This window comes from Planotetraspora thailandica, assembly GCF_016863335.1.
Lineage (GTDB): Bacteria > Actinomycetota > Actinomycetes > Streptosporangiales > Streptosporangiaceae > Planotetraspora > Planotetraspora thailandica.
The window spans coordinates 223,807-281,477 of record NZ_BOOR01000004.1 but is presented as its reverse complement, the minus strand read 5'-3'; the positions used below and the strand labels follow the sequence as shown (position 1 = coordinate 281,477).

Genomic DNA, 57,671 nt, shown 5'->3' with positions numbered 1-57,671 from the left:
CTCGCCGCGCTGGCCACGGCCGAGCAGATCGCCCGCGACGACCTGCTGGGCGCTCACCCGTACCGGTCCGCCGGCAAGTTGATCCCGCCGCTGGTGCTGCTCGGGCGCTTCGACGAGGCTCTGGAGCTCGCCCAGCCCATGTGGCATGCCTGGCGGCGTTCCGGCATGCCGATCGCCGCGTGGCTCTTCCCGGCCGCCTCGGCGATCGCGCTCGCCCACGGCCTGCGCGGCGACCACGCCGCGTACCGGCTCTGGCAGGCCCAGGCCGAGCAGGCTCTGGGGACGGGCGAGCCTGGCTCCATGGTCTTCGCCGCCTTCGTGGATGCTCGCGTCGCCGTGGAAACGGGCGCCGTCGAGGACGCCGCGGCCCTGGTCTCCCGGGCCTTCGCCGACTCGCCCACGGGCTGGCCGGCCGCCTACGCCCGCGCCGCCGGGGCCGAGTTGGCCGTACTGTCCGGCCTGTCCGGCGCGGACCGTCTCCTGGCCGCCGCGGCCGAAACTGCTGACGAGAACGACTGGGCCGCCGCCTGCCTGGCCCGCGCCCGGGGCCGCCGGGACGGCGATGCCGACGCCCTCCAGGATTCCCTGCGGGGCTGGGGCCGCATCGGCGCTCGGTTCGAGCGCGATCACACCTCGCGCCTCCTCGCCACGCTCCCTGCCTGACCCCTTGACTTCTGGGGGCCGCTCGGCCGATTGAGCGGATACGGGCTGCAGGTAGCGTCGTTTCATGGCGACACAGGAGTATGGCAGCCAGTCCGAGGTAATTTTGGAGGTCGCGACGCGGCTTTTCGCAGCTCTCGGCTACGACGGCACGTCGATCCGCCAGATCGCTGACGCGACCGGACTGGACATCACCACGATCACCGAGCAGGTGGGCCTCAAACGGGATGTCTACCTCGCGGTCATGGAACGGGCGTTCCAAGCGGAGCGCGCCGCGATCGAGTCGGCGGCGGCGGAGTTCGAAGCGACCGGATCGGTTCACCGGTTATTCGACCGCTGCCTCGATTTCTACATCGAGCATCCGGACATAGTGGCGCTCTGGATACATCGATGGCTGCTGGACGCGGCCGACGTCGCAGAGCTGGAGAACCAGTACGTCGAACCGCTCACCGGGCTGATCGGCAAGTCGGTGGGGAATCTGCTCCCCGATACCGATATCGACATCGAGTACACGCTCTGGACGGTGATCTGGGCCGTCCACGGCTTTGTCAAGGGAGGCGCCATGGAGGCTGACGGGCAGGTGCAATGGCCCTCAAACCCGCAGAGCCTGCGCAGGTTCCGGCGCACCATACACCAGATGCTCCACCGCCACCTGGGCCTTCCCGGTGATCCGCCCCTCTGAAGACTCGCGTGGCCGGAGCTTCAGGCGGGAGGCATGCCGTCCTGGCGGGCGAGCCAGGCGGCGTAGTGGGGGCGTTCGGCGATCGCCTCCCGATGGGCCTCCGCCGCGAACGCGGTCAGCTCGTCGGCGCGCCGGGCGAACGGGCCGTCGCGGCGCCAGGCCACCAGGTGGCGGAGCCACAGCGGGTTGCCCACGAGCGGGCGCACCACGATGCCGGGACCGTCCTGCACCGTGGCCTGGCAGGGGGAGACCGCGTGGCCGCCGGCGACCAACTGCCGGATCATCGTCTGTTCGGTCATGCTGTGCGGGACCCGTGGTGTGAAGCCCGCCTCCTGGCAGGCGGAGTAGACGCACTCGGGCCAGCCGACGCCGTCGGGCGGCGAGATCACCCAGTCGTCGTCGGCGAGGTCGGCCAGCCGCACCTCGTGCTCGGCGGCGAGCGGGTGCCGGCTGCTCATGATGACGAAGACCGGTTCGGTCGCCACGAGCCGCATGTCGACCGAGGGGACGGCGGGCAATTCGTTTCCCGGGTAGTCGACCAGGGTCGCCGCGTCGAGGCGGCGTGAGGTCAGCAGATCGAGCAGGAGCCTGGGGGAGTATTCGGTGTGCACGGTGATCGGCACGCCGGGCACGGCGAACAGCCGGCTGAGCAGGCCGGACAGCATGGGCGTGACGTACCCGCCGATGCGCGCGACGTCCGACCGGCCGTCGGCGTCGGTGCCGCCGAGCAGTTCGTCCACGGCGAGCAGGATGGACCTGGCCCGGGTCAGCACGAACGTGCCGAAGGGAGTCGGGGCGATGCCGAGGCGGCCGCGCAGGAAGAGTTGCCCGCCGAAGGCCCCCTCGACCCGCTGGAGCTGAGCGGTGAGCGCGGGTTGTGACACTCCGACGGCGATGGCCGCTTTGCTGAGGCTCCCGGCGTCGGCTATCGCGCAGATCACCCGCAGGTGGCGAAGCTCCAGTTGCACGACAGCCCCTCCTTCCACCCCATAACCCCAGGAATATATCCCTTCGGGATTTGCGGGATATTTCAGATTTTGTCCAAAGTGGACCGTGACCGATATGAGGAACGCCTCGTGCCCGTGACCCACCGCCACTCCGGATACGTCTTCACCGACCACACGATCGCGGTCCCGCTCGACCATGCCGCCCCCGGCGGTCGCACGATCGAGTTGTTCGCTCGCGAGGTGGTCGCCGTGGACCGGGAGCCTGCGAACCTGCCCTGGCTGCTCTACCTGGAAGGCGGCCCCGGCAACCGGGCTCCGCGTGAGCTCCCCGCCTGGCTGGAGCGGGCGAGCCGGAACTACCGGGTGGTCCTGCTCGATCAGCGGGGCACGGGACGAAGCACCCCCGTCACCCGGCAGACGCTGACCGATCTCGCCGTCTCCGCGCACGACCTGCGCCACTTCCGGGCCGACAGCATCGTGCGCGACGCCGAACTGCTCCGCGCGCACCTCGTGGGCGACCGTCCCTGGAGCGTGCTCGGCCAGAGTTTCGGCGGGTTCTGCGCGCTCACGTATCTGTCCCTGGCCCCGGAGGGGCTGCGCGAGGTGATGATCGCGGGCGGGTTGCCGTCGCTGACCGCCTCGCCGTACGACGTGTATCGGGCCGCCTACCCACGGGTCCTGGCCCACAACAACCGGTTCTTCGCCCGCTACCCGGGCGACCAGGAGATCGCCGCCAAGGTCGTGGACCGCCTGCGGGAACACGAGGTGTCCCTGCCGGGCGGGGAGGTGCTCACCCCGCGCCGGTTCCAGACCCTGGGCATCACGTTCGGCCAGGAGCGGCGCTTCGATCTCCTCCACCACCTGCTGGAGGAGGCGTTCATCGGGAGGGACCGGCTCTCCGACGCCTTCCTGCGGGGGGTCGACTCCGTCGTCTCCTTCGCCGCGCACCCGCTCTACGCCCTGCTGCACGAGATGATCTACTGCCAGGGTGAAGGCTCCGCCTGGGCCGCACACCGGGCGCTGGCCGAGTTCCCGGAGTTCGACCTGGACCGAGGCGGACCGGTCCGGTTCATCGGCGAAATGATCTTCCCGTGGCACTTCGAGGAGGACCCCGCGCTGGCGCCGCTGCGCTCCTACGCCGAGCACCTCGCCGGAGACACCTCGTGGCCGCACCTGTACGACCCCGACCGGCTCGCCCGCAACACGGTTCCGGTCGCCGCGGCGATCTATCACGACGACTTGTACGTCGACCGCGAGCACTCACTCGTCACAGCCGGAGCGGTGCGCGGCCTGGTCCATTGGATCACCAATGAATACGCCCATGACGGCCTCAGCCGGAGCCCTGCCGTACTGGACCGGCTGATCCGCATGGTCAGGGGATGACCATAACGCCTGCTATCCAGCCATAAATCCGGAGTTATCCCCACTTGGGATGTGCGCACTTGACGCCGCGGGCGGAGAGTGCAGGCACGCTCCGATTTGTCGCTGGAGGTCCCCCCGTGCGCACACCCAGGCCGTTCACGGCCTTGGCGGCCCTGTTCCTGACCGCCGCCTTCCTTACCGTCCCCGTGACCCAGGCCGGTGCCGACACCACCGCCGCGGTCGGCAGCGCCACCGTGGTGCCGCTCCAGGTCACCGGTGATCCCGCCAAACGCTTCAACCTGATCATCATGGGCGACGGCTACACCGCGGACGAACAGTCCACGTTCGCCGCGGACGCCGACCATCACCTCAACGTGTTGTGGTCGATCGAGCCGTACAAGTCCTACCGGAACTACTTCAACGTCTACCGAGTGGACATCGTCTCGGGCGAGTCCGGCGTCGGCTGCGACTCCGACCTCGCCGCGGGCAGGAAGAGCACGCCGCTGAGCATGGGCTTCTGGGGCGGGTGCAACGCGTCCAGCGACTCCTCACCTTGAACAACTCGGCCGCCACCTCCTACGCCAACATGGTCCCGGGAACCCGCAGCAGCAACCGGCAGATCCTGGCGCTGGCCAACAGCGGCACGTACGGCGGCGCGGGCGGCACCTACGCCACCGCTTCGGGGCACAACTCGATGTCGGCGCTGATCGCCCCGCACGAGATCGGCCACTCGCTCGGCGGCCTGGACGACGAGTACTCCTACTACTCGCGGGGCGTGGACGGCGGGCCGTACGTGGGCGGGGAGCCCTCGTCCGCCCACCACACGCTGCTGACCGAGCAGCAGATGCTGGACCAACGCAAGAAGTGGTGGCGCTGGCTCGGCGAGCCCAGCGAGGCCGGTGGCGTCATCGGCAGATACGAGGGCGGCCTGTACAAGAGCAGCGGCGTCTGGCGGCCCAGCCAACACTCGATCATGCGGACCCTCGGCTACTACTACGACCAGGTCAGCCGCGAAATCATGACCCAGAAGATCGCGGCCAAGGTCAGCCTCATCCAGGCCGGAACCTCTACCGCCTCGCCGGTCGGCGCCGACCGGGTGCTCTGGGTCGAACCGATGCACCCGAACACCCACTCGCTCACCACGACGTGGAGCGTCGACGGCACCGAGGTCCCCGGCCACGGCACCTCGCTCGATCTGCGCTCGCTGAACCTGTCGCCCGGCACGCACACGGTGACGGCGACCGTCGCGGACCCGACCGACTTCGTCCGCGACCCGGCCATCCGCTCCGCTCTCACCGCGACCCGGACGTGGACGGTGGACACGAGCCTGACCACCACTCCCACGGCGACCGGCCCCGGCTTCCTCACCTCCACGCCGACCGGCCTGCCGGTGGCCCGCGACGAGGTCGTCTACGCCGAGACCACCCATCCCGACGACACCGTCCCTGCCGTCACCTGGGCCCTGGACGGCACTCGCCTCGACGACACCGACGCGGACCTCGACCTCGGTTCCGTACGGCTCACGCCCGGAGACCACACGCTCACCGCGACATCGGGCGGCCAGACGCTCACCTGGACCGTGGACGACTCGTCGCCCACGACCGAGTACGAGCTCTCCGAACCGCTGGCCACGTCGGGCGACGCCTACGTCTACAACGGGCCCTTCACCATGAAGCTCACCGGCCAGGACGACCAGCCCGGATACGTCGTACGGGAGTCGCGGGTGGACGGTGACGGCTGGTTCAACTACTTCGGCTGGCCGACCTCCGCCGACCTGCCGTGGACGTTCAGCGAGAGCGGCACCACCATCGACAGCCTGACGTACGGCACGCTGCCCCGCGGCCGGCACACCGTCGAGTACCGCTCCATCGACGCCGCCGGCAACTACGGGCAGGCGAAGAGCTTCACGGTGACGACGATCGCGCCACCGCCGGCGTGCACGACGACGATCACCGGCTCGCGCAAGGGGGCCCTCACGGTCACCTCGGGAGTCACCTGCCTGGACGACGCGGAGATCGGCGGCGCGGTGACGGTGCGCCCCGGCGCCTCGCTGGTGGCCGAGGGCGGCACGATCAAGGGCGGGCTCACGGCATCGTCCGCCGCCCAGGTGCACCTGCTCAAGACCCGCGTCAACGGCTCGGTCGCCCTCACCGGGACGACCAGGGCACTGGTGATCGCCGGCGCCGACATCACCGGCGCGATGAGCCTGACCGGCAACACCGCCACAGACGCGGCCGTCGTCACGGGAACCACCATCCACGGCGCGTTGTCCTGCGCCGGCAACACGCCCGCGTTCTCCAACGCAGGCGTGCCCAACCACCTGACCGGTGCCGGCGCGCAGTGCGGCGGCCTCGTCACGACACCTCAGCCCACGACCCGGAGCATGTCCTACGAGGCGGTCCAGCCGGCGCGCTGACACCGAATCCGCACGAACACGCGGGGGCGTCCTCAATCGAGGGCGCCCCCGTCCCGTTCATCCACGACCTGGCCGGCCCCGGACGCGGGGAATGCTCCCGCTATACCCCCGAAAGCCGGGCCGTCGCGTCCTCGATGGCCTTGATGATCCGCGGCCGCAGCTCGGCGACGCTGATGATCGCGTCCACCGAGCCGACCTCGACCGCGCGCTGGATGCTGTGCACCTGGTCGAACTCGGCGGCGACCTCGCCGAGCTTCTCGGCCCGGACGGCGGACTGCACCTCGGCGAGCCGGGCGTTCAGCGCCGCCCGCTCGGCGCCGCTGGCCGCCGAGACCTGCGTCTGCAGCGTGGTCACCCGCGGGTCGGTCGCGGTGCGGTTGTTCACCTCACCGGAGAACACCACGGCGGCCGCCGGGGCGCCGCCGAGCACCGAGGCGAACGAGCCCTCCAGCGCCAGCACGGTCATGTTCGGATTGAGCGCCTTGGAGAACACCACGAACGCGCCGCCGTGGTAGCGGGAGATCACGCAGAACACGATCGGCCCGTCGAAATTGACGATCGCCCGGCCGATCTCCGCGCCGTACTCCAGCTGGAGTTTGCGCATCGACTCCGGCGACCCGTCGAACCCGGACAGGTTCGCCAGCACCACCAGCGGCCGGTTGCCGGAGGCCGAGTTGATCGCCCGCGCGGTCTTCTTCGACGACCGCGGGAACAGCGTGCCCGCGGTGTAGGTGTCCGGCCCGTCAGTGGGCGGGAAACCGCGCCGCGGCACCGACCGCGACTCGATGCCGATCAAGCAGACCGGCCAGCCGCCGATGTGCACGTCCTGCACCGCGGACGTCTCCGCGTCGGCCATGCCCGCCCAGCGCTCCAGCACCGGGTGATCCTGGTCGGACACGGCGCGCATCACCGTACGGATGTCGAACGGCTTCTTACGGTCCGGGTTGTGCGCGGCCGAGAAGATCTGACCGACGGTGGCGAAGTCGCTGCCGGCGATCGCGTGCGGGAACTCCGACACGTCGCGGTCGGCCGGGTCGTTGGTCCAGGCCCGCCGCGGTGCCGTCTCACCGGGCACGACGTACGTGTGGTCGTAGTGCGCCATGAGCACGTCGCGGGCGGCCGGCAGGTTGGGCGCCCAGTACTGCGCCTGGCCGTTCGGCCCCATGACGCGGTCGTAGCCGCCGATGCCGAAGTTGTCCTCGGCCGACACGCCGCCGGAGAAGTCCAGTGACTGCTTGCCGGTGAGCACCATCGCCGAGTCGGGCGTCATCACCAGGATGCCCTTGGTGTGCATGAGCATCGTCGCTTCGGCGTTCCAGTACGGCTGGGCCCCGACGGTGATGCCGGCGACCACGATGTTGATCTCGCCGCCGTCCTGGGTGAACGAAACGATCCGCTTGAGCGCGGCCGCGACCCAGTCCATGTTCTCCGTGCCCGAGGTCATAGAGATCCGCGCACCTGCCGACAGGGCGAACCACTCCAGTGGGACCCGCATCCGCTCGGCGAGGTCGAGCGCGGCGATCACCCGTGAGCACTCCGGTTCCGACAGCGCGCCCAGCGCCTTCGTCGGGTCGCCGAGCAGGACCACCCGGGCGACGCCTTCGGGATACCGCTCGGTCGGCGTCGTGACGACGCCCGCCACGATCGCCGCGGAGTTCCTGCCCTTCGGCCGGTCCACCGGCACGAGCACGCCGTGGTCGTCGAGGTCGTACTCGACGAAGCCGCCCTCCGGCCCGGCGAGCATGTCCGTCAGCTCGTACGGGTAGACGTTTCCGCGCCGGGCCGCGCGCAGCACCTTCTGGCGGTAGTCGTCCAGCGGCTGCAGCGGCTCCTTCGACGGCGCTTCGACGTGCAGGTGCGCGCCGTTGCCCGGGTCGAGGGTGATCCGCACCGCGACCTCGGTCAGCTCGCCCGCGGAGTTGCGCTGGCGGGCCACGAACTGGACCTCCTCGAGCCCCGCGCCCGCCGTGGTCGGCAGGATGCGCTGGACCAGCGCGTTCAGCTCGTCTCCCGACAACTCGGTCGACGGCCAGACGTACATCATGATGCGGTTGGTGTCGAACCGCTTGTTCTGGGGCCGCTGCGCCTGGATGTTGCGAATGGCGTCCAGGCCCGCAAGGATCGCGTCCTCCACCGCGGGCAGCGCGACCAGCCTGCCGTCGGCCTCGCGCAGCGGCGTCAGGTCACGGACCTGGCCCATCGCGATGAGCCGCTCGTCGGCCGGGTTGCTGCGCGCCACGGCCTTGAACAGGTAGACCTCCTCGTCCGCGGACGGCAGCCGGGTGAGGTCGAACTCACGCAGCCGCTGCAGCTGCAGGCGCTCCGCGATCTGCGGGTGCAGGCCGCGGATCAGCCGGTCCTCGGCGAAGCCCGCGCCGTCGGGCCGGAAGGTGAAGTGGTGGTGCATCACGCCGCTCGTGCCGGCGACGGTGGTGGTGATCCGGCGGACGCCCGCGGGCTGCGGGTGTTCGGCGAGGAGCTGCCCGAGCCGCACCGCCATCGCGTCGGCGTCCGGCTGGTCCTCCCACGTGACGTAGAGGTCGGCGACCAGCCCGCGCTCGCTGACGTCGGCGGCGAACGTGCCGACGGCGCCGATGGCGTCGGGCAGGGCGGCGATGTCGACACCGGTGGTGATCACGCGTGTGACGCCGTCTGAGCCGGTGTGCTCTGCGGTGACGAACCGGCAGCCCGCGGCCTCCCGCACGGCGACCTCGGACAGCCCGCGGTTGCCGTAGTAGCGGCGGGTCAGCACCTCCAGCAAGGGTGCGTGGTCCCGCCCGAGGCGGCCGATCCGCTGGCCGATCAGCCGGACCAGCGGCTCGGCGCTGGCCACCATGGCCTGGATCCGCTCGGCGCGGTCCGGCGCGTCCGGGTTGTGGTCCAGGTAACGCAGGTCCTTGCGCACCGCGGCGTAGACCGTGGCGCGGTTGCGGCGCAGCAGCGGCTGGGCGAACCAGCGGAACACCACGCCGCGGGCCAGGTCGGAGACCGTGGGGAAACGCACCTGTGTGGCCTCGACCAGGTGCTCGAGGGTGAGCCCGGCGCGCTCGCCGAGCGGCTCGAGCGGCGACACGCCGGCCAGCCACCGACGCAGCAGCTCCGACACGATCGCGACGCCGGTGCTCATCTGCTGCTGGGCCAGGAAGATCCGGAAGACCGCGGCCTCCAGCTCCGGCGTGCGGTCGAGGCTGCCGATGCCGTAGTGCGCGAGGACCTGCTCCAGTTTGACCTGGAACCCTTCGGCAACGCCGGCGCGTTCGACGTCGAGGCTTTGCAGGTAGCTGTGGAAGAACTCGCGCGGGCTGTGCACCGGGCTGCCCGGCTCGACGTCGAGCTCGCCGCCCGGCTTGTTGCGGCTCAGTTCGGACAGGTCGGCGAACACGGTGAGCAGGTCCAGCTCGCCCTCGAGCGGCCGGCCACCGAGCTCGGCCCGTGCGGCCAGATACCCGGACAGCACGCGCTTGTGGTCGTGCGGGTCGACGTCGAAGCCGAGCAGCAGGCTGCGCAGGTCCTGCAGGCCGCGCTCGGCCCGGTCGGCCGCGGACACGTCCGACGGCTCGGCGGGCAGGTCGAGCTCGACGATCTCGCCGGTGCCCGCTGCTTCCTCCTCTGCGCCTTCGGCGGCGAGGGGCTCCAGGCGCATCAGCGGCGCGCCGGTCTCGACCTGGCTGCCCACCGACACCGGGCACTCGCGGACCCGGGCGCGGAACGGCGCGCGCAGCACCGTCTCCATCTTCATGCTTTCGAGCACGAGGATCGGCGCGCCCGCCTCGACCTCGTCGCCGACCGACAACGGCGTCGCCACGACCAGCGCGGGCGCGGGGGAGCGGACGACGCCGCCTTCGTCGCGGCTGATCCGGTGGGTGACACCGTCGACCTCGACCAGGTGGATCGGCCCATGGGTGGCCGACACCAGGCGGAACCGGCGGCCGTTGACCACGATCTGCCCGGTGTGCTCGTCGAAACGCTCGACCTCGACGTCGACGGGGCGCGACTCGCCGCCGCCGGAAAGGCCGACGCGGAACCGCTTCTGCCCGACCCGGGCCACCTTCACCCGGTAGCCGGCGCCGCGGAGCTTGAGGTCCAGCGGGCGACCCGAGTCGTGCTGCACCTGCGGGCGCCCGCCACGCGCGGTGGACAGCAGCCGACGGCGGCTGACCTCCTCCTCGTCCTCGTACGCCTCGATCGCGGCGGCGGCCAGAGCGATCGCGGAGTGCCGGTGGCTGACCAGGCGGCCCTCGGCGCGCACACGGTCGATCCAGCCGGTGTCGGCGCTCGCGTCGACGACCTCGGGCTGGTCGAGCAGGTCGAGCACGAAGCTCTTGTTGGTGGCGCCGCCCTCGATGATCACCGTGGTTTCGCCCATCGCGCGGCGCAGCCGACCCAGCGCCTGCTCGCGGTCGCGGCCGTAGGCGATGATCTTCGCGATCATCGAGTCGAAGTCGGCCGGGATGGTGTCGCCCTCGCTGACGCCGGTGTCCACGCGGATGCCGGGCCCGGCGGGCAGCACCAGGCGTGCGATGCGGCCCGGGGCGGGCGCGAAGTCGCGGTCGGGGTCCTCGGCGTTGAGGCGAGCCTCCACAGCGTGGCCGGCCTCGCCCGGCTGGGCGCCTTCCAGCCTTCCGCCGTTCGCCACGTGCAGTTGCAGCCGGACCAGGTCGGTGCCGGTGGTGATCTCGGTGATCGGGTGCTCGACCTGCAGCCGGGTGTTGACCTCTAGGAAGGCGAACACCTTGTCGCCGGGGTGATAGAGGAACTCGACGGTGCAGGCCCCGCGATAGCCGACGGCCACGGCGAGACGCTCGGCCGACGCCTTCAGCTCGGCGGTCTGCTCGATCGCCAGGACAGGGGAGGCGGACTCCTCGATGATCTTCTGGTTCCGCCGCTGCACCGAGCAGTCCCGGACGCCCAGCGCCCACGCGGTGTCCCCGTCGGCGATGACCTGGACCTCGACGTGCCGGGCACCGGTGACAAGGCTCTCCAGGAAGACCACGCCCGAGCCGAACGCGCGCAGCGCCTCCTGGCGGGTGCGCTCGTAGGCGTCGGTCAGCTCCTCCGCCGAGGCGACCTTGCGGATGCCGCGCCCGCCGCCGCCCGCGGTCGCCTTGAGCATCAGCGGGTAGCCGATCTCGTCGCCGGCGCGCAGCGCGGCCTCGAGCGTGGCGACCTCGCCACGGCTCCACGGGGCGACGGGAACGCCGACCTCCTCCGCGATGAGCTTGGCGCCGATCTTGTCGCCGAGCCTGCGCATCGCCTCCGCGCTCGGCCCGACGAAGGTGACGCCGATCTTCTCGCAGAGCTCGGCGAACGCCGGGTCCTCGGCGACGAAGCCCCAGCCGACCCACGCGGCGTCGGCCCCGGTCTCCGTCAGAGCCTGCTCCAGGACGGCGTGGTCGAGATACGGCCGGGCCGAGGCGGGGCCGAGCGAGTAGGCGACATCCGCCTCGCGGACGAAGGTCGCGTTGCGGTCGGCATCGGTGTAGAGAGCGACCGTCTCGATCCGCGCCCCGGTTTCCGCTGAAAGATCGCGGACGGCGTGGATGAGCCGCATCGCAGCCTCTCCGCGGTTGACGATGGCGACACGACTGAACACCTGCTGAGCCTCCCAAGTACCCGAGCACAGAAGGCGACGTCCGGGTCCCTCCCGGAGCGTCGCCTGCACCTTCGACAACCTTGCTCGCTCACCGCCGGGTAAACCAAGGTCCCGCATCGCGCATAGCGGAGCGGCTCCTTTGTGGGGACCCCACAAAAGGCCAACAGGCCACACCGCCCGGCGTCCGCTTCGCACACGGTCTCCTACAAACACGAAGGAGGACACGTTGAGCGCAGTGCTGCTGACAGTACCCGGCACCTACTCCTGAGGCGGCGGCAGATCGCCCGAACCTCATCCCGGTGTCGTAGTGGGAGAAGTCTCCGCTGGTAGGACGCCTACGGCACAGCGGTTGGACGACCATTGCCTGCATGAGAACCCGAGTCAGGCATGTTCAGGGCGCCGCACTGCTGGCCAGTGGGCTGCTCGCGGGAGCGTTCGGATACGGCGCCGCCAACGTGGTTCCCACGTTCGCGGCCGTCCCCTTGGATGTGCGGCTGACCTTCCACACCGCGATGATGAAGGTCAACGAGCCGGTCATGCAGACTGCGATGGCGCTGGCGATCCTCTCCTCGTTCGGGCTGGCGGTTGTCAGCCGCGGCCTGCCACGGCGACTGGCGATCGGTGCCGGCGCGTTGACGTTGACCTCGTTGCTGGTCACGGTATTCGGCAACGTCCCCCTGCACGCGCACATCCGGCAGTGGGCCGCCGGCTCGGTCGCAGAGGGCTACGCCGAGATCCTGCAGCGGTGGGAAACCTTTCACACCATCCGTACCCTGACCGCGCTTGCCGCGTTCGTCCTGATCGTCGCCATCGCCGTCTACACCCGGCCCGCAACCCGTTGACCGACCCGGATGCAGAAGGAGTGCCGACCACGTGCGAAAGCGAAAAGTCATCAGGATCGTCGCCGCGGTGCTTGCCGTTCTGATAGGGGTGCCGGCCGCGGGAGTCGCCGCGCTTCTCCTCTGGGACGGCGGCATTGACACCGATCCGCACCGAGAGCTCCTCCATGACGTCCGGATCGATCTGCGAACGGCCATGACACGGCATGGCCCGATCGAATACGACCTGTACGGCACGCACGGTCCCGTGCTGCTGTCTGTTCACGCCGGGCTCGGCGGTGCAGATCAAGGGCGCCTGTTCGCCGGCTGGCTGCAGAAGGACGGGTTCCGCATCCTGAGCCCCTCACGGCCCGGTTACCTCGGCACACCGTTGGAAAGCGGCAGGACCAACGAGGAGCAGGCCGACCTGCTCGCCGCGCTGCTGGATGAGCTCGGCATCGACCGAGTCGGAGTGCTGGCGGTCTCGGCCGGGAGTCCGGTCGGCTACACCTTCGCGGCACGACATCCGGATCGCATCTGGGGACTGGTCTCCATCGGCGGACTGAGCAAACCCCAACCCGGCGGCGGGCCGGGCTCGCCATTGCGGAGAACGTTCCTGAACACCGTCGGCCAGAAACTCACCCTGCTGACGGCGAAGCTCTCGTTCGAGACCGTCGTCGCAGGAACGTTGGACGAGACCAGTACCTTCACCGAAGAACAGCGGGCAGAGCGCATCTCGTACATCATGAACACGCCAGACGTGCAGGCGCTCTTCAAAGCGATGTTCGACACGACGTTTCCGTACCAGAAGCGCTGGGCGGGCACCGACAACGACGCGGCGCAAGCCCGACGTGGCGGTTTGCCTCTGGAGCAGATCACGACTCCGACTTTGGTGATCCACGGCACGCAGGACGGCGACGTGCCCTTCGACCACGGGGAGTCCGCCGCCCAGCGCATCCCCGGCGCGGAACGCTATTGGATGGAGCACGGCGATCACCTGGGCTTTTGGCTCAGCCCGGAGGCGAGCCAGGCGCAAGCGGCAGCGAGACAGTTCTTCCTGCGGCACGCGCCGACCGAATGAGTCACCTGTGCCTCCCATGCCTGTGTCCGTGTCCGTGCTTATGTCCATGTCCATGTCCATGTCCGCGTCCATGCCTGTGTCCATGCCTGGACCGCCATCCACCATGGCGCCCGCCGCCGCGGGAGACGTGGAGCCTCTGGGAGATCGTGCAGCGTCGCCCCCTGCACTGACCGGACTGGGTGATGACGGTCCTGCTGACGCTGTTCACCTGCTGCACGCCCTTGTGGGTCGACGGGCTGTTGACGGCCGGAGCGTTCTGGTTGTTCCGCCCACCGTTGCGGATCCGGACAGGGCCGTGCTCGCCCGCGGAGGCGGGTGCCCACGCGGCCCCCGGCGTCGCCCCGGGGCTCGCGCTCGCCCGTGGCGTCGCGACGAACCCGCATAGCGCGGCGACGGCCGTGGTCAGCGTCAGCAGCCGTAGGCCGGCGCTCAGGCCGGCGATCGAACTCCCCGCACGATGACGACTCATTTCGTCGTTCACCTGCCTCTCATCCGCCGGCGGTTTACACCTCCGGAACGGATATAAAGGACATAAGGGATATATCGGGGCATACCCTGCGACTGGGCGGCGGCCTCCTGCCCAATGGCCGACGGCGCAGATGATTTGCTCCTTCTTTGTCGTCCTATGCGAAGGAATCATCCACGGGGCCCGACCTATCCCCGGTCAGGGAGGGCGGGGCATCCTTGTCGGATGGACGTGACACTGGCCGAGATCAGCCGCCCCGGACGGGTGGACACCGGTGAAGGCATCAGCGCCGAGGAGCTTGCCCTGGCGGCGCGCAACCACGGCATCCCCCTGGAGGCGCTGCGGTACGACGTGACACCGCCCGGCCTGCACTACCTGCTCATCCACTACGACATCCCCCTGCTGGACCCGCTGACCTGGAGGTTGCATGTGGGCGGGCAGGTCGGCACGGATCTCACGCTCGGCCTGGCGGAGCTGAAGGAACTGCCCAGCCGTACCGTCCGGGTGACGATGGAATGCGCGGGCAACGGACGGGCGAGGCTGGAGCCCCGGCCGGTCAGCCAGCCGTGGCTGGTAGAGGCGGTGGGGACGGCCGAGTGGACCGGCGTCCCGCTACGCGAGGTGCTCGCCGCCGCAGGCGCCGACCCGGGCGCGGCCGAAGTGGTCTTCACTGGCGCCGACCACGGCGTGGAACGCGGCGTCGAGCAGGACTACCAGCGCAGCCTGCCGTTGGAGGAGGCGATGCGCGAGGAGGTGCTGCTCGCCTACGAGATGAACGGCCTTCCGCTGGCCCCCCAGCACGGGTTCCCGTTGCGTCTCGTGGTCCCCGGCTGGTACGGCATGGCGCACGTGAAATGGCTGAGGGACATCGAGGTGGTGTCGGAACCGTTCACCGGCTTCCAGCAGGCCGTCGCCTACCGCCTGCGCCAGGCGCCCGACGAGCCGGGCGTGCCGGTCACCCGGATCACCCCGCGGGCGCTCCTTGTGCCGCCGGGCTTCCCCGACTTCATGTCCAGGACGCGGGTGGTACGGCCGGGCACGGTGACCCTGGAGGGCCGGGCGTGGTGCGGCCGTGCGCCGGTCGAGCGGGTGGACGTGAGCATGGACGGCGGCGCCACCTGGGCACCGGCGGTGCTCGCCGAGCCGGACGGGCACCCGTGGGCGTGGCGGCGCTTCACCTTTGAGTGGTCTCCCGGGCCGGGCCGTTACGAGCTGTCGGCCAGGGCCACCACCGCCGATGGGGAGGGGCAGCCCGAGTCGCAGGCGTGGAACCGCGGCGGTTTCGCGAACAACGCCGTACAGCGGATTCCGGTGGTCTGCCTCGAAGCCGAATGAGGCCCGGTTGGATGACGATGATCTCGAAGGCGCGCAGGCCCCTGCCCCTGTTCGGCTCAGTGTGTGGATGGGTCAGTCCGCGTCGTTGAGCGTCAGGCCTGCGATCGCCTGAAGGGCACGGATGTGGCGGCGGTAGGCGGCCTGCCCGTCGGGGGTGAGGCTGAGCCAGGTGCGGGCGCGCCGGCCGACCCGGCCTTTGTCCACGCCGACGTAGCCGGCCTGTTCGAGGAGGGCGACCTGCTTGGACAGCATCGGATCGGTGATCTCCACGCTGTCGCGGACCAACGCGAACTCGGCGCTGTCGACGTCGGCGAGCGTCGCGACGATGGACAGGCGTACCGCGTGGGTCAGCAGATCGTCCAGGTCGTGGCGGGGGTGGGCGCGGTGGGTCGCGTTCGGGGTCGGCTTGGTCATGGGCGCCGTTCCCTCAGGGCGGCCAGCGTCAACGGCACGGCGACCGCCAGCGCTGCCGGCAGCCAGTACGCCGGGCGGCCGTACAGGCCGGCGAGGTCGCCGATCCACGCCGCCGCGCACCACACCACCCAGGCTCCCCAGGCGTAGGGGAAGACGCCCCATCGGGGCGGTGGCGGAGTGCGGGCGAACACCAGCAGCCGCCGATACCACAGAGTGATCACGACGAACGGAAGAATCACGGCGGCCAGGGTCAGCACGGCTTTCAGCACGACGGGTTCGACCAAGCCGAACATGAGCAGCGCGATGCTGTTGCCCGCCGCGCACACTCCTAGGTACAGCTGCATGGAGCGAGCGCGGGAGCGCACGCTCCGCGACAGCTGGTCCGCGTGCTCGAGGACGGCGCGGGCCTGTTCAGGTGACATCTCCTCCGCCATGTCTGCAGCATGCGCCGTTGTTGCCAAATCGGCAAGTAATTGCCTGATCGGTATGCAATCGGTGTCCGGCGGTCAGGCCAGGCGGGCGCCGGCGGCGGGTGTGCCGTCGTTTGTGTGAAGTGAAGTCATGGGTGCTTTTCTACGGCGGCCCCAGGTACCGGGCCAGAGCAGGACGAACCTGGGCACGGCAGGACCACGCAGGGCGCCGGCAGGCCGCCTAACCTGGAGCAATGCCACGCGACCGCGCCGCGCTCGGGACGTTCCTACGCTCCCGCCGGGACCGCCTCACCCCCTCCCAGGCGGGCATCCAAGCCTTCCCCGGGGCCCGGCGGGTGCCGGGGCTGCGGCGGGAGGAGCTGGCCGTACTTGCCGGCCTGAGCCCGGACTACTACAGCCGGCTCGAACAGGGACGCCAGGCCAACATCTCCGCCGAGGTGCTCGACGCGTTGGCCCGAGCGCTGCGCCTGGATAAGGTCGAGCACGCGCATCTCCGCGACCTCGCCGCGCCCACCGCTCGGCGCCGCGCCGCGACCCCCCACGCGGTCCAGCGCCCCGATCCCGGCCTGCTGCGGCTGATGCGCACGCTCGACCATGTCCCGGTGCTGCTGCTCGGCAACCGCGGTGAGGTCCTGGCCCGCAACGCCCTGCTGGCGGAGGTGCTGGGCCGTCCGCTGGAGCCGGGAACCTCGTTCGTCCGCTTCATGTTCCAGGACCCGGTCGCCCGCGAGCGGATCGTGAACTGGGCGGACTTCGCCTCGGCCACCGTCGCCACGATGCGCCGGGAGATCGCCCGCCGCCCGTACGACAACCGCCTCGCGGCGCTCGTGGACGAGTTGCGCGCGACCGACGGGGACGTCGCCCGGTGGTGGGACGACCACGCCGTCCGCGACTACGCGTCGGTGACCAAGCGCGTCCAGCACCCTGCCGCCGGCCCGATGTCCTTCGACATCGAGATCGTCTGCGCGCCGCACGAGCCGGACCAGCGGCTGGTCGTCTACACGACCGAGCCCGACTCCCTCACCGCCCGCGTCCTGCCGATCCTGGCCAGTTGGAACGCCGCGCCCCATCCCTGACCAGGCCGGCACTCGCCGCCGCGGCGAACACTGTTGGATCGCGTACGGCGGATGCCGCCGGGGTTCGGGCAGCCGGACCTCCGTGCTCTCTCAGCCCGTGTGAAGGATCCGAAAGCGATCGGGTTCCGCCGGATCTCGATCAACGACTTGGATCGGCGTCCAAGCCCATTGCCAAACGCTGATGCCTGGCGTGCGGGAGAACTGGATCTGCCCGCGGGTGCCTTCGACTGCGACGTGCGCCCAGGATTCGGCAGTGCGGGCCCGGTCCGCGCCGTGAGAACGCAGCACATCGGCGAGGACGGCGACCGTGTCGTAGCCCTCGAAGGCGACGAAGGAGGGCGCTTCGGCCAACCGCTCGCGGAGGGCCGTCTCGACTCGTGCACCGAGTGGGCTGAGGCGATCGGGCAGGTAGCGCAAGAACGGGATCGCGGCGCTGTCGTCGCCCAGCAACGTGGCCCATTCGGCGAACTCCGGTTGTCCGGCCGGAGCACCGATCATGATCTCGGCGAGGCGCTGGTCGCGGCGGACAGACTTGACGATCGACACTGCCGGCTCCGGGTGGCCGACCAGAAGAAGGAGGGCTGTGGCGTGATTGCCGACGAGTTCGTCGCACACGGCTGTGGGGGCGAGCGCGCGCATGTCGAGTTCGATGACGGTGCCGCCGCGTGGAGCGAGGTAGTCCCGCAGAATGCGGGCCCCGGCCGCCCAGTAGACACTCGACTCGGCTGCTACGGCGATTCGCCTGTAGCCCGCGCTGAGGAGGAAGTCCGCGTAGATCTGCCAGCCGTGGGACTGCGCCGGGGCGAGGCGCGCGACCCATTCCGTCGGCTGTTCGGTGAGCGCGTCGAGAACCGCTGACGAGCAGAGGAACGGCAGGCCGAGGGCGTCGGCTCTGGCGGCAGCGGCGCGGGCGACGACGCTGTGATACTCACCCGCCAAGGCGGCCACGCCCAGGCGAGCCAATTCATCTACGGCCGCCGCGGCCCTCTGTGGATCAGCCGCGGTGTCGCGGACCACCAGCTCGAGTGGTCTTCCGGCGATCCCGCCGGCGTCATTGACTTCGCGAACGGCCAGCTCGAGGCCGGCGAGCAAGTGCCGGCCTGCCTCGACCCAGCCCGGCCGAGTCAGCGGAACGAGAGCGCCAATCTGGACGGATGATCCGTCAGTCCGCTCCGCTCCAGGTGGCGATGGTGGCGTATTCATGCGTTGGCGTCTCCCATGTGCCGATTCGGTTGTAGTTTGCCCGGATCGGACAGTGGCAAGGCCCGGCAGCACGCGTTCATCTCATCTCGCCGTGGCGGACGCACCTGGGTGACCATACCGGCGTGAGCCATGCCAGGAGCTCCACAACGCCTCATAAACCCCACCGGCCGCAACCAGCTCATCATGCGCGCCGACCTCCACCACGCGCCCGCCCTCCATCACCACCACCCGATCCGCATCCCGCGCCGTATGCAGCCGGTGCGCGATCGCGATCACCGTACGTCCCTCCAGCACCGCCGCCAGCGACCGTTCGGCGCGCCGGGCCGTACGCGGATCGAGCATGGCGGTGGCCTCGTCAAGGATGACCGTGTGCGGGTCGGCCAGGATGACCCGGGCCAGGGCGAGCTGCTGCACACGGTCGGGGCCGAGTTCGGTCCCGGAGGAGTACGAGCCGAGCTCGTCGTCCAGCGAGCCGACCCAGTCGGCGCCGACCGCCGCCAGGGCCTTCTCCAAGTGGTTGTCGTCGGCCGTGGGGTCGGCCAGGCGGAGGTTGTCGCGGACGGTGCCGAGGAACAGATGCTGCTCCTGGGTGACCAGCACGACGTGTTCGCGGAGCTGGGCGGGGGACAGGTCGGCGACGGGGACCGAGCCGACGGTGACCATGCCGAGGCGGGGGCGGTCGATGCCCGCCAGCAGCTTGCCGAGCGTGGACTTGCCGGCTCCCGAAGGGCCGACGATGGCCAGGCGCTCGCCGGGCCGTACGGTCAGGTCCACTCCGGTGACGACGTCGTCGGTGGATTCGTAGGCGAAGTGCACGCCGGTTGCCACGATGTGCTCGTCCCGGGGTTCCGGGGCGGCCACAGCGGTCTGCGTCGCCGAGGTCTGGAGGCCTTCGATCCGGGCGAAGGAGGCGCCGCTGCTTTGCAGCTGTTCCATCCAGATGAGGATGGTTTCGATGGGCTGCTGGAGCTGGCGAAGGTAGAGCACGCACGAGACCACGGCGCCGAGGGTGACCTGGCCGCTGTCCAGCAGTACTCCACCGAGCAGCAGGACCAGGACAGGAGGGAGGAGTGCGGAGACTTCCACCGACGGCCAGAGGACACCGCGCAGGAAGAGGGTTCTGAGCTGGGCGACCCGGCTGCGCTCGATCACCCGCTCGGCGGCGCGGGTGCGCCGGTGCTGGAGGCCGAGGGCTTCGATGGTGCGGGCGCCGGCGGCGTTGGCGGCCAGGTGTTCGGCCAGTTCTGAGCGGGCGGCGCCCTCCTCCAGGTAGGCGGCACGGGCGCGGCGCAGGTACCAGCGGGAGGCGGCGGCGATGCCGGCGAGCGCGAGCAGACCGCAGGCTCCCAGCAGCGGGTCGACCAGGAAGACGGCCGCGACGAGGAAGACCACCTGCAGGGAGGAGATCAGTACGGCGGGGGCGGCGTCGCGCAGGGTGCGCCCGACCACGCCGACGTCTGTGGTGCCGCGGGCGGTCAGGTCTCCGGTGCGGATGTGCTCGACCGTGGCGGCGGGCAGGGCGAGCACGCGGTCGAGGAACTCCTGGCGGATGTGTTCCTGGGTGCGCTCGCTGAAGCGGGTGCCGATCTGCTCGGCGTATCGGGACAGGATGAGCTGCAGCAGCGCCCCACCCACGGCGATCGCGGCGAGGAGGTCGATCGTGCCGCCGGCGGAGATGGTGTCGATGATGCGGCCCAGCAGCCACGGGCTGACCAGGGCCGCAGCCGCCGCCAGGCCGTTGAGGAGGAGGGTGGCGGTGAAACCGGGGACGTCGCGGCGGATCAGACGCAGGGCCGCCTGCCGTACGTGCTTGCGGTCGGAGACGGGGAGGTCGCGAATCATGACACCACCGTCCGGTACACGTCGCTGGATTCCAGCAGGTCGCGGTGGGTGCCCGTCGCGGCCACCTGGCCGTCCTCGATCAGGACGATCTGGTCCGCCTGGGCGAGCAGCAGCGGCGACGTGGTGGCGACGACCGTGGTACGGCCGGCGCGCGCCGTACGGAGACGCTGCGCGAGCAGGGATTCGGTGTGCGCGTCCAGCGCCGAGGTGGGCTCCACCGCCAGCAGCACCTCGGGATCTGCCACCAGCGCCCTGGCCAGGCGTATCCGCTGGCGCTGGCCGCCCGACAGGTTGCGGCCACCGGGCTCGATCATGGAGTCCAGCCCGTGGCGCAGCCCGGCGACCACGTCCTGGGCGGCGGCGACGGTGACGGCGCGACGGATGGTCTCGTCGTCGGCAGCGCCGCGGCCCTGCAGGACCTCGCGCAGCGTGCCGGCGAACAGCGCGGCATCGTGGTCGGCGATCAACGAGGTGCCGTCGAACCCGCCGAGGCTCTCGAGCAGCGCCACACTCTCCTCGGGGCGGGCACTGACCAGCCCCACAAGGCTTCCCGGCGTGACCTCCAGCCCGGGGGAGCGGGGCCGGTCGCCGGGCCGCAGCGCGAGGAAGCGGGTGACCTGCCGGGCGGAGACAAGGCCGTGGCTGATCTGGAAGCTGCCTTCGATGAAGAAGGAAACCGGAACCACCAGCATGGCGATATATCCGTAGACGCCGACCAGCTCGCCCACCGTGATCGTGCCTTCTGCGGCCAGCCTGGCACCCAGCCAAGTCACTGCGGCCAGGAACAGCGCGGGCAGCCCGGCGCCCAGCGCGCCGATCCAGCTCGTCAGCGACGCCACTCGGTAACCCTGCTCGCGCAGGCGCGCCGAGTCGGCGAGGTAACGCTCGGCGTAGGCGTCCTTGCCGCCGAACGCGTTGAGCACCCGCAGCCCCTCGATCAGGTCCACCAGCCGGGTGGTCAGCCTGCCCTGGCTCTCGCGGTAGCCGTTCTGCACCTTCATCAGCCGCCCGAGGAGCGGCCCGAGCACGATCGCCAGCACCGGCACGCCGAGCAGCACCACCACGGCCAGCACCACGGAGACCTGCAGCAGCAGCGCCGCCACCACCCCGTAGCCGATCACCGCGCCCACCCCGGGACCTGTCACCGTCAGCGACGCGGCGATCGTGATGACGTCGCCGATACCGATCGTCACGACCTCGCCTGCCGAGGTGCGCTTGTTCAGGTGCGCGCCAAGAGTGTTGATCTGCTCCACCAGGGCGCGCACCGTGCGGAAGTTGGCGTCCATCCGGATCTTGGTCATCGTGCGGTGCCGCATCATCGCCAGCCAAGCGTTGGCAAGGCCGGCGCCGAGCAGCGCCAGCACCCAGCCGGGCGCCAGGTTGTCGTCGATCGCCCTGGACAACAGGTACGGCGGGAGCGTGAGGCCCACCGTCCACAGGGTGCCCAGCGTCGCGCCCAGCGCGACCCGGCCCTTCTGCGCCCAGGCCAGCCAGCACAGATATCGAGCCGCCGCCTTCATCGCGATCACGCTAGACCATGGCTTTACCTTCCTGCCGAAGGGGTTACTCGTAGCGGCCGACCCAGGTGACCGGGCCCCGACTCCGTGCGCTGACCTGGCGCCCCGCCAACGGCGACGTCGCCGCGCGGCCATGGCTACTCGATACGTCTTGTGGCCTGGTCGGTGCGACGGGCGGAAAGGCTCAGGGCCGTCGGACCCGCTGGTCTGACGGCCCTGGTCGGCCGGTTCACGGTCATGCCTTGTTGGGATGGGCCGGAATACGAGCGGAACGTGCCACAACCCGGCCGACCTGATCAACGTGGCGTTGGAGGAGTTGCTGGAATCTGGCCGGGAGTTGCCTGGATACACCACGCTGGACCGGATGGTGGCCAAGATCCGCGCCGAGGTGAACCGGGACGTGTTTGCCACTGTCGCCGACCGGATCACTCCGGGGCAGCGCGCAAGGCTGGAAGAGCTGCTGGTGGTGGACTCGTCCAGTCGGCGCAGCCGGTTCGATCGGCTGAAGGACCCGGCAAAAGCCGCGACGATCGGCAAGTTCAAGGTCCGCTTGGCGCATCTTGCCGACCTGGACGCGCTCGGGCCGACCGACGCATGGCTGCGAGTGCAGGAGAACGTCCGTGATTTAGCGCGTCCACCTCCGGTTCGGGAAGTCAGCCCAGCGAGGCGAAGCTGCCACCAGCCATCGGGGGGCGACAGCTGAGGTGTCCACCGATCACGAGGAAGTTTCAGGAGTCGCGGTAGTGGGCCGGACAAGCTTTTCCGCCGCTCGCACTGCGGCAGCCCTGCGTTCCTCCAGCGTCGGTCGTCCGTCCGCACTCGATTCGAGCAGTGAGTGTTCCGTGGCCATCAGCCGAACGATCCCAAGCAGCATGCTGAGCAGGACAGTGGGGTCCCAGGCGGGGTCGACGGTCGCGGCTTCCTGCCCGCGCCGCAACTCCTCCACCTTGATTGCGTAGATGCTGCCGCCTCGACTACGAAAGTCCCGGGTTCCGTCCATGCTGATCCGGTCGTAGAGGCGAACAATGTCCGGATCCGCGATGTAGATGTCGAAGAGGCGCCCGACGAAGCCGGGCACGTCGTCGGCGCTGAACCGCACCTCGTCGGCAGTGGATTTAATCACTCCGGCGCATACGGCGTCGAAGAGCTCGTCCTTGTCGGCGAAGTAGGCATACAGGCGCTCCTTGCTCGCTCGCGCCTTGGTCGCGATCCGGTTGATACGGGCTCCAGCGAGCCCGTACTCGGCGAACTCTTTCCTAGCCTCCGTGAGGATCCGCTGGCGGGTGGCCTCTCCTGCTGCACGCATGCGTCGAGTCTACTTGCCAAACCGTTTGGTTCGGATTAGCCTCCCGAAAGCGGACATTCATGCCGTTACAAGCGCATTGGAGGACATTGGTGTGTATGACTACATAGTGGTAGGGGCGGGCACTGCAGGCTGTGTGCTGGCCAATCGGCTGTCCGCCGACCCCGCACGGCGGGTGCTCCTCCTGGAGGCCGGCCGCGCAGACGACGTGCCCGAGATGGCCGACTGGAGGGCCTGGCGCGGACTCCTGGGCTCAGAGGTGGACTGGGGCACCCGGACCGTCCCGCAGCGGTCGGCCGGCGACACCGTCTACCTGCTGTCACGAGGCAAGGTCCTCGGGGGTTCGAGTGGCATCAATGGGTCCATGCACCTGCGCGGTCACCGCTCGACCTACGACAAGTGGGCCGAGGCGGGGGCCACGGGATGGGACTACGACAGCCTCCTCCCCTACTTCAAACGCAGCGAGTCGGCGCCCGGCCGCGACGCGACCTATCGCGGCACCGACGGGCCGATGCTCGTTACTCCGCCCGCCAGGAGCGGGATGCTCCTCGACAGCGCGTTCGCTGCGGCCGTGGCCGAGGGCCACCCGGTGAGTGCCGATCTCAACGGAGCGCAGTCGGTCGGCGTCGGCTGGCACGACCTGACCGGCATCGAAGGCAGGAGGCAGAGCGCTGCCGACGCTTACATCAGGCCCTACCTCGACCGCCACAACCTGACCGTGGTCGCCGACGCACTTGTCCACCGCCTGGTCATCAGCGACGGACGGTGCAGCGGAGTCGAGTACGCCGTGAACGGACAGGCCACGCAGACGGAAACCGCGCGAGAGGTAGTACTCACAGCGGGGGCCGTCGGCTCCCCCCATCTGCTCATGATCTCGGGCGTGGGCCCTGCTGCCCACCTTCGCGAGACCGGCATCGACGTGCAGGCCGACGTCCCGGGCGTCGGCGCAAACCTCCATGAACACCTTCAGTCCCTGCATGTTGTCCGCACCGCGCAGTCGGGCCCGGCCCCCAGCCGCCCCGACCTGGTGGACAGGTTCATGCTCCGCTTTCGCACCGATCCTGCGGAGCCCGATCCGGACGGCGAAGCGGTCTTTCTTGACTACCCCATCCCCTCACCCGAGGGCGACGCGCCGCTGAACGGGGTCACCCTGTCGTTCGCGCTGATGACACCCGCCGCCCGGGGCTCCGTCCGGCTCGCAGGACGCGACATCGACACCCCGCCCCTGGTGGATCCGAACTACCTGGGTGACCCCTCGGACGTCGACCGCATGGTACAGATCCTGCGCGTGGTACGCAGGATCACCGAGCGGATGCCCTGGCGCGAGGAGGAACTGCTGCCCGGGCCCGATGTCCGAAGCGACGAGGAGTGCGCGGCCTACCTCCGCAACACCGTCCAGCCGTTCTGGCACCCAGCAGGAACCTGCCGTATGGGCAGTGACACCCACGCGGTCGTCGATCCGGACCTCCGCGTCAACGGAGTGAGAGGGCTGCGCATCGCGGACGCCTCTGTCATGCCGGCGCCCATCTCCGCCCACAACAACGCCACCGTCCTGGCCATCGCAGAGAAAGCAGCGGACCTCATTCTGCACGCCGAGCGCTGAAGCGTGTCGCAGGAAGGTGCGCACCCGTAGTTGCGCCTGGAGGCGCCGACTGTCCGGTCACGCACCGGGATCAGTCTGCCGTCCGTAATCCATGGCCGTTCCATCGCGCCGACGGGGCCGACTCGATGGTCGGCAGGAGCCGTAGGCCCCGAAGGACCGGCGCACCGTGGACGGCGAGCAGCAGCTCGCACACGACCCCTCCAAACTGCCATACCCGCAGCCGTGGAATCTGTGTCAGCTCCAGCGCAGCGCTGCGCCACCGGTGAATTTGTCTGTGGCGTGGTCCTGCAACCCCGTTACTCGGCACGAGGAGAACGGGGGACACCTCCATCCCGAGTTGTTCACCACATAGGCGCACGATTGAAATGAGTTCCGACATGACGATCGAACACGACGGCTTGTTCATTGGCGGCGACTGGGTCGCCCCTCACTCCACAGCCCGGATCACGGTGACATCGCCGGCATCCGAGCAGCCCCTCGGCTCGGTTCCACACGCCGACGAGGAAGATGTCGACAAAGCGGTATCAGCCGCTCGCAAAGCGTTCGATGACCCGCAGGGCTGGGCGCACTGGGACCCAGCCCGTAGGGCCGAAGCCCTCCACCGTTTCGCCGACGTGATGGAACAGCGCAGTAGTGAGATCGCGCGGTCTGTCACAGCCCAGAACGGCATGCCCCTCATGTTCTCGGAGCCCAGTGAGGGGCGCACGTCCGCCTTTGTACTGCGGCACGCCGCCCGACTGATCACAGAGATGCCGCCGGAGCGCATGCAGGAACGCGCGGACGGAACCGGCAGGACGCTGATCCGGCGGGAGCCTATCGGTGTCGTCGGAGCCATCCCCGCCTGGAACTTCCCCCAGACACTCGCGGCGTTCAAGTACGCTTCCGCCCTCGCCGCCGGATGCACCGTTGTACTTAAACCCCCACAGGAAACTGTTCTCGACGCGGTGCTCCTCGCCGACGTGGTCAAGGAAGCGGGCCTGCCCCCAGGGGTCATGAACATCGTCTTCGGCGGCGCAGAGACAGGCTCTTCCCTCGTAGGCCACCCGGGAGTGGACAAGATCGGGTTCACCGGGTCGACAGCCGTCGGACGCCTGATCGCAGAGAAATGCGCCCGCCTGCTGAAGCCCGTCACCCTCGAACTCGGCGGTAAGTCTGCGGCCGTGCTGCTCGACGACGTGGACGTCGACGCAGTAGTGAACAGCGCCGCATTCTTGATCATGACCATGTTCAACAGCGGTCAGGCATGCTGGGCGTCCACCCGCATCCTGGCGCCCCGCTCACGCTACGAGGAAATCGTCGAGGCGATGGCGTCCATGATGGGCAAGCTTGTGGTCGGTGACCCCATGGACCCGGAAACACAGATCGGTCCCATGGCCACAGAGAAACACCGGGCACGGGTGGAGGGCTACATCCGCAAGGGGGTAGGGGAGGGGGCCCGTCTCGTAACCGGGGGAGGCCGCCCCCAGCACCCAGAAAAGGGCTGGTTCGTCGAACCTACCCTCTTCGCAGACGTCGACAACCGCTCCACCATCGCCCAGGATGAGATTTTCGGGCCCGTCCTGTCCGTGATCCCTTACCAGGACGAAGACGACGCCGTGCGCATCGCAAATGCCTCGCGCTATGGACTCTCAGGTACCGTCTGGACCAAAAGCACAGACCGCGGCATAGCCCTCGCACGCCGCGTTCATAGCGGCATGTACTCGATCAACGGAAGGCGAACCGACCTGGGAGCCCCGTTCGGAGGCGAGAAAGAGAGCGGATTGGGGCGGGAACTCGGTATGGAAGGGCTGGCTTCCTACCAGCGTCTCCAGTCAATCTTTGTATAGACGTCCTCCGTTGTCGAAATCAGCGACTCTATCGGGAATCTTGAGGTTCCCCGGCGGAAGGGCATGGTGACCGGGCAGGCTCGGCTTGAGCTCCACCCTCGACTGTGCGGGCGGCGCGGGCGAGCATTCCACTATGAAAAGCTCTGGGTTCCCGAGTGCCTCTCCAGGTCATCCAGCCCCAGGACCAGAGCATTTTCCGTGTAGAGCACGTCGGTCGGGCGGTTGAGGGGATCTCGGGATCGGTGAGCGAACCCAAGGGTTCATAGCCTCCCAGACCACCCCAACGGTCCAGCGTCGCCCCTTGGGTTCGCGGGAACTCTGGGCTTTCTAGGCCCTCCGCTCCCGAAGCTACGGCGAAGTGACAAGTAGCTGAGCGCGACGCGTGGCCGTGGCTGCCTGCTCGTCGTGCCCACGCAGCATGCGCAGGACGGTCGCGGGTGAGGGGTGCCGGCCCTTCTTCGCGCCCTTGGTGATGACGAGGCGCTTGGCGATGTCGCGCAGGCTCATCTCCTGCTCGCGCAGGTGAAGGGCCATGGACAGCATGTCGTCGTCGGTGACACCCGCACCTCCGATGGTCCTGCCGCGCTTGCGGGCGGACTCGTGGCCTTCTAGGGTGCGGTCGCGGATGTACTCGCGTTCCATACCTGACAGGGCGGCCAGGACGGTGAACACGATGCCGGAGGGGTCGTGCGAGCCCTGGAGCTCACCGGTGAGGAACTCCAGGCCGACGTCACTCGCCTTCAGTTCCTCGGCCAGGGTGGCCAGTTCAATGCCGCGGCCGAGCCGCTTGTGCTCGAGGCGTCTCTTCGAGTCCGCGGATGTCCCCGCCACCCCTGGCCGCTGGTGCGTGGCACGTTTGCTCGTATTCCGGTCCCACCCCTTGTTGAAGGTGTTCTTGGCCCAGAGGTAGGAGACGGCGGCGAGACCGGCGCTGTTGCCTATCGGGGTGCCGAGGAGGCCGCGGACCGGGTCAGAGGCTTCGGGCGGCGATGTCGCCGTGAGAAGTGGTCGCGTGGATCTCGAGCTCGGCAGTGCCATCGTTCTTGAGGGCGTTGCTGACACGGCCGTGGCCGGTGCCGGCGTCCAGGGAGGCCGAGACGCCGGCGGCGGCGCCGACCGAGATGTCGCCGGACTGGGTGCGGAGCACTACCGTGCCGCGTACGGCCTCGGCGATCCGGATGTCGCCTCTTGCGGTGCTGATCTCCGCGGGGCCGTTGAGCCGGCCGACCTCGACGTCGCCGTCGATCGCGGTGAGGCGGACGCTCGAAGCCTCGTCCAGCTTGATCTGGCGATACGCGCCTTCGAAGGCGACGTCGCCGAGCCGTCCCACGGCCCGGAATTCGGCACTGGCCGCCTTCACCTCGACCCGGGAACCGGCGGGCAGCTGGATCGTCACCTCGATGGACCCGGAGGGGCCGAGGAACTGGTTCTTCGCCGAGGTCTCGACCCGCAGGACGCCGTCGCCGTATTCGACCGTGGTCTGCTCCGCCACCTTCACGTCGCGGCCCTTTGAGGCGTCCGCGGGCAGGACCTCGACCGCGGTGTCGGCCCGGTCGGCGGCGATGAACTGAACACGCCCCGCAGGGATGTCCAGGACGGCGGCGATCGGGGCGGGGGTGTCGAACTTCTGCATCATGTGCTCCCTGTGCTGTGTCGTTTCGAATACTGGAAACGCTACGTTGCCTTCACGGATTACACAACGCGATCTTTGCATGGAATTCATATCTATGCAGGTAGAAGCCATAAAATCGTTGCAGTGGCCATGAGAGATAATGCAACAAGAGCCATAGGTTCGTTGCAACCGATTGGAAGTGAACGCTAAGGTGGAGGCCTCAAAGGAACATGAGGGAGATCGCGATGCCCGGAGGCAGGCTCACCCAGCAGGACCGCCAGCAGATCGCGCTGGGGCTGGCCGACGGCCTCGCCTACGCCGAGATCGCCCGGCGTCTCGACCGCCCCACCTCCACGATCACGCGTGAGGTGATGCGCAACGGCGGCCCCACCGGCTACCGCGCCGACCTGGCCCACCGCGCCACCGAACGCCGCACCCACCGGCGCAGGCCCGCCTCCTCCCGAGGGTCGGAGTCGGTTCCCCAACCACACGGACGCGACGCCGAGGCCGTGCGCGAGTACGAGGAGATGCTCACCACCGTCTTCATGCAATCGGGCCTGCCCAAGATGATGGCCCGGGTGCTGGTCTGCCTCTACACCACCGATGCGGGCAGCCTCACCGCCTCCGAACTCACCCAGCGCCTCCAGGTCAGCCCGGCGTCCATCTCCAAAGCGATTACATTCCTGGAGAGCCTGGACCTGATCCGCCGGGAACGTGACGAACGCCGCCGCGAGCGCTACGTCGTCGACGACGACCTCTGGTACCAGTCGATGATCCGCAGCGCCCGAGACAACGCCCAGCTCTCCGAGGCCGCCCGGCAGGGCGTCGGCATCCTCGGCCGTGGCACCCCGGCCGCCGCCCGCCTCGAGAACACCGCCCGCTTCCTCGACTTCGTCGGCGAAAGCATCATCCGTGCCGCGGAGCAGGCCCGCGAAGTCCTCTACACGAAAGCGGAAGCCCACAAGCCTGACGACGAGTGATCAAGAGCGCGGCCCGATTCTGCCGTGTTCCGGATGGGCCGTAGCTACCTGCGTCCGCCAGGTCGGATAGCGCGTCGAACGGCGAAGGGCCCCATCGCGGCGGCGGAGAACTCGCGCCGCGCGATCTAGGATCGGGTCATGCCCTTGACCGCGAACGACGTCGACCGGTTCGAGGCCTCCAGGCCGCGACTGGAGGCCATCGCCTACCGCCTCCTCGGCTCCGCCGCGGAGGCCGAGGACGCCGTGCAGGAGACGTTCCTGCGCTGGCAGGCCGCCGACATCGACCGCATCGAGGTCCCCGAGGCCTGGCTGACGAAGGTCCTCACCAACCTGTGCCTCAACCAGCTCACCTCCGCGCGGGCGCGCCGCGAGACCTATGTAGGCCAATGGCTTCCCGAGCCGCTGCTCGCCGGGGACCCGATGCTCGGCCCGGCCGACACCGCCGAGCAGCGCGAAACGGTCTCGTACGCGGTCCTCACCCTCATGGAGCGCCTCTCCCCCAACGAGCGGGCGGTGTACGTGCTGCGGGAGGCCTTCGACTACCCGCACCGGGAGATCGCCGAGATCCTCGACATCACCGAGGCCGCCAGCCAGCAGATCTTCCACCGCGCCAAGAAGCACGTCGCGGACGGCAAGGCCCGCACCGAGATCGACGAGGCCGCCGCCCGGCGGATCGTCGAGGAATTCCTGGCGGCCGCCACCAGCGGCCAGATCGAGCCGCTCGTGCGCCTGCTCACCGAGGACGCCATCTCGATCGGCGACGGCGGCGGGAAAGTCCCGGCCCGCGCCAAGGCGTTCGAGGGCGCCGTCGCGGTCGCGAAGTTCCTGCGGGGCCTGTTCAAACCCAGCGAGGCCAAGCGCGCCCTGGCCGGCGGCGCGCCCGAGGTCTACGCCTGGACCGCCAACGGCGACCCCGCCGTCGTGGCCGTCGTGGACGGCCAGGTCGTCGGCGTCATGTGCTTGGAGGTCACCGCCGAGGGCATCGCCGCGTTCCACACCCAGGTCAACCCCGACAAGCTCGAACGCGCGACCGCGCACTGGGCCGCCGCCGACCACGGGAAGCCCCTGTTCAACGCCTTCTAACCCGCTATGTGAGGTGCATCACATCGCGTTCCTGTCAGGAAACGGCGGGCCGCCCGGTTCAAGTGGCAAACCCGCGCAAGACAGGAGCAAGGAAATGCAGCACCGCATCGTCGTCCTCGGAGCCGGATACACCGGAGCCATCGCCGCCGGCCGCCTCGCCAAGCGGCTCCGCCGCGAGGACGTCGCCATCACCCTCGTCAACGCCGAGCCCGACTTCGTCGAACGCGTCCGCATGCACCAGCTGGCGACCGGCCAGGACCTCAAGCCCCGGCCATTCAGCGAGATGTTCGCGGGCACCGGCGTCGAACTGAGGCTCGCGAAGGTCACCGGCGTCGACGTCGACCGCAAGACCGTCGCCGTCATCGACGCGAACGGCGCCGAAGAACTCGCCTACGACACGCTCGTCTACGCCCTCGGCAGCGGCTGGAACGCCCAAGGCGTTCCCGGGACCGCCGAGCACGCCTATGAGATCGCCAGCCGCCCCGGAGCACTCCGGCTGCGCGAGCGCCTGGCCCGCCTCGACGCCGGGCAGACCGTGGTCGTCGTCGGCGGCGGCCTCACCGGCCTGGAGGCCGCGACCGAGATCGCCGAGGCCCGCCCGGACCTCAGCGTCTCCCTCGCCGCCCGCGGCGGCCTCGGCGACTGGCTCTCGCCCAAGGGCCGCGAGCACCTGCGGAAGGTCTTCGGCAAGCTCGGGATCACCGCGCACGAGCACGCCGCCGTCACCGCCGTCGAAGCCGACCGCGTCGCCACCGCCGACGGCAAGGCCATCCCGGCCGCGGTCGCCGTGTGGACCACCGGCTTCGCGGTCCACCCGATCGCGAAGGCGACCGCCCTGGAGGTCACCGGCACCGGCCAGATCGTGGTCGACGGGACCATGCGCTCGGTCTCGCACCCGGACGTGTACGCCGTCGGCGACGCGGCCATGGTGATGGGCCCCGGGGACAAGCCGCTGCGGATGTCGTGCGCCTCGGGAAGTCCGACCGCGTGGCAGGCCGCCGACGCGATCGCGGCGCGCCTGACCGGCGGGAAGCTCCCGAACGTGCCGATCCGCTACTTCAACCAGTGCATCTCCTTGGGCCGCAAGGAGGGCTTGATCCAGTACGTCACCGCCGACGACCGCGCCGTGCAGGCGGTCCTGACCGGACGGCTCGCCGCCCTCTACAAGGAGCTGATCTGCAAGGGTGCCGCCTGGAGCGTCGTCAACCCGACGCTCGGGCTGCCGACCCGGCGCCACCGCGTCACGCGGGAGCAGGCCGCGGCGGGCTCGGCCGTCGAGGCGACGGCGTAGAACACGAAGCGAAGCGAGCGCCCTCGAGGCTGCCGCGTGCTAGGCCGGCCCTACTCGTGTACACCCCCTGAAGATCAGAACTCCGTACAGGTCGATGATCACTGCTTGAGCCATGTGACATTGCACGGGTAATTTCAGAGGCACGCTTCAGCAAGGAGACTTCGGCATGACCATCCCCGCAAAGGCGTGGCGCGGCGTGCACGTCGCGTCGGCGCTGCCCCTCAACGACGATCTCTCCATCGACTATGACGGCTTCGCGGAACACGTGAGATTCCTCGCCGAGGGCGGCTGCGACGGGGTGACTCCCAACGGTTCGCTGGGCGAGTACCAGACGCTGACTCCGGAGGAGCGGGCCCGCGTCGTCGAGACCGCCGTCCAGGCCGCCCCCGCCGAATTCGGCGTCATGCCCGGCGTCTCCGCCTACGGCGCGCTGGAGTCCCGCCGGTGGGCCGAGCAGGCCGCGGCCGCCGGAGCCACGTCGGTCCTCCTGCTTCCGCCGAACGCCTACCGCGCCACGCGTGAGGCCGTCGTCGCGCACTACCGGGAGGTCGCGCAGGTCGGGCTGCCGGTCGTCGCGTACAACAACCCGATCGACACCAAGGTCGACCTAACCCCCGAGCTCCTCGCCGAACTGTTCCACGAGGGCCTGATCGTCGCCGTAAAGGAGTTCACCGGCGATGTCCGCAGGGCGTACGAGATCGCGGAGCTGGCGCCAGGTCTGGACATCCTCGTCGGCGCCGACGACGTGCTGCTCGAGTTGGGCATCGCCGGGGCCGTCGGCTGGATCGCCGGTTACCCGAACATGATCCCGCAAAGCACGGCCGAGCTGTACCGCCTGGCGACGTCCGGCGATCCGGCCGACATCGCCAAGGCGCTGCCGATCTACCGCGACCTGCACCCGCTGCTGCGCTGGGACTCCAGGACGGAGTTCGTCCAGTCGATCAAGTTGTCCATGGACCTCGCGGGCCGTAAGGGCGGCGCCTGCCGTCCGCCGCGCCTGCCGCTCTCGCCCGAGCAGACCGCCCGGATCACCGCCGACACCGAAGCCGTCCTCGCGAAGGGTTACAAGTGAGATCGCGCCGCACCTTCCACGCCGTCGACTCGCACACCGAGGGCATGCCCACACGCGTCATCGTCGGGGGCGTGGGCACCATCCCCGGTGCGACGATGGCCGAGCGCCGGCTGTGGTTCATGGACAACAGCGACGACATCCGCACGCTGCTCATGTACGAGCCGCGCGGCCACGCGGCGATGAGCGGTGCGATCCTGCAGCCGCCGACCCGTCCCGACGCCGACTACGGCGTGCTGTTCATCGAGGTCTCCGGCCTGCTGCCGATGTGCGGCCACGGCACGATCGGGGTCGCCACGGTCCTCGTCGAGACCGGGATGGTGCCCGTCGTCGAACCGGTGACCACCATCCGGCTCGACACTCCCGCCGGGCTCGTCGTCGCGTCCGTGGAGGTTGAGAACGGGGCGGCGGCGTCGGTCACCATCCAGAACGTGCCGTCGTTCTCGTACGCGCTGGACCGGAAGGTGAAGGTCGCCGGCTTCGGCGAGGTCGGCTACGACATGGCCTTCGGCGGGAACTTCTACGCGGTCGTCGAGCTGGCCGGTCTGGGGCTGCCCTTCGACCGGTCCCGCGCCGGCGACCTGCTGACCGCCGGTCTTGCGATCATGGATGCGGTGAACGAGCACGACCGGCCCGTCCACCCCGAGCGCGACGACATCAACGGGTGCCACCACGTCTACCTGAAGGCTCCCGGCTCGACCGCCAAACTGTCGCGGCACGCCATGGCCATCCACCCCGGCTGGTTCGACCGTTCCCCGTGCGGCACCGGGACGAGCGCCCGTATGGCCCAGCTCCACGCCCGCGGAGAGCTGGCGATCGGCGAGGACTTCGTGAACGAGTCGTTCATCGGCACGCGCTTCACGGGCCGGCTGCTCGGCGAGACCACGGTCGGGTCGCTTCCGGCGGTGCTGCCGTCGATCACCGGCCGGGCCTGGGTCACCGGAACCTCGCAATTCCACCTCGATCCGAGCGACCCCTTCCCCGCCGGGTTCCTCCTGTGACCATGGCCTCCACACCGCACCTGCAGGCGGTCGGCCGCCGGGAGAACCTCCGCGACCGGATCAGGGACGCCCTGCGCGCCGCGATCATCTCAGGACAGCTCCAGCCGGGCGTGGTCTACTCGGCCCCCACGCTCGGCGCGCAGTTCGGCGTCTCACCCACCCCCGTACGGGAGGCCATGCTCGACCTGGTGAAGGAGGGCCTGGTCGTCCCGCACCCGAACAAGGGTTTCCGGATCACGCAGGTGTCGGAGGAGGATCTCGACAACCTGGCCGCCATCCGCCTCCTCATCGAGCCGCCGACCGTACGGGACAGCGTGGCCGTGATCCCCGAGGAGGACCTCCTTCACCTGCGGACGCTGGCGCAGGACATCGTCGACGCCGCGGAAAGCGGCGACCTGGTCGGCTACATCGAGGCCGACCACGTCTTCCACCTCACCCTGCTCGGCTACAGCCGCAACCGGTTCCTCGTGGACGTCGTCGCCGGCCTGCGCAGGCAGACGCGGCTGCTCGGCCTGACCCCGTTGCTGCACAACGGCATGCTGGTCCGCTCTGCCGCCGAGCACCACGAGCTCATGGACCTCATCCAGGCTCGCGACCCGGCGGCGACCGAGACTTTGATGCGCCGCCACATCGGCCACGTGCGGGGCCTGTGGGCGGGTGGCGCCGAGGACGCGCCATGAGCATGGATCTCGTCGTCCCCGGGTGGCCAGGGCGTACGGCTGCCGAGGGCTCTTCATGAGCGCGGACCTGGTGATCGTCGGGGCAGGCGTGGTGGGCGCGGCCGGCGCGTATTTCGCGTCGCTGGCCGGGCTCCGGGTGGTCGTCGTCGAACGTGGCGCGATCGCCGGTGGCACGTCCAGCGCCGGCGAGGGCAACCTGCTGGTCTCCGACAAGGAGGCCGGTCCCGAGCTCGACCTGGCGTTGTACTCGCAGCAGGTCTGGCGTGACGACCTGGCGGAATATGCCGGCCTGTGGGAGTTCGAGGCCAAGGGCGGCCTGGTCGTCGCCGGCTCGGAGCGGAGTCTTGCCGCGCTGCGCGAGCTCAGCGTCCACCAGCGCCGGAGCGGTGTCGAGGTCCGTGACGTCGCCCAGGCGGAACTCCGCGACTACGAGCCGCATCTTTCGCCCGAGCTCACCGGAGCCGCCTACTACCCCCAGGACGCCCAGGTTCAGCCGATGCTGGTGGTCGCCCACCTGCTCCGCCTGGCCCGCGAACGAGGGGCGCAGGTGCGCACGCACACCGAGGTGGTCGGGTTCCTCCGCGACGGCGACCGGGTGACGGGCGTGCGGACCGTGCGCGGCGACATTCCGGCCGGCGCGGTGCTCAACGCGGCAGGAACGTGGGCCGGTGGCGTGGCCGAGTTCGCCGGAGTGCGGGTCCCTGTGCTGCCCCGCCGCGGTTTCATCCTGGTCACCCAGCCCATGCCGCCCCGGACGATCCGCCACAAGGTGTACGCGGCCGAGTACGTCGGCGACGTGGCGAGCTCCGACGCCGCTCTGCAGACCTCGCCTGTCGTCGAAGGCACAGCGAGCGGCACGATCCTCATCGGCTCGTCGCGCGAGCGGGTCGGGTTCGACCGCACGGTGTCCGTCCCCGCGATCAGCGCGCTCGCTGCCAAGGCGATCGCGCTCTTCCCGATGCTCCGGCAGGTCCGGGCCATGCGCACATACCTTGGCTTCCGCCCGTACTGCCCCGACCATCTGCCCGTCATCGGGCCCGACCCACGGGCACCCGGCCTCTGGCACGCCTGCGGCCACGAGGGAGCCGGCATCGGCCTGTCCGCCGGAACCGGCAAGCTGATCGCCCACGCTGTGACAGGGGAGAAGCCCGACCTGGACCTCACGCCCTTCGCCCCCGACCGCTTCCAGGACGCCGAGGAGGCGCTCCATTGACGTCCCAGGACGCGAGCAAGAAGTTTCCCCGGCTCCAGATGGCCTTCCGCGGCACTCCCATCCCCACCGAGCCGGGCCAGAGCGTCGGTGCGGCCCTGGTCGCCGCTGGGATCCTCGGCTGGCGCAGCACCCGTAAAGGCGGCAGACCCCGCGGCCTGTTCTGCGGCATCGGCGTCTGCTTCGACTGCCTGATCACCATCGACGGCGTCCCCGATCAGCGGGCCTGCCTGATCCCCGCCGCCGACGGCATGCGCCTCGCCGACGACGCGCACGACGAGGAGGACGACGATGTCCGGCCCGCATGATGTCGCCGTGGTCGGTGCGGGTCCGGCAGGACTCGCCGCCGCCGTCGAGGCCGCCGAGGCCGGGCTCGCCGTAGCGCTCATCGACGCCGCCGGCCAGCCCGGCGGCCAGTACTGGCGGCACTACGACGAGACCCACCCCCGCCGCGACGACCACGTCGGCCAGCACGGCTGGCAGACGTTCACCGGTCTGCGGGAGCGCCTGCACGCCCTGCGCGACACCGGCCGGATCCACTACCTGCCCGGCCACCAGGTCTGGCTCATCACCCGCGACGAGACCGGCGCGTTCACCCTGCAGATGACGGGTGTGGTCACGCGGTCCGAAAGATCCCTCGTCGCGCGGGCGCTGATTCTTTGTGCCGGGGGATACGACCGGCAACTGCCCGTCCCCGGGTGGGACCTGCCCGGAGTGATGGCCGCCGGGGGAGTGCAGGCGCTGGTCAAAGGGCATCGCACGCTCGCCGGGAAGCGTGCCGTCGTCGCGGGGACCGGGCCGTTCCTGTTGCCGGTGGCCACGGGTCTGGCGCGATCCGGCGCGACCGTCGCAGCCGTCGTCGAGGCCAACGACACTCTCGGCTGGCTGCGTGACCCGTTCGGAGCCGTGTCCTCTCCTGCCAAAGGGGGTGAGGCTGTCCAGTACGCGGCGGCGATGGCCCGGCGCCGCATTCCGTACCGGACCCGGACCGCGGTCCGCGAGATCCTCGGCGATCGCAGGGTCGAGGGGGTCCGGGTCGCCAAGGTGGATCGCGACGGCCGTCCCGTCGGACCGGAAAGGGAGATAGCCGCCGATCTCGTGGCGTTCGGCTGGGGATTCACCCCTTCGCTGGAGCTGCCTCTCATGCTCGGAGTGGAAACCCGCAAGGACGTCGACGGTTCGCTCGTCGTGGTCGTCGACGGCCTCCAGCGCAGCAGCGTCGAGAGCGTCTACGTGGCGGGAGAGGGTACCGGAGTCGGCGGCGCCGCTCTGGCCGTCGACGAGGGCCGGTTGAGCGCGCTCGCCCTTGCCGCCTCACTGCGTCCAATTTCACTGCGTCCGACTTCACTGGGCCCGACGACGGCATCGGCCGAGATCCCGCGGTTGCAGCGGCGGATTCTGCGGGCCCGGCGGTTCGCCGCCGCCATGCACCGGACGTATCCGGTTCCGCGCGCGTGGACGGAGTGGCTGTCGGAGTCGACGCTGGTCTGCCGCTGCGAGGAGGTCTCGTACGGTGAACTCCACCGAGCCCATGACGATCTCGGCGCGGAGGACCCGCGCACGCTGAAGATGCTGGCCAGGCCCGGGATGGGCTGGTGTCAGGGACGGGTCTGCGGCTTCGCGACCGCGGGAATCGCGGCCTGCCTGAGCCGCCGCGAGACCACCTCGGAAGATCTTCGTGCACTGTCCACCCGCAGCTTCGCGGCCCCGGTGGCCCTGGGGGAACTCGCCGAGCTCGCCGACGACATGACGTCCGGCGATGCGACGGAAGACCTCATGTAAGCGTCCACGGAACCGGCCGACCCGACGCCACACTGGTTTCCGGCGTCATTCCAAGAGCAGGAGGTCGGCCATGTTCACTCAGCTCTTTCCGATCCTGACCACGCCTGACATGACAAGGGCGCTGTGGTTCTACCGCGACCTGATCGGCGGCGAGGTGACGTACCAGTTCCCCGTCAGCGGCGAACCTGAGTACGTCTCCCTGCGGATCGGCGAGTCCGAACTCGGAATCAGCTTGGCTGCGTGCGGTTGACGCCTTGTAGTGTGCCGATCATGGCGAGTCGCATTTCCGAGCTGGTTGTCGATTGCCGGGATCCGCAACGGCTGGCGGCGTTCTGGTGCGAGGTGCTGGGCTTCATCGTGCTCGACACCGACGACGACGGAGCGGTGGAGATCGGACCACGGGAAGGGTTCGGCGGATTGCAGCCGACTCTGGTCTTCAGCCCCACTACCGAGCCCAAGGCGGGCAAGCTGCGGCTGCACATCGACGTCAACGCCACCGACCGCGATCAGGACGCCGAACTCGAACGCCTCCTGAAGCTCGGGGCGCGCCCGGTCGACATCGGCCAGACCGGCGAGGAGCCCTGGCACTGCCTGGCCGACCCCGAAGGCAACGAATTCTGCCTTCTGCAAGCCCGCCTGAGCTGAGCATCTGCCCGCACCGGCAAACGCCGATCCGCGACTGGTCGCGGTCGTCCCTGGCCATGGTGCATCCAAGCGACACCGCGAAAATGGGTGGATCTTGTGGATGGTGGTCGCCTAGCTTGGGTTCTCACCCCAACGTGAGGACTTCGCGCGCATGACGCCGCCTGCTCTTTAGACCTGACACTTCCTGCGCATCGGTCGCCGACGACGCCGTCGGCTCTGTTTTCCATGCTCTTCGTCAGGTCTTCAGAGAGATCATGTCTTCACATCCTCATATCGTGCTGCCCTGGGTGGTGCGGCGCACCCGCCTGCCTCTGCTCGCCCTCCGGTGCGTGGCCTGCCCTTCCGGCCGCGCCACCGTCGGCGACGGCAGATTCCGCGTCAACGCCAACGGCAAACTTCTCGACGTCTGGCTCCTGGTCAACTGCGTTTCCTGTGGCTGGACCAGCAAGCTCACCGTCCACGATCGCGTCCCGGTCCGTTCGCTGCCCGCTGACCTTCTGGCCGGCTACTCGGCCAACTCGCCTTCCCTCGTCGCGGATACCCTTCTCGACCCGTTGATCGCCCGGCGCAACCGGTTCGCGCTCGACTGGGACGGGGGCTGGGAACTCCACGCACCTCCCGTTCCCGAGGATCCGTGGCCCCTTCAGATCACGGTCACCTTCGACGATCCCGTGCCAGTCCGTCCCGATTGGCTCATCGCTCATGGACTGGGCATCAGCCGTAATGAGATCGCTCGCAGAGTCAAGATCGATATCCCGCTGAACCGCAGGACGAAACTGGATTTCTCATTCGTTTTGGTGTGGTCGGTTCAGTAGGTCCAGGTGTCGGTGCGACCGCCAAGGCAGAAAACGGCTGTTCCGTCTTCTGCCTTGGCCAGGTCGACGCGGGCGTTCTCGGCGGCCTTGGCGGTGTAGCCGCGGCGGAGAACGCGATGTTGTTGCCCGCGCTGATGGCCGTGCTTACGCAGGCGTTTACGTTTCAGTCAAAGCCGGCGGGTGAGATCACCGGGTGCCTTCTCTACGTACGTACCTTGCCACCGCGCTCGCCGGTGCGCTGTTCGGCACGGCCCTCGGTGCCGTGCCGGCGGCCGCCGACTCAGCGCCGGCCAAGGTTTCCGACCCCGTCCGCTATGTCGACCCGTTGATCGGTTCGGCCAACGGAGGCAACACCTACCCCGGCGCCGTCCGGCCGTACGGAATGATCTCCTGGAGCCCGACCAACACCGCGGGAGACCAGACGAACGCCGCCGGCGCCAACGGCTACGCCTACGGCACGCCGCGGGTTCGCGGGTTCGCGCTGACGCACGTCAACGGCGCGGGCTGCGCACCCGGGGCCGCGGGAGACATCCCGATCATGCCCTACGTCGGTGCCGTCACGTCCTCGCCGACGGCGGACACCCGCGACGCGGTCTACGCCAGCACCTTCAGCCACGCCAACGAGACGGCTCAGCCGGGTCGTTACACCGTCACGCTCGACTCCGGAGCCAAAGCCGACCTGTCGGCCACGACCCGCGCGGGCGTCGGCGAGTTCACCTTCCCCCAGGGCGCTCCCGCCAACCTGCTCTTCCGGGTGTCCAACTCGCTCAACGGCAGCGAGGACGCGGACATCACCATCGATCCGGCCGGCCGTACGGTGACCGGTTCGGTGCTGACCGGCGCCTTCTGCGGACGCCGCGCCAACGGCGGGGTGAACAACCGCAAGACCTACTACCGGCTGTATTTCGTCGCGTCGTTCGACCGTGACTTCGCCGGCAACGGCACCTGGGTCAACAGCGAGTTGCGGCCCGGCGCCACGACGGCGAGCGGCGGCGAGGGTTACGCGACGGGCGCGGACCGCGCGGGCCGCGGGTCGGGCGGATACGTCAGCTTCGACACGACCTCCGACGCCGACGTCCAGATGAAGGTCGGCATCTCCTACACGAGCCTGGACGCGGCCAAGGAGAACCTCAAGCACGAGATCAAGCGGAAGGACGACGTCGCCTCGGTGGCCGCCGACGCTCGCCGGGCCTGGAACGACCAACTCCGGTCGATCGAGGTCGCCGGCGGGTCCGACGATCAGCGCACGACCTTCTACACGGCGATGTACCACTCCTTCCTCGAGCCCAACGTCTCCAGCGACGTCGCCGGGACCTACCTCGGCTCCGACCAGAAGGTGCACCGGCTGGCCCACGGCCAGCGCGTGCAGTACGGCAACTTCTCCGGCTGGGACCAGTACCGTGCGCACACCCAGCTGCTGGCGCTGCTCGAGCCGAAGGTCGCCGGTGACTTCGCGCAGTCGCTGTACAACCTCGCGCAGCAGAACGGCGGCGTGTGGGACCGCTGGATCCACGTCAACGGCCCGACGCACGTGATGACGGGTGACCCGTCGGCCCCGACCCTCGCCGGGTTCTACGCGCTCGGCGTCCGCAACTTCGACGTGCGCGGCGCGTTCGACTCCCTCGTCCGGCAGGCAACTGTGCCGAACCCCGGGAACCCCTCCGACGCCGGATGCCCGGGGCAGTGCGAGGGACAGCGCCCCGGCCTGGCCGAATACCTGAAGCTCGGCTACGCGCCGCAGAACTCCTGCCACTGCTGGGGCGGCGCGGCGGAGACGCTGGAGAACTCGACGGCCGACTTCGCGCTCGCCGACTGGGCCAAGCGGCTCGGGAAGACCTCCGACTACGAGACCCTGATCCCGCGGGCGAGCTGGTGGCGCAACACCTTCAACCCCTCGGCCGCGAGCGATGGGGGATTCCAGCAGGCGCGCAACGCCGACGGCGGCTGGGTGTGGCCGTTCTCCACGACCTCGGAAACCGGGTTCGCCCAGGGCACCAGCGCGACCTACACGTGGATGGTCCAGCACGACGTGTCGGGGCTGGCCGCCGCCATGGGTGGCAAGCAGCGGGCCGCCGAGCGTCTCAACACGTTCTTCCACCGCCCGGACGGCTCGTGGGCGACCGGCGGGGACGGCTTCCGCTACGACCCGACCAACGAACCGGGCATCCACACGCCGTGGCTCTACAACGCGCTCGGGCAGCCCTGGAAGACCCAGGAAACCGTACGGGCTATGGCGTCGCTGGTGTACAAGACCGGCCCGGCCGGCCTGCCCGGCAACGACGACCTCGGCACGATGTCCGCGTGGTACGTGTTCGCCGCGCTCGGCATGTACCCGCAGACGCCCAGCCGCGCCGAGATGCTGCTGTCGAGTCCGATGTTCCCCAAGGCCTGGGTCAAGCGCGACGGCGGGCCGACCATCACGGTGACCGCGCCGCAGGCGTCGCCCGACAACATCTACGTGCAGAGCGTGCGGGTCGACGGCGAGACCTCCGACCGGTCCTGGCTGCCGGAGTCCGTGGTCAACAAGGGCGGTGACGTCGTCGTCAACGTCGGCGCGACGCCCAACACGGAATGGGGGACGCGCGCGGCCGACCTTCCTGTCGACCACGTGCCCACCGCCGACGTTCCCGTGCCGAACCTCCCGGGCCCGTGTGTCGCATCCGGGTCGTACTGCGCGCAGGTTCTGCAGTACGACGTGGACGGCGTGGCCACGGCGGACGCCAAGGCCCAGGGGAACCTGGACGGAAAGGGCTGGAGCTTCCCCGCGGAGCAACTGCCCGCTCCCGGCCTGCGGACCGTGGCCGGTCGCGACTACGTGATCCCCTCGACTGCGGGCACCGCGGGGAACTTCCTGAGCCTGCGCGGCCAGCGGGCCTATCTCACCCCGGGCCGGTACACCGCCGTAGACCTGCTCGTCACCGCCGTGAACGGCGACCAGCAGACCGACGTGACCATCACCTACGCGGACGGCACGACGTCGACCGCTCCGCTGAAGGTGACGGACTGGGCGAGCCCGTCGCCGCACTTCGGGGAGGAGACCGCGGTCACGGCCGACACGCGTTACAACGTCAACGGCACCGCCGACGGCCGGGCCGTACGCATCTGGCATGTCACCCTGCCGGTCGACGCGAACCGTGAGGCCGTGTCGCTCACGAGCACCGCGACCGCCAACCTCAAGGTGTTCGCCCTCAGCACCACCCGCGCCTGAGGGTTTTCAAAGACGACCAGCACGCCGGGGGCGGTCCCGTCCCCGGCGCGCGCCGTTCCCGAACCGAGCGTCCGCGGCTCAGGGGGCGTCGGCGAACGCAGACCAGGCATGCTCCGCGGGAGCGGCCGGTCATCTCAGGCCCCTGATTCGAGCTCCTGCCGGATGGCCTGCCCCGCCGCGCGGTGCTCGGCGGCGGCAGCCGGGTCGGTCTCGTCGAGCACGGCCGCGATCCCTTCGTGGGCCAGCGCCTCCTTGTGCCGGTAGCCCACCTTCGGGGCCAGCTCGAGTGCCTGACGGTGCAGGCGCAAGGCCTCGTCGGGCAGGCCGGCCAGCCGGCAGGTCTCGCCGTAGCCGTTGAGGAAGTGAATCTTCCAGTGCTCCTCGAACAGCTCATCCAGGAGTGCGAACGCCTGCCGGTGGCTGGCCAGTGCCTCCTCGTACCGGCCCATCTGGCGCAGCGCGACGCCCAGGCAGTTGAGACACCACGCCTCGTTGTGTTTGTGCCCGTCCTCGCGGGCGAGTTCCAGGGCGTGCTGCAGGTGCTCTGCGGCCTCGTCGGATCGTTCGGGGACGATGGCCATGCCAAGGGTGATCCGGGCGGTCAGGGCGGCCGGCCATGCGGGGTCGGTGTGCGGGATGTTCAGCGCCTCGCGGGCCAGCCGCGCCGCCTCCTCGCGGTGTCCCAGCTGCAGCATCGCCCAGGCCTCGTACGCGGTCGCATGACCCGTGCCCATCGGGGAGCCGGCGTCCGCGTAGAGCTTCCCCGCCAGCCGGAAGAGATGGAGTGGTTCGTCGACGTAGCCCTCGTCCCACCTCAGGTAGCCGCGGCGCATGGTCAGTTCGGCCTCCGACCAGGTGTCCCCTGTCTGGGACACCAGCGGCGCCGCCGCCTCGTACGCGGCTCCTGCCTCCGCCAGCCGGCCCGCGTTGTAGCGTGCGAAGCCGAGATCGCTGTGCGCCTCAGCCAGTTGCAGCGGATCGCCCAAGCGCTGCGCGGCGACCAGTGACCGCTCGAACAGGACGTTGAGATGCGTCGTGCCACAGCGCCGCGCGAAGAACGCCCGCATGAAGCGCGGCAGCTCACACACGTGCACGTCGGCTCCGGCTGCGGCGGCCGTCTCGAAGACCGCCATCAGGTTGGTGTACTCCGTGGCGAACCAGTAGAGGGCCGCGTGCTTGTCGGTGAACCGCGGCAGCTCAGCCGGAGGCCGGCCCGCGGAGACCGCCCGGCTGGGGGACAGGTACGACATCGCGGCGTCACCGGCCGCCGCCGCGTGCACGTAGTAGTCGAGCACCCGGCCCAGCGCCTGCTCACGCTCCGCCGGTGAATCCTGCTCGGTGGCGGCCCGGCGCGCGTGCTGGTGAACCAGGTCGTGCAACCGGTAGCGGCCGCCCGCCGGCTGCTGCACCAGGTGCGCGTCGAGCAGGTCCTCCAGCATCGCCCGGGCGCTGCGCAGCGGCACACCCGCCAGTGCCGCCGCCACGTACTCGTCGAAGGTCGAGCCGGGCAGCAGGCCCAGCAGCCGGAAGAAGCGGCGCTGGGCCCGGTCCAGCTGCCGTACGGACATGGCGAACGCGGTGTCGAACTCGGTGGCGCCCTCCGCCAGCCGCTCGACGAGGATGCCCACGGTCCAGCCCGGCCGATGCCGCAGCCGGGCCGCGGCCAGCCGCAGGGCCAGCGGCAGATGGCCGCACAGCCGTACCACCTCGGCGGCGGACTCCGGGTCGCGGGCCAGCCGGCTGTCGGGCCCACCGGGGTCGCCGCTGGCGCGGGCCAGCAGCTCGGCGCTCTCCTGCGGGGTCAGCACGTCCAGCGACACCGGGGGCACCTCCTCCAGACCCAGCAGCCGGTTGCGGCTGGTGATCAGGGCCACGGAAGGTCCGGCGCCGGGCAGCAGCGGGCGGACCTGTTCGGCGTCGGCGGCGTTGTCCAGGACCACGACTGCCCGCCGGTGGGCCAGTTCCGACCGCCAGCAGGCGGCCAGCGGCTCGATGCCGCCCTCCTGCGGGACCTTTTCCGAGGGGACGTCGAGGGCGGCGAGCAAGGCCCGCAGCGCGGGATCGGGATCGAGCGGTTCCCGGCCGGCGGTGAACCCGTGCAGGTCCAGATAGAGCTGAGCGTCGGGGTAGTCGGCGGCGAGCCGGTGCGCGGCGTGCACCGCCAGACAGGTCTTGCCGACGCCCGCCATGCCGTCGACGGCGACCACCCGGCTGCTGTCCACACCGGCGAGCACGGCGGCGAGTTGGGCTTCGCGTCCGGTGAAGTCGGGCACGTCGCGGGGCAGATCGTTGCGGGGCGGGCGGGGAGCTCCCGCGGGCGGCGACGGGGGCTGGACCTGGCGGCTGGCCTTCGGGGGCGCCGGCAGGGGGTTCGAGGCCCGTTCCCACAGCGGGCGCAGCGGGCGGGGGTCGCGCTTGAGAAGGCGGCAGAGCGCGACCACCACGGGCCAGGGCGGCACCGTCTGGCCACTGAGGTAGCGCGACAGCGACGACGAACTGAGACCCGTGTCCCGCGCGAGGGCCCGCACGCCGCGTCCGGACACCTCCTGGAGCAGGCGCAGCCGGGCGGCCAGTTCGTCTTGGGGGTCCGCCTTCGTCGTCCGCTGTTGCGCCGCCACCGTGTCCTGCCTCTCTGTCCCGTCGCAGCGGAACCTTACTGGGACGAATCGCCGCAGGACAAAGCCGTTTCAACTGTCCCACGGTGTCCCACCGCCGTCGCCGTGGCAAGCCCGTCCGGCTGTCATGGAGTCACGCCCCGAGAGACGGGGCGCCGACCCGGAAGTGGAGAACCACGATGCAGTCCCGTATGCAGAACCCGGCCCTCATCCTGCCCGGCGCGATGCAGCCCATCCAGGAGCTGCTCAAGGCCGTCCACGCCGGTGGCGTGGACGCTCAGACGCTGGAGCTGGTGCATCTGCGAGTCAGCCAGATCAACGGCTGCAGTGTCTGCGTCGACGCGGGCACCAAGACCGCGCGTAAGGCCGGAGTGAGCGACGAGCGGCTGGCCACGGTCGCCGCCTGGCGGGAGACCCCGTACTTCACCGAGGAGGAGCGGGCGGCGCTCGAGCTGGCCGAGGCCGCAACACGCCTGGCGGACCGTGCCGCCGCGGTGAGCGACGAGGTCTGGGACAGGGCTGCGACCTATTTCGACGAGAAGCAGCTGGCGGCGATCGTTCTGATCATCGGCGTCACCAACCTGTTCAACCGGCTCAACGCCACGACCCGGCAGATCGCCGGCGCGTGGGGCTGAGCGGTGCGCGGTTCCGGGGCGGCGTGCTCGAACCCGTGGCCCCGGACCGCCCGCTCGAACCTTCTCGGCGAAACCAGAGAAGCCGGAGAAACCGCTACAGCGGCCGCCTTCGCATGAAGGTCGTCCCTGCCAAGATCCGCAGACAAGGAGCATTCCCACCATGAAAGAAACGCAGAACACCGCAGCCGGCAAGACGTTCGACGGATTCACCGACGAAGAACGAGCCGCGATGAAGGAGCACGCCCAGGAGCTGAAGACGGCCGCACGCCGCGGCTCGCGCGCGACCAGATCCGACGGGGAACGCGACGTGCTCGAGAAGATCGCCGAGATGGCGGAAGAGGACCGGGTCATCGCCGAGCGGCTCCACGCCATCATCAAGGTGAGCGCGCCGGCCCTGTCGCCGAAGCTCTGGTACGGGATGCCCGCCTACGCCAAGGACGGCAAGGTCGTCTGCTTCTTCCAGAGCGCGGCGAAGTTCAAGGCGAGGTACGCGACCCTCGGCTTCAACGACCCGGCGAACCTCGACGACGGCACCATGTGGCCGACCGCGTTCGCGCTGACGGAGTTGACCGCCGACGACGAGGCGAGGATCGGCGCACTCGTGAAGCAAGCGGCGAGCTGAGGCCCGCACGGGGATGCGCCGGGTGACGCGTTGCGGCCGGCCCCGGTCAGGATGACCGCGAACGGGATGCCGGCCGCCCCGGTGATCAGGTGACGCCTGCCGCCGGCGCGCGGTAATTCGGCGCTTTTTCCCTCGCCGCCCGCGGTGTACCGTAATCGGCAGTCTAGAACTTGTTCTACCGGAGTTTCCGCAGAATTCAGATGCGCCCGGAGGAGTTCGATGGACCGCCGACCGGCAGAGATGAGAATGCGGCGCTCTGGCCGCGACCCCCGTGCTTTTCCCGCCCGTCTCGCCGAGTGGCTGGCGACCGTCCTTCCCCCCGGCTCCGCGAATCCCGCCGTCGTGGTGCACGACGGGGCCGACGCCAACGGCCTGTCATCGGAGACGCTGTTCCTCGACGTCACCTGGACCGAGAACGGCCGGCACAGGACCGGCCGTTTCGTCGCGCGCGTGGCTCCGGCGCCGGAAGACGTTCCCGTGTTTCCCGAATACGCCCTTCAGGACCAGTACGACGCCATACGGCTGGTCGGCGAGTTGACCGACGTACCCGTGCCGCCGGTGCGGTGGATGGAGCCCACGGGTGAGGTGATCGGCAGTCCGTTCTTCCTGATGGACCGGGTCGAGGGCGTCGTCCCGCCCGACGTGCTGCCGTACAACTTCGGCGGCAACTGGCTCTTCGACGCCTCGCCCGAGGAGCAACGCCGCCTGCAGGACCTCACGGTCGAGACGATCGCCAAGCTGCACGCCATCCACGACGCATCTTCGACCTTCGGGTTCCTCACCCCGCGCGAGGGGACGGAGGGCGACAGCCTGCTCGCGCGGAACCTGGCGCGCACGCGCGCGTGGTACGACTTCGCGACGACCGACCTGGGCCGTTCGCCGCTCGTCGAGCGCGGCCTGGCCTGGCTCACGGCGAACGTGCCGGAGACCCGCGAGACGGTCCTCAGCTGGGGCGACTCCCGGATCGGCAACATCCTCTACCGAGACTTCGCGCCGGTCGCCGTGCTCGACTGGGAGATGGCCGCGATCGGTCCCCGTGAGCTCGACGTCTCATGGATGATCTTCGCCCACCAGGTCTTCGAGTCGATCACCACGGTGATGGCGATGCCGGGCATGCCGCATTTCCTCCGCGAAGAGGACGCGAAGGCGACCTACGAGAAACTCACCGGTGTCGCCTTGGGCGATCTGCGGTGGTATCACGTGTACAACGGCGTGCGATGGTGCATCGTGTTCATGCGGACCGGCGCGCGGCAGATCCATTTCGGTGAGATCGAGCGTCCCGGCGACATCGAGACTCTGATGCATTCCCGGCCATTGCTCGCAAGGCTCCTCGACGAGGTAGGTGCGTAGACATGGTCGGTCCGCTCGACGAGTACCCCATCCATCAGGCGCAGCTGCCGGTCACCTGGGCGGCGACCAGTGACCGCAACTTCTACGACCGCTGCTACTTCAACGCCCACGACCGTACGGGCGACATCTTCCTGATCACCGGGATGGGCTGGTATCCGAACCTCGGCACCAAGGACGCCTTCGTGCTGGTCCGCCGGGGCGGCACGCAGACGGCGGTCCACCTCGGCGACGCGATCGACGACGACCGGCTGAACCAGCGGGTGGGCGGCTACCGCGTCGAGGTCGTCGAGCCGCTCCAGAAGCTGCGCGTCGTCATGGACGAGACCGAGGGCATCGCGCTCGACATGACGTGGGAGGGCTCGTTCCCCGTCGTCCAGGAGCAGCCGCACGTCATGCGCTCCGGCAGCCGCGTCACCCTCGACGCGCAGCGTTTCGCCCAGGTCGGCACGTGGTCCGGTTCCGTCGTCATCGACGGCGAGGAGATCGCGGTGACGCCCGACCGCTGGGTCGGCACCCGCGACCGCTCGTGGGGCATCCGCCCGGTGGGTGAGCCAGAGCCGGCCGGACGGCCTTCGGACCCGCCGTTCGAGGGCATGTGGTGGCTCTACATGCCGCTGCGGTTCGACGACTACGCCGTCGTCCTGATCCTCCAGGAGAACCCGGACGGCTTCCGCACCCTCAACGACTGCACCCGCGTGTGGCGCGACGGCCGGGTCGAGCAGCTCGGCTGGCCCCAGGTGACCATCTCGTACGCGTCCGGCACCCGGATCCCCACCGGCGCGCTGATCCGCTGCACCGGGTCGGAGGGCAAGCCCGTCGTGCTGGAGGTCGAGTCGCTGCTGCCGGTGGCGCTGCACATCGGCGCCGGCTACGGCAGCGATCCCGACTGGTCCCACGGCGTGTGGAAGGGCCCGGGCTTCACCGAACGCGTCACGTACGACCTGGAGTCCCCGGAGGTCGCGGGCCGGATGATGTTCGGCATCGTCGACCACGTCGGCCGCGCCACCTGCGAAGGGGCCGTGGGCCACGGGCTCTTCGAGCACGGCGCCATCGGCCGCCACGACCCGAGCGGCTTCACCGACTGGTTCACCCTCGCCCCGTGACCCGCCATGCGCGTCAGTGGTCGAGTAGCCGCCATGCGGTGAGGGCGATCCTGGCCCGTGTCACTCCGGTGGGCTCGGTGAGTTCGATGCCGAGTGTCCTTCCGAGGTGTTCCAGCCGGCGGGCGACGCTGCTGTGGTGGAGGTGGAGAAGGTCGGCGGCCTGCCGTAGGGAGCCGGTGGCGCAGTAGGCGTCCAGAGTCTCCAGGTCTTCCGGGTTGCCTGCCATTCGGGCGATCGCGGCCACGTCGGCGTTGTCTCGCACGGCGTCCTGGGGCACCTGTGCGAGCAGCGCCATCGCGCCGAGGCTGTCGTAGTGGACGACCGGCCGGCGTGGGGTGGTGAAGCGGAGGGCGGTGCGGGCTTGATGCCAGGACACGTCGGGGCCTGCGTCGGCGCCGATGCCCGCGCGGACACCCGCTGGGAATCGGGCCGGGTCCACGGTGGTGGCCAGGATGACGCCCGCGCCGGCGAGCGGCGCCGCCTTGACCGGACGGCCCGGGCAGACCAGGCCGCCGACCTGGTCGAGTGGAATCTCCGACCGTACGGCGAGGACGCGGACCGGCAGGTCGGCGGCGAAACCCAGGAGCCGCAACGCCCGGGCTCTGGCCGCCTCATCGCTGTCGGAGCTGATCACCAGTTCGACCAGGGCGGGATCAGCCATGGTGGTGCGGGCCGGGCCGTACCTCTCGACGACCGCCGCGACGGCGATGGCGAGCCGGTCCAGCAGCACCTCGTCGAGGGGTCCGGCCGGGCCAGAACGTTCCAGCCACACCGTGCCGATCTCCTCCTCATCCAGAATGATCGGTGCCGTGGTGGACGCGGGTGCCGGTGGAGTGGACGACTGCCTGCCGTCAGGCCCCATGCGGATCGCCCGCCCCGTGCCGGACAGCCGGATCCCGGCCACGCACTCGGCCAGGCCCGCCGAGGCCCGGGCGAGCGCCGGGAGATCCACCCGCCGGCGCATCAGCGTGTCGTAGAACGCGACGACACGGATCGCGCCTTCGACGTGGGAGTCCAGGTGCGACAGCCGCGCGGCCAGTGCCTCCATGGCAGGAGGATAGGTGGCTCTTCGGCCGGAAGACAGCGCCGATCGGTGCATGATCTGGGCGAAATGCCCGACAGATGGCGGATAGTCTCCGGAGCGGCAACCGTGAGTATGGCTGACATGGATCCCGAACTGGAAGCCTTCATTCCACTGTTCCCCCGCGCCGACCTGAGCGACCCGGTCACCGCGCGCAAGAATCTCGCCGAGTTGGCCGCCGCGGTGCCGGCACCGGATATCTCCGACATGGAGATCGAGGACCGCACGGTGCCGGCCGATCCGGACGTGGCGGTACGGATCTATCGTCCGCACCTCGCACAAGGCGCCGTCATCTGGCTGCACGGCGGCGGGTTCGTCATGGGCGACCTGAACACCGAGCACCCGTGGGCCGCCCGGCTGGCGGACGCCTCGGGCGCGGTGGTGATCTCGGTGGCCTACCGGCTGGCCCCCGAGCATCCGTTCCCGGCCCCCCTCGACGACGCCTACGCCGTACTGGCCTGGACGGCCGAGCACGCGGCCGAGCTTGGCATCGACCCGGAGCGGATCGCGGTCGGAGGTCACAGCGCCGGCGGAAACCTCGCGGCCGCGGTGGCGTTGCGGGCGCGTGACCGGCAGGGGCCGCCGATCCGCTTCCAACTGCTCAACCAGCCCGGGCTCGACGACCGGCAGGAGACGTGGTCGGCGCGGCACTTCACCGACACGCCCTGGATGAATCGCGACAAAGTCACCTCAGCGTGGCGGCACTACCTGGGTTCCGCGCCTGCCTCGCCGCACGCCGCCCCGGCGCGGGCCGCCGATCTGTCCGGCCTGCCACCCGCCTACGTCGCCACTGCGGAGTTCTGCCCGAACCGCGACGAGGGCATCGACTACGCGCTGCGCATGCTGCAGGCGGGCGTGCCGGTCGAACTGCACCAGTGGCCCGGCACCTTCCACGGGTCGCAGGCGATCCTGTCCGCCGAGGTGTCGCAGCGGCAGATCGCCGAACTCGCCGCCGTCCTGCGCCGCGCGCTGGCCGAATGACGTCGTCGCGCGCCTGGCCCTCCCGATCGCCTGATCGGCCCGCGTCGTAGGCGCCCCGGTGCTGGGGCCGAGTGTCGGCTCGGCCCCAGCACCGGTCTCGCTACATCACAGGTTGGTGCACTGACCCTGCTTGGGGCCGGTGACGGTGTTCGGGCTGCCGTTGTCGACCGGGGCCGGTTCGTTGCCCGAGCAGTTCAACGGCCCGGTGATCTTGTTGCCGGAGATCACGCTGGTTCCTCTGGTGTTGGTGACCGACACCGGGCCGGCCACCGTGTTGACGGCGCACCGCCGGGCCGGGTCGCCGATGGTGACCGACGCGGCACCGTTGACGTTCACCGGGCCGGCCACCTCTGTGTCACAGAGGCTCACCACGCCGGCACCCGAGGCGTCCACCGGTCCGACGACCTTCGCGCCGGCGGTGGTCCGCAGGCCTGCGCCCGCCCGGACGATCACCGGCCCGGTCTGCGTGGCACCGTCGAGGCACAGCACGCCCGAGGAGACGACCAGTGGCCCGGTGCGGTTCGTGGTCTGGATGCTCGTGCACGCCGGCTCGGTGGTCGAGAAGTAGTAGGTGTTCCCCGCCTTCGTGTCGAACTCGAGAAAGCCGTCGTGGACGGTCACCGCGGTGAAGTGGCCCTTGCCGTCGGTCACCGTGACCGCTGAGGTCGGCCACGGGTTCTTCAGCTTCAGGTCGCCGCCGGCCTTGCTCGTGATCTCCAGCGAGTGCACCACACCCCCCGTTTGCGCGGCGGACACCTCAAACGCGCCCTTCGCCAGGAGGCGGTGGAAGCTCGCGTCGCGGTTCGCCGGCCAATCGGGGAAGACCGCCAGTTTCTCGCCGTCGCCGTACAGGAGCATGCTGTTGATCCCCTCGGTGGCGGCCGCCTTCTCGATGCCGTGGAAGCCGTCGGCCACGGCGAGGTTGGGGGCGAGGCCGATGTTGCCGCTCAGCTGCGCCTTGAGCCGTGCGATGAGGGTCTCCGGGTCGTAACCGACGCGGGCGGCCTGGGCGAACACCTTCGCGAAGGCGTTGAGCTGGCCCCAGGAGTTCATCTGCTGCACGGACGCCTGGCCCCGTGCGAGGTCCGCCGGTGACGAGAAGACGTCGATCTCGTCTCCGGGCTGGACGACCTCGAGGTTCACGGTGTTGTCGCCGGAGCGGAAGTTCGGGCCGGGCTGCCCGTTCTCCCCGATCATCGTGCCGTCGTCGGCGAGCGTGTAGACCGAGGCGCCGTTGCGCGTCGTGGTCGGCGTGGGCGCGAGCCGGTTGAGCATGTCCTCCCAGACCGCCCGCTGGTCGGGGTCCTCGTTGAGGAGCTTGCTCGCTTCGACGAGGGTCTTGAGCGTGGTCCGCAGGAACGGGACGTCGGGGCTGGAATTGCGGCCCCAGGTGTTCTCGTGCGGTCCGGCCCAGAGGTTGAGCTGCCCACCGGGAACGCCGCCGTCGTCGAGCCAGTCCTCGAAGAAGGCGGCGACCTCCTTGAGGTACGGGTAGGCCTCGTTCTGCAGGAATGCCTTGTCCTGGGTGTACTTCCAGTAGTCGACGTAGAGCATGGCGTTGAACAACCCGTTGCTCGTCTGCTGCAGGTACGAGCCGGGGAACTGACTGCTTCCCTGCCCGCCGCTCGTGCTGCCCCATGGCCCGATGCCGACGGGGAACAGGACGCCGTCCGCACCGCCCGCGAGATCGGGCCGGGTCGCGACGTAGTCGGGCTTGATCCGGGACACGTCGTTCTTGGCGCGGGCCTTCGCCGCCGGCACGTAGTCCTCGACCACCTGGTAGTACGGCAGGGACAGTTCCGGCCTGTTGCTGGAGTACACGCCGTAGAAGGGCGCCTGCGCGTTGTAGTTGAGGTGGTAGTCGCCGGAGAACATCGGCTGGTCGGTGGTGAACCAGATCCCGTACAACGCCGGCGCGAGCTTCCCGGGCCGCGAGGCGGAGCCGATCTCGTACTGCGCGCCGTAGTAGTACCGCTCGAGGAGAGGATCACCCAACTCGACCCACGACTGAAGCCAGTACGCCTTCCACCAGTCCGCCTTGCGCTGCGCGAGCTCCGCGAGGGATGCCGTGGTCTGGCCGGTGATGAGGTCCTGGGCGGTCGCAAGCGTGTTGGTGGGGTTCCGGCCGCCTCCGCCCACGCCCGTGACGATCTGCACGGTGGTGCCGGGCTCAAGCCGGAACGTCGCCTTCGCCGTCGCCGAGGTAGAGGTGTTCGTCGCGGCCGGCTTCTGCAGTTCGGCGCCGATCACCCTCGTCGCAAGCGTTGCCCGGGACACCCACCTCGCCGTCGGGATGTTCTGGGTCTCCCTGGTCGCCCACAGCGTCGAACCTTCGACCCCGGAGGTCTCGGTGTAGCCGCCGTTCGCACTGCCGGCACCCGACCAGGTCGAAAGCTGCAGATCAACCGGGTCGGTCGCGTGTGAGGTCAGCTCCGTCACGACGACGTTGCTGTCGCTGCCCTGCCAGGTGTGCATGGTCAGGTGCGCGTCGTCCATGAGCATGTCGGTGTCGATCGACGGGTCAAGAATGTTCTGCCGCTCGTGGAAGGGCGGCGCAGGAGGAGGAGTTGTCGCGTTGGGGTCGGCGTACACCTCGATCTGGCCGAGGCGTGCCCGCGGGTTCTGGGTCGAGTCGGACGTCGACTCCTGTGTCGGCTGCACGTAGTAGACGCGAACCCAGCGCGCCGACACCGGCGTGAAGCTGATGTCCGTGGTGCTCGCCGTGTTGTTCGTGTAGGACGTCAGCGTCGTCCACCCCGGAGCGTTCGGATCCGTGCCAGGGGCGGTCGTGTCGTTGCTGTACTGGATCGAGAACACCTTGGGCGTGTTGGCGTCCTGACCCTGACGTGCGGCGGCGTCGTGCCGAAGCACGATGCGCCCGACCGTCGTCGAGGCGCCGAGGTCGAGGCGGAACCACTGCGGCTTGCCGACGTCGGAGAACCAGCCCTCGAATCCCGAATTGGGCGTCCACTCGCCGTTCACCGCGCGGCTCGCGTTGCTGGAGTTGGTCGACACGGCCACCGGCTTGTTCAGCGCCAGATTGAGTGACGTCTCCACAGGCGCGACCGCCTGCAGCGTGACGCCGCCGAGTCCGGCCGTCTGGATCGAGGAGCCGCCGTTCCAGAAGTCGCCTTTGGAGATGACGAAGGTCTTGACCCCGCGGGAGCCGGCGGAGCTCACGCCGACGTCACCGTTGCCGAGATAGGCCGTGTTCGGCATCGTCTGGCTGATCGCACCGGGGTAGTTCTCGTTGTTCCAGTCACCGGTGATTCCGGCGAGTTTCTGCGACAGGGTGGCCCATTCGTTCGGCGGCAATTCGGCCAGTGCCGGGGCAGCGGTCGTAACGACGACGGCACTCGCTGCCGCGAGGGTCGTGGCGGCGGTCAACAGCACGGTTCGTCGAATGAATGCCCGGACCGGGGCACGTGACGTCCTCATGAGCTTCTTTCTTTGCGGAGAGGGGCTGTCTCGGACAGAGGTCTGGCTGCACTGATCGACGCCGGCACCAGTCGAGGGACTCCGACACGGGCGGAGCACTGAGATAACGTTATCTCGACGGGCCGCAATTGATCATGGCAGCAGCATCCACGGCGGCCCGCGCGGAGCGTGGACCACCGGCAAGAGGAGCGACGATTGGGGAACCACCTGCGGCGACCTCCGGCGAACGTTCCTGTGCATCACGCACGCGCTCCTCATCCGAGGGGAGATGTCAGCAAGCGGGACCGCAGTACGCGGCGAAACATCCGAGCTATCAACCCGGATTTTCGGAAGTTAGCCCCGTCGTTCCGCCCAAGTCAAGAGCTAACGGGAGCGATACACCCGATGTCTGATGCCGCAACCTGGTGGCCGATCGCTTGCAGCAGATCGGCGGCCCGGCGCGGATCAGCCGGGCACATCCATGCGCTGGGTGCCGACGACCGACAGCAGCCGCAGCGCCTCCTCCGACGGTGAGCCGGGGGCGGCGGTGTAGATCACGACCCGCTGGTCCCTGTCGGTGATGTCGAGGACGTCGCAGTTGACGGTGATCAGGCCGACCAGCGGATGCTGGAAGGTCTTGCTGAGGGTGGGCTCGGCGCTCACGTCGTGGGAGGCCCATAGGCGGGCGAACTCCTCGCTGCCGGCGAGGAGTTCCCTCACCAGCTCAGCCACCTCGGGATCGTCGGGGTAACGGGCGGCGGCGGCGCGCAGGTCCTGGGCCGCGCTGCGTGCGAACTCGTCCGCGTCCGACACCCCGTACAACCGGCCTCCCTGCCGGTGCGGCCCGAGGAAGACACGGCGCACAAGATTGCGGTCGCGCCGCGACAGGGCGGAGAAGTCCTCCATGAGGGCCGTCGCCAGATCATTCCAGGCGATCACCTCGCACGTCGCGGACGTCACGATCGCGGCGGCCTGCGGCAATCGGTACAGCAGGTCGAGAATGCTCTGCCGTACCTCGCGTGAGGGCCCGGGCGGAGGACCCGGCGGGGCGCCGGCGAGGTGGTGGAGGTGGTCGCGCTCGGCGTCCGACAGGCGCAGGGCCCTGGCCAGCCCGGCCAGCACCTCCCGCGACGGGCGCGGGCCGCGGGCCTGCTCCAGCCGCGTGTAGTACTCGGTCGAAATGAACGCCAGCTGCGCCGCCTCCTCGCGGCGCAGTCCCGGGGTGCGGCGGCGCGGACCGGCAGGCAGCCCCACGTCGGCGGGGGTGATCCGCTCACGCCTGCTGCGCAGGAAGGCCGCCAGTTCTCGTCTGTCCACACCCCAGTATGCGCAGGTAGTGACCGAGTTCATCCAGGTACCGCCGGTGCCTGGATGGGCTCGGCGGACCGGCGGCAGGCTCCGTGCCATGGACAACACACCAACCACCGACACATCCACCCCCGCCGCCCTGGGCCTGCTGGCCGGCAAGGTCGCCTTCATCACCGGTGCCGGTCGCGGTATCGGCGCCGCCGCCGCGCGGCTGTTCGCCCGGGAGGGCGCCCGGGTGCTGCTCGCGGCCCGGACGGAATCCCAACTGAAGGCGGTCACTGAGGAGGTCCGGGCAGCGGGCGGCATCGCGGACTACGTGGTGTGCGATCTGGCCGACGCGGCCAGCGTGCGCGCCGCCGCCGACCGCGCCGTGGAGCTGTACGGCCGGCTCGACGTCGCCTTCAACAACGGCGCGACGATCGTGCCGCCCGGCCCCATGGACCAGGTGCGGGAGGCCGACTTCGACCACATCTACGCCGTGAATCTCAGGGGCCCGTGGCTGGCCATGGTCGCCGAGGTCGCCGCCATCCGGGCGACCGCCGGGACGGGGGCCATCGTCAACAACTCCAGCGTCGGCAGTCTGATGGGCAATCCTGAGCTGCCCGCCTACGGTGCGATGAAGCGGGCGGTCAACAGCCTCACCGAGTCGGCCGCCGTCACCTACGGCCCGGAAGGCATCCGCGTCAACGCGATCGCCCCCGGCACCACGCTGACCGAGATGATCCGTGCGTGGGAGGCGGACTCGCCCGGTCTCGTCGAGCGGCTCGAGGCGCACACCCCGCTGCGCCGTGCGGCCGACCCCGACGAGATCGCCCAGGCCGCCGCCTGGCTCCTCAGCGACCGTTCCTCCTACGTGACCGGCACGGTCCTCCGGGTCGACGGCGGCGCAGGGGCCTGAGCCGAAGATGCCGCCGCGTCATCGTCGCCTTGTCAGGGGGCGGCAGCCTGCCGCCCCCCGCCCGGCGGACGCGTCAGCACTCCGCAGTGTCAGGGGCGACCCGGTCGGCGGTGCGCTGGAGATGGGCACGCATGATCGCCGTGGCCTGGTCGGCGTCGCGGCGCTCGATGGCGTCAACGAACTCACGATGTTCGGTGCTGCCGCGCCGGCCCATCACGGGAGCGGCGACCTTCGCCTCTTCGAGTGACATCAGCAGTGGTCCGTGGAAGCTCTTGACCAACATCTCGATCGCCGCATTGTGCGTGCATGCCGCGACCCGCACATGGAACTCGGCGGACAACGTCATCGAGTAGGACTCGTCCTTCAGAGCGTCCTGCTGCCTGTCGCAGATCTCCTTGAGCGCGGCGATGTCCTCGGGAGTCGCGCGTTCCACCACGATGGGGACGATCCCGAGCTCGAAGACCATGCGGGCCTCCGTCACCTCCGCCGCCGTCAGCGGACTGAGCTTGAGCAGGTCGGCCAACCCCTCACCGACACGCGCGCTCGAAGGCGTGGACACGAACGCTCCGCCGCGCGCCCCGACCCGGATCTCGATCAGGCCGCCGGCCTCCAGGACCCGCAGTGCCTCGCGGACCGTAACACGGCTCACGTCGAACTGTTCGCACAGATCCCGTTCGCTCGGAAGCCGGTCGTCGGGCTTGAGGCGGCCCTGCTGGATGAGCAGGCGGATCTGATCGACGATGACCTGGGAGACCCGCACCGCACTAACCGGGCTGAACAGGCCCGCCGCTGCTCCCGAACCCGCTCTGCCCGACGCGCTCTTGCGCTGTTCGACGGTCATGCATCCATCCTCCGGCATCGGGTGGCCTGATGCGCCTTCGTTGACACTCTACGGCCCAACCAGCAATATGGTCATACCAATAGTCCTGAGCTGCACAAGGGGAAACACATGGGCGCAGCACCCGGGGTTTCCTTTCCCGAACTTCTCAAGGAGACGAAGGACACATTTGAGGCGGGGACCTCAAATATGCGAGCTCAGCCGACGTCGAGATCCGCGGATCCTCGAGCGCGGTCGGGTGTTCGTCGCCCACGAGTCAGCCAGGTCCCGTCACGAGGACGGCCATGGCAACGATCATCATAGTGTCGAGCCGGCCGTCGAGGCAGGGCAAGACCGGCGCCGCCCGCTCGAGCCGCTGTGCACGCACCGGTTCCCCCTGGGGGCGGGGCACGACGCGTCGCGCGCTGCGGGCGACAGGACCGATCCGGCGGCCACCCATGTCGACATCCCGTCCAACGGAGAAGCACCGTGACGCTCCCTGACCTCGCCCCTCTGCGCCGCAAGATCGCGCTGGCCTGCCGCATACTGGCGAACGCCGGGCTCGCGGAGGACATCCTGGGTCACGTGAGCGTGCGTGTCGGACCCGACACGATGCTCGTGCGCTGCCGTGGCCCACAGGAAGAGGGACTGCTGTTCACCCTCGACGAGGACGTGCGGCTGGTCGACTTCGAGGGCGAGGGCGGCGATCTCGGCCCTTGGGCGGTCCCGAACGAGTTGCCCATCCATGCAGAGGTGTTGCGCGCCCGCCCCGACGTCGATGTCGTGCTCCATTGCCACCCGCCGTCGGTCCTGGTGGCGGGCGTGGAGAACATCCCGTTGCGGCCGGTCTTCGGCGCCTACAACATCCCCGCGGCACGGATGGCCCTGGACGG

48 protein-coding genes (2 of these 48 only partly in view) are annotated in these 57,671 nt (G+C 69.7%); 33 read left to right on the top strand and 15 right to left on the bottom strand.

Going from position 1 to position 57,671, the window contains the following annotated elements; translation table 11 throughout:
- Window positions 1-663: the 3' end of an ATP-binding protein gene (locus Pth03_RS02225; protein ID WP_203942365.1), read on the top strand. The gene continues 2,016 nt to the left of window position 1, outside the view; the window shows 663 of its 2,679 coding nt (coding positions 2,017-2,679); the start codon falls outside the window, past its left edge; the stop codon is at window positions 661-663.
- 64 nt (window positions 664-727) lie between these two features.
- Entirely contained in the window at window positions 728-1,342 is a 615-nt protein-coding gene (locus Pth03_RS02220) for a TetR/AcrR family transcriptional regulator (protein ID WP_203942364.1), read from the top strand.
- Window positions 1,343-1,362: 20 nt separating this feature from the next.
- On the opposite strand, the gene Pth03_RS02215 is transcribed toward Pth03_RS02220, so the two are convergent.
- Window positions 1,363-2,310, bottom strand: a complete 948-nt coding sequence (locus Pth03_RS02215; RefSeq protein WP_203942363.1) for a LysR family transcriptional regulator — start codon at window positions 2,308-2,310, stop codon at window positions 1,363-1,365.
- Between the two features lie 108 nt (window positions 2,311-2,418).
- Here Pth03_RS02215 and Pth03_RS02210 point away from each other — a divergent pair, with 108 nt between their 5' ends.
- The 3 genes from Pth03_RS02210 to Pth03_RS02205 all read left to right on the top strand — a co-directional run bounded on the left by Pth03_RS02210 (window position 2,419) and on the right by Pth03_RS02205 (window position 6,067).
- Entirely contained in the window at window positions 2,419-3,672 is a 1,254-nt protein-coding gene (locus Pth03_RS02210) for an alpha/beta fold hydrolase (RefSeq protein WP_203942362.1), read from the top strand.
- A gap of 116 nt (window positions 3,673-3,788) precedes the next feature.
- A complete protein-coding gene (locus Pth03_RS41960) occupies window positions 3,789-4,208 on the top strand; it encodes a M64 family metallopeptidase (protein WP_275413010.1) in 420 nt (139 codons plus the stop codon).
- Window positions 4,205-6,067, top strand: coding sequence for a M64 family metallopeptidase (locus Pth03_RS02205; RefSeq protein WP_275413009.1), 1,863 nt, complete (start codon window positions 4,205-4,207; stop codon window positions 6,065-6,067). The genes Pth03_RS41960 and Pth03_RS02205 overlap by 4 nt, the downstream gene beginning before the upstream one ends.
- Before the next feature lie 100 nt (window positions 6,068-6,167).
- Here Pth03_RS02205 and Pth03_RS02200 read toward each other — a convergent pair whose 3' ends face one another.
- Entirely contained in the window at window positions 6,168-11,660 is a 5,493-nt protein-coding gene (locus tag Pth03_RS02200) for an ATP-binding protein (RefSeq protein WP_203942361.1), read from the bottom strand.
- Window positions 11,661-12,028: 368 nt separating this feature from the next.
- Between Pth03_RS02200 and Pth03_RS02195 the strand changes: the two genes are divergently transcribed.
- The 4 genes from Pth03_RS02195 to Pth03_RS02180 all read left to right on the top strand — a co-directional run bounded on the left by Pth03_RS02195 (window position 12,029) and on the right by Pth03_RS02180 (window position 15,360).
- On the top strand, window positions 12,029-12,502 hold the full coding sequence (locus Pth03_RS02195) for an anthrone oxygenase family protein (RefSeq protein ID WP_203942360.1): 474 nt from the start codon (window positions 12,029-12,031) through the stop codon (window positions 12,500-12,502).
- Window positions 12,503-12,569: 67 nt separating this feature from the next.
- Window positions 12,570-13,559: an alpha/beta fold hydrolase gene (locus tag Pth03_RS02190; RefSeq protein ID WP_203942359.1), complete on the top strand. Its 990-nt coding sequence runs from the start codon at window positions 12,570-12,572 to the stop codon at window positions 13,557-13,559.
- A 182-nt stretch (window positions 13,560-13,741) separates the two neighbouring features.
- Window positions 13,742-14,020: a hypothetical protein gene (locus tag Pth03_RS02185; protein WP_203942358.1), complete on the top strand. Its 279-nt coding sequence runs from the start codon at window positions 13,742-13,744 to the stop codon at window positions 14,018-14,020.
- Between the two features lie 230 nt (window positions 14,021-14,250).
- Window positions 14,251-15,360, top strand: a complete 1,110-nt coding sequence (locus Pth03_RS02180; protein WP_203942357.1) for a sulfite oxidase — start codon at window positions 14,251-14,253, stop codon at window positions 15,358-15,360.
- Between the two features lie 72 nt (window positions 15,361-15,432).
- On the opposite strand, the gene Pth03_RS02175 is transcribed toward Pth03_RS02180, so the two are convergent.
- Window positions 15,433-15,774 carry a winged helix-turn-helix domain-containing protein gene (locus Pth03_RS02175; protein ID WP_203942356.1) on the bottom strand — a complete coding sequence of 114 codons (342 nt, stop codon included), beginning with the start codon at window positions 15,772-15,774 and terminating at the stop codon, window positions 15,433-15,435.
- Window positions 15,771-16,208 carry a hypothetical protein gene (locus tag Pth03_RS02170; protein ID WP_203942355.1) on the bottom strand — a complete coding sequence of 146 codons (438 nt, stop codon included), beginning with the start codon at window positions 16,206-16,208 and terminating at the stop codon, window positions 15,771-15,773. The genes Pth03_RS02175 and Pth03_RS02170 overlap by 4 nt, the downstream gene beginning before the upstream one ends.
- 230 nt (window positions 16,209-16,438) lie before the next feature.
- Between Pth03_RS02170 and Pth03_RS02165 the strand changes: the two genes are divergently transcribed.
- Window positions 16,439-17,281 carry a helix-turn-helix domain-containing protein gene (locus Pth03_RS02165; RefSeq protein WP_203942354.1) on the top strand — a complete coding sequence of 281 codons (843 nt, stop codon included), beginning with the start codon at window positions 16,439-16,441 and terminating at the stop codon, window positions 17,279-17,281.
- Window positions 17,282-17,371: 90 nt separating this feature from the next.
- On the opposite strand, the gene Pth03_RS02160 is transcribed toward Pth03_RS02165, so the two are convergent.
- The 3 genes from Pth03_RS02160 to Pth03_RS02150 form a co-directional block, all read right to left on the bottom strand.
- Entirely contained in the window at window positions 17,372-18,484 is a 1,113-nt protein-coding gene (locus tag Pth03_RS02160) for an ABC transporter substrate-binding protein (protein WP_203942490.1), read from the bottom strand.
- An 81-nt stretch (window positions 18,485-18,565) separates the two neighbouring features.
- Window positions 18,566-20,326, bottom strand: coding sequence for an ABC transporter ATP-binding protein (locus Pth03_RS02155; protein ID WP_203942353.1), 1,761 nt, complete (start codon window positions 20,324-20,326; stop codon window positions 18,566-18,568).
- Window positions 20,323-21,846, bottom strand: a complete 1,524-nt coding sequence (locus tag Pth03_RS02150; RefSeq protein ID WP_203942352.1) for an ABC transporter transmembrane domain-containing protein — start codon at window positions 21,844-21,846, stop codon at window positions 20,323-20,325. The genes Pth03_RS02155 and Pth03_RS02150 overlap by 4 nt, the downstream gene beginning before the upstream one ends.
- Window positions 21,847-22,093: 247 nt before the next feature.
- Here Pth03_RS02150 and Pth03_RS02145 point away from each other — a divergent pair, with 247 nt between their 5' ends.
- Entirely contained in the window at window positions 22,094-22,546 is a 453-nt protein-coding gene (locus Pth03_RS02145; RefSeq protein WP_203942351.1) for a DUF4158 domain-containing protein, read from the top strand.
- A 12-nt stretch (window positions 22,547-22,558) separates the two neighbouring features.
- On the opposite strand, the gene Pth03_RS02140 is transcribed toward Pth03_RS02145, so the two are convergent.
- On the bottom strand, window positions 22,559-23,149 hold the full coding sequence (locus Pth03_RS02140; RefSeq protein ID WP_203942350.1) for a TetR/AcrR family transcriptional regulator: 591 nt from the start codon (window positions 23,147-23,149) through the stop codon (window positions 22,559-22,561).
- A gap of 91 nt (window positions 23,150-23,240) precedes the next feature.
- Between Pth03_RS02140 and Pth03_RS02135 the strand changes: the two genes are divergently transcribed.
- Both Pth03_RS02135 and Pth03_RS02130 read left to right on the top strand, forming a co-directional pair.
- A complete protein-coding gene (locus Pth03_RS02135) occupies window positions 23,241-24,749 on the top strand; it encodes a GMC family oxidoreductase (protein WP_203942349.1) in 1,509 nt (502 codons plus the stop codon).
- A gap of 377 nt (window positions 24,750-25,126) precedes the next feature.
- Window positions 25,127-26,575, top strand: coding sequence for an aldehyde dehydrogenase (locus tag Pth03_RS02130; protein ID WP_203942348.1), 1,449 nt, complete (start codon window positions 25,127-25,129; stop codon window positions 26,573-26,575).
- Between the two features lie 348 nt (window positions 26,576-26,923).
- Here Pth03_RS02130 and Pth03_RS41225 read toward each other — a convergent pair whose 3' ends face one another.
- Entirely contained in the window at window positions 26,924-27,613 is a 690-nt protein-coding gene (locus tag Pth03_RS41225) for a recombinase family protein (protein ID WP_239118694.1), read from the bottom strand.
- Window positions 27,546-28,208: a DUF4097 family beta strand repeat-containing protein gene (locus Pth03_RS02120; RefSeq protein ID WP_203942347.1), complete on the bottom strand. Its 663-nt coding sequence runs from the start codon at window positions 28,206-28,208 to the stop codon at window positions 27,546-27,548. The genes Pth03_RS41225 and Pth03_RS02120 overlap by 68 nt, the downstream gene beginning before the upstream one ends.
- 224 nt (window positions 28,209-28,432) lie before the next feature.
- Here Pth03_RS02120 and Pth03_RS02115 point away from each other — a divergent pair, with 224 nt between their 5' ends.
- The 13 genes from Pth03_RS02115 (at window position 28,433) to Pth03_RS02055 (ending at window position 41,951) form a co-directional block, all read left to right on the top strand.
- Complete coding sequence (locus tag Pth03_RS02115; protein ID WP_203942489.1) at window positions 28,433-29,167, top strand: helix-turn-helix domain-containing protein; 735 nt, start codon at window positions 28,433-28,435, stop codon at window positions 29,165-29,167.
- A 138-nt stretch (window positions 29,168-29,305) separates the two neighbouring features.
- On the top strand, window positions 29,306-30,250 hold the full coding sequence (locus Pth03_RS02110; protein ID WP_203942346.1) for an RNA polymerase sigma-70 factor: 945 nt from the start codon (window positions 29,306-29,308) through the stop codon (window positions 30,248-30,250).
- A gap of 94 nt (window positions 30,251-30,344) precedes the next feature.
- The gene (locus tag Pth03_RS02105) at window positions 30,345-31,541 is read left to right on the top strand and encodes an NAD(P)/FAD-dependent oxidoreductase (RefSeq protein WP_203942345.1); all 1,197 of its coding nucleotides are present in this window, start codon (window positions 30,345-30,347) and stop codon (window positions 31,539-31,541) included.
- Between the two features lie 166 nt (window positions 31,542-31,707).
- Window positions 31,708-32,613: a dihydrodipicolinate synthase family protein gene (locus Pth03_RS02100; protein ID WP_203942344.1), complete on the top strand. Its 906-nt coding sequence runs from the start codon at window positions 31,708-31,710 to the stop codon at window positions 32,611-32,613.
- Window positions 32,610-33,611 carry a proline racemase family protein gene (locus Pth03_RS02095; protein ID WP_203942343.1) on the top strand — a complete coding sequence of 334 codons (1,002 nt, stop codon included), beginning with the start codon at window positions 32,610-32,612 and terminating at the stop codon, window positions 33,609-33,611. Before Pth03_RS02100 ends, Pth03_RS02095 begins: the two co-directional genes overlap by 4 nt.
- A 2-nt stretch (window positions 33,612-33,613) precedes the next feature.
- Entirely contained in the window at window positions 33,614-34,291 is a 678-nt protein-coding gene (locus Pth03_RS02090) for a GntR family transcriptional regulator (protein WP_203942342.1), read from the top strand.
- Window positions 34,292-34,346: 55 nt separating this feature from the next.
- Window positions 34,347-35,504 carry an NAD(P)/FAD-dependent oxidoreductase gene (locus tag Pth03_RS02085; RefSeq protein WP_203942341.1) on the top strand — a complete coding sequence of 386 codons (1,158 nt, stop codon included), beginning with the start codon at window positions 34,347-34,349 and terminating at the stop codon, window positions 35,502-35,504.
- Window positions 35,501-35,809 (top strand): (2Fe-2S)-binding protein, encoded by a 309-nt coding sequence (locus Pth03_RS02080; RefSeq protein ID WP_239118693.1) that lies wholly within the window; start codon window positions 35,501-35,503, stop codon window positions 35,807-35,809. Before Pth03_RS02085 ends, Pth03_RS02080 begins: the two co-directional genes overlap by 4 nt.
- Window positions 35,793-37,283: an FAD/NAD(P)-dependent oxidoreductase gene (locus Pth03_RS02075; RefSeq protein ID WP_203942340.1), complete on the top strand. Its 1,491-nt coding sequence runs from the start codon at window positions 35,793-35,795 to the stop codon at window positions 37,281-37,283. The genes Pth03_RS02080 and Pth03_RS02075 overlap by 17 nt, the downstream gene beginning before the upstream one ends.
- Window positions 37,284-37,353: 70 nt before the next feature.
- On the top strand, window positions 37,354-37,533 hold the full coding sequence (locus Pth03_RS02070; RefSeq protein WP_203942339.1) for a VOC family protein: 180 nt from the start codon (window positions 37,354-37,356) through the stop codon (window positions 37,531-37,533).
- Between the two features lie 20 nt (window positions 37,534-37,553).
- Window positions 37,554-37,928, top strand: a complete 375-nt coding sequence (locus Pth03_RS02065; protein WP_203942338.1) for a VOC family protein — start codon at window positions 37,554-37,556, stop codon at window positions 37,926-37,928.
- Window positions 37,929-38,203: 275 nt separating this feature from the next.
- Window positions 38,204-38,743, top strand: a complete 540-nt coding sequence (locus tag Pth03_RS02060) for a DUF1062 domain-containing protein (protein ID WP_239118692.1) — start codon at window positions 38,204-38,206, stop codon at window positions 38,741-38,743.
- A 193-nt stretch (window positions 38,744-38,936) separates the two neighbouring features.
- Window positions 38,937-41,951, top strand: a complete 3,015-nt coding sequence (locus Pth03_RS02055) for a GH92 family glycosyl hydrolase (protein ID WP_203942336.1) — start codon at window positions 38,937-38,939, stop codon at window positions 41,949-41,951.
- 134 nt (window positions 41,952-42,085) lie between these two features.
- On the opposite strand, the gene Pth03_RS02050 is transcribed toward Pth03_RS02055, so the two are convergent.
- Window positions 42,086-44,569 carry a tetratricopeptide repeat protein gene (locus tag Pth03_RS02050; protein WP_203942335.1) on the bottom strand — a complete coding sequence of 828 codons (2,484 nt, stop codon included), beginning with the start codon at window positions 44,567-44,569 and terminating at the stop codon, window positions 42,086-42,088.
- A gap of 176 nt (window positions 44,570-44,745) precedes the next feature.
- Here Pth03_RS02050 and Pth03_RS02045 point away from each other — a divergent pair, with 176 nt between their 5' ends.
- The 4 genes from Pth03_RS02045 (at window position 44,746) to Pth03_RS02030 (ending at window position 48,276) form a co-directional block, all read left to right on the top strand.
- Window positions 44,746-45,201, top strand: coding sequence for a carboxymuconolactone decarboxylase family protein (locus Pth03_RS02045; RefSeq protein ID WP_203942334.1), 456 nt, complete (start codon window positions 44,746-44,748; stop codon window positions 45,199-45,201).
- 160 nt (window positions 45,202-45,361) lie between these two features.
- The gene (locus tag Pth03_RS02040) at window positions 45,362-45,823 is read left to right on the top strand and encodes an iron chaperone (RefSeq protein ID WP_203942333.1); all 462 of its coding nucleotides are present in this window, start codon (window positions 45,362-45,364) and stop codon (window positions 45,821-45,823) included.
- Between the two features lie 219 nt (window positions 45,824-46,042).
- Window positions 46,043-47,173, top strand: coding sequence for a phosphotransferase family protein (locus tag Pth03_RS02035; RefSeq protein WP_203942332.1), 1,131 nt, complete (start codon window positions 46,043-46,045; stop codon window positions 47,171-47,173).
- A 2-nt stretch (window positions 47,174-47,175) separates the two neighbouring features.
- Window positions 47,176-48,276, top strand: coding sequence for an Rv3169 family protein (locus Pth03_RS02030; protein ID WP_203942331.1), 1,101 nt, complete (start codon window positions 47,176-47,178; stop codon window positions 48,274-48,276).
- Window positions 48,277-48,289: 13 nt separating this feature from the next.
- Here Pth03_RS02030 and Pth03_RS02025 read toward each other — a convergent pair whose 3' ends face one another.
- Entirely contained in the window at window positions 48,290-49,324 is a 1,035-nt protein-coding gene (locus Pth03_RS02025; protein ID WP_203942330.1) for a helix-turn-helix domain-containing protein, read from the bottom strand.
- A 117-nt stretch (window positions 49,325-49,441) separates the two neighbouring features.
- On the opposite strand from Pth03_RS02025, the gene Pth03_RS02020 reads away from it, so the two are divergent.
- Window positions 49,442-50,338 (top strand): alpha/beta hydrolase, encoded by an 897-nt coding sequence (locus tag Pth03_RS02020; protein ID WP_203942329.1) that lies wholly within the window; start codon window positions 49,442-49,444, stop codon window positions 50,336-50,338.
- Window positions 50,339-50,443: 105 nt separating this feature from the next.
- Here Pth03_RS02020 and Pth03_RS02015 read toward each other — a convergent pair whose 3' ends face one another.
- Both Pth03_RS02015 and Pth03_RS02010 read right to left on the bottom strand, forming a co-directional pair.
- Entirely contained in the window at window positions 50,444-53,731 is a 3,288-nt protein-coding gene (locus Pth03_RS02015) for a discoidin domain-containing protein (protein WP_203942328.1), read from the bottom strand.
- Window positions 53,732-54,220: 489 nt separating this feature from the next.
- Complete coding sequence (locus tag Pth03_RS02010) at window positions 54,221-55,105, bottom strand: helix-turn-helix transcriptional regulator (protein WP_308442328.1); 885 nt, start codon at window positions 55,103-55,105, stop codon at window positions 54,221-54,223.
- Between the two features lie 55 nt (window positions 55,106-55,160).
- Between Pth03_RS02010 and Pth03_RS02005 the strand changes: the two genes are divergently transcribed.
- Window positions 55,161-55,961, top strand: a complete 801-nt coding sequence (locus Pth03_RS02005) for an SDR family NAD(P)-dependent oxidoreductase (protein ID WP_203942327.1) — start codon at window positions 55,161-55,163, stop codon at window positions 55,959-55,961.
- Between the two features lie 73 nt (window positions 55,962-56,034).
- On the opposite strand, the gene Pth03_RS02000 is transcribed toward Pth03_RS02005, so the two are convergent.
- Entirely contained in the window at window positions 56,035-56,802 is a 768-nt protein-coding gene (locus Pth03_RS02000; RefSeq protein ID WP_203942326.1) for a FadR/GntR family transcriptional regulator, read from the bottom strand.
- A gap of 465 nt (window positions 56,803-57,267) precedes the next feature.
- On the opposite strand from Pth03_RS02000, the gene phtC reads away from it, so the two are divergent.
- On the top strand, window positions 57,268-57,671 hold the 5' portion of the coding sequence (gene phtC / locus Pth03_RS01995; RefSeq protein ID WP_203942325.1) for a 3,4-dihydroxyphthalate decarboxylase. Its footprint extends 340 nt past the window's final position; only the first 404 of its 744 coding nucleotides appear in the window; its start codon is at window positions 57,268-57,270; the stop codon falls past the right edge of the window.

What these genes read in the sequence shown, in the direction of transcription:
- Pth03_RS02085 (WP_203942341.1), top strand. Translation starts at nt 34,347, where the DNA reads ATGAGCGCGGACCTGGTGATCGTCGGGGCAGGCGTGGTGGGCGCGGCC.
- Pth03_RS02115 (WP_203942489.1), top strand. Translation starts at nt 28,433, where the DNA reads ATGCCCGGAGGCAGGCTCACCCAGCAGGACCGCCAGCAGATCGCGCTG.
- Pth03_RS02075 (WP_203942340.1), top strand. Translation starts at nt 35,793, where the DNA reads ATGTCCGGCCCGCATGATGTCGCCGTGGTCGGTGCGGGTCCGGCAGGA.
- Pth03_RS02120 (WP_203942347.1), bottom strand. Translation starts at nt 28,208, where the DNA reads ATGCAGAAGTTCGACACCCCCGCCCCGATCGCCGCCGTCCTGGACATC.
- Pth03_RS41225 (WP_239118694.1), bottom strand. Translation starts at nt 27,613, where the DNA reads ATGGCACTGCCGAGCTCGAGATCCACGCGACCACTTCTCACGGCGACA.
- Pth03_RS02185 (WP_203942358.1), top strand. Translation starts at nt 13,742, where the DNA reads ATGACGGTCCTGCTGACGCTGTTCACCTGCTGCACGCCCTTGTGGGTC.
- Pth03_RS02065 (WP_203942338.1), top strand. Translation starts at nt 37,554, where the DNA reads ATGGCGAGTCGCATTTCCGAGCTGGTTGTCGATTGCCGGGATCCGCAA.
- Pth03_RS02000 (WP_203942326.1), bottom strand. Translation starts at nt 56,802, where the DNA reads ATGACCGTCGAACAGCGCAAGAGCGCGTCGGGCAGAGCGGGTTCGGGA.
- Pth03_RS02025 (WP_203942330.1), bottom strand. Translation starts at nt 49,324, where the DNA reads ATGGAGGCACTGGCCGCGCGGCTGTCGCACCTGGACTCCCACGTCGAA.
- Pth03_RS02195 (WP_203942360.1), top strand. Translation starts at nt 12,029, where the DNA reads ATGAGAACCCGAGTCAGGCATGTTCAGGGCGCCGCACTGCTGGCCAGT.
- Pth03_RS02180 (WP_203942357.1), top strand. Translation starts at nt 14,251, where the DNA reads ATGGACGTGACACTGGCCGAGATCAGCCGCCCCGGACGGGTGGACACC.
- Pth03_RS02110 (WP_203942346.1), top strand. Translation starts at nt 29,306, where the DNA reads ATGCCCTTGACCGCGAACGACGTCGACCGGTTCGAGGCCTCCAGGCCG.
- Pth03_RS02160 (WP_203942490.1), bottom strand. Translation starts at nt 18,484, where the DNA reads ATGAATACGCCACCATCGCCACCTGGAGCGGAGCGGACTGACGGATCA.
- Pth03_RS02155 (WP_203942353.1), bottom strand. Translation starts at nt 20,326, where the DNA reads ATGATTCGCGACCTCCCCGTCTCCGACCGCAAGCACGTACGGCAGGCG.
- Pth03_RS02090 (WP_203942342.1), top strand. Translation starts at nt 33,614, where the DNA reads ATGGCCTCCACACCGCACCTGCAGGCGGTCGGCCGCCGGGAGAACCTC.
- Pth03_RS02040 (WP_203942333.1), top strand. Translation starts at nt 45,362, where the DNA reads ATGAAAGAAACGCAGAACACCGCAGCCGGCAAGACGTTCGACGGATTC.
- Pth03_RS02105 (WP_203942345.1), top strand. Translation starts at nt 30,345, where the DNA reads ATGCAGCACCGCATCGTCGTCCTCGGAGCCGGATACACCGGAGCCATC.
- Pth03_RS02170 (WP_203942355.1), bottom strand. Translation starts at nt 16,208, where the DNA reads ATGGCGGAGGAGATGTCACCTGAACAGGCCCGCGCCGTCCTCGAGCAC.
- Pth03_RS02045 (WP_203942334.1), top strand. Translation starts at nt 44,746, where the DNA reads ATGCAGTCCCGTATGCAGAACCCGGCCCTCATCCTGCCCGGCGCGATG.
- Pth03_RS02020 (WP_203942329.1), top strand. Translation starts at nt 49,442, where the DNA reads ATGGATCCCGAACTGGAAGCCTTCATTCCACTGTTCCCCCGCGCCGAC.
- Pth03_RS02010 (WP_308442328.1), bottom strand. Translation starts at nt 55,105, where the DNA reads ATGAACTCGGTCACTACCTGCGCATACTGGGGTGTGGACAGACGAGAA.
- Pth03_RS02035 (WP_203942332.1), top strand. Translation starts at nt 46,043, where the DNA reads ATGGACCGCCGACCGGCAGAGATGAGAATGCGGCGCTCTGGCCGCGAC.
- Pth03_RS02130 (WP_203942348.1), top strand. Translation starts at nt 25,127, where the DNA reads ATGACGATCGAACACGACGGCTTGTTCATTGGCGGCGACTGGGTCGCC.
- Pth03_RS02140 (WP_203942350.1), bottom strand. Translation starts at nt 23,149, where the DNA reads ATGCGTGCAGCAGGAGAGGCCACCCGCCAGCGGATCCTCACGGAGGCT.
- Pth03_RS02070 (WP_203942339.1), top strand. Translation starts at nt 37,354, where the DNA reads ATGTTCACTCAGCTCTTTCCGATCCTGACCACGCCTGACATGACAAGG.
- Pth03_RS02030 (WP_203942331.1), top strand. Translation starts at nt 47,176, where the DNA reads ATGGTCGGTCCGCTCGACGAGTACCCCATCCATCAGGCGCAGCTGCCG.
- Pth03_RS02150 (WP_203942352.1), bottom strand. Translation starts at nt 21,846, where the DNA reads ATGAAGGCGGCGGCTCGATATCTGTGCTGGCTGGCCTGGGCGCAGAAG.
- Pth03_RS02165 (WP_203942354.1), top strand. Translation starts at nt 16,439, where the DNA reads ATGCCACGCGACCGCGCCGCGCTCGGGACGTTCCTACGCTCCCGCCGG.
- Pth03_RS02175 (WP_203942356.1), bottom strand. Translation starts at nt 15,774, where the DNA reads ATGACCAAGCCGACCCCGAACGCGACCCACCGCGCCCACCCCCGCCAC.
- Pth03_RS02005 (WP_203942327.1), top strand. Translation starts at nt 55,161, where the DNA reads ATGGACAACACACCAACCACCGACACATCCACCCCCGCCGCCCTGGGC.
- Pth03_RS02145 (WP_203942351.1), top strand. Translation starts at nt 22,094, where the DNA reads ATGGGCCGGAATACGAGCGGAACGTGCCACAACCCGGCCGACCTGATC.
- Pth03_RS02100 (WP_203942344.1), top strand. Translation starts at nt 31,708, where the DNA reads ATGACCATCCCCGCAAAGGCGTGGCGCGGCGTGCACGTCGCGTCGGCG.
- Pth03_RS02220 (WP_203942364.1), top strand. Translation starts at nt 728, where the DNA reads ATGGCGACACAGGAGTATGGCAGCCAGTCCGAGGTAATTTTGGAGGTC.